Annotated in this window: 37 protein-coding genes and 1 pseudogene (1 of these 38 running past the window's edge); 16 read left to right on the forward strand and 22 right to left on the reverse strand. The window is 44.3% G+C overall.

Going from position 1 to position 57,671, the window contains the following annotated elements:
- The 5 genes from FE394_RS00075 to FE394_RS00095 all read right to left on the reverse strand — a co-directional run.
- The coding region (locus FE394_RS00075; protein ID WP_319924370.1) for a tyrosine-type DNA invertase at positions 1–617 on the reverse strand (617 nt) is incomplete at its 3' end.
- 131 nt (positions 618–748) lie between these two features.
- Positions 749–1,720: a GlxA family transcriptional regulator gene (locus tag FE394_RS00080; RefSeq protein WP_319924371.1), complete on the reverse strand. Its 972-nt coding sequence runs from the start codon at positions 1,718–1,720 to the stop codon at positions 749–751.
- Between the two features lie 127 nt (positions 1,721–1,847).
- Complete coding sequence (locus FE394_RS00085; protein WP_319924372.1) at positions 1,848–3,992, reverse strand: type I secretion system permease/ATPase; 2,145 nt, start codon at positions 3,990–3,992, stop codon at positions 1,848–1,850.
- Between the two features lie 2 nt (positions 3,993–3,994).
- Positions 3,995–5,350 (reverse strand): HlyD family type I secretion periplasmic adaptor subunit, encoded by a 1,356-nt coding sequence (locus FE394_RS00090; RefSeq protein ID WP_319924373.1) that lies wholly within the window; start codon positions 5,348–5,350, stop codon positions 3,995–3,997.
- A complete protein-coding gene (locus FE394_RS00095; RefSeq protein ID WP_419836282.1) occupies positions 5,343–7,448 on the reverse strand; it encodes a peptidase domain-containing ABC transporter in 2,106 nt (701 codons plus the stop codon). Before FE394_RS00095 ends, FE394_RS00090 begins: the two co-directional genes overlap by 8 nt.
- A gap of 465 nt (positions 7,449–7,913) precedes the next feature.
- On the opposite strand from FE394_RS00095, the gene rtxH reads away from it, so the two are divergent.
- The 9 genes from rtxH to FE394_RS00140 all read left to right on the forward strand — a co-directional run bounded on the left by rtxH (position 7,914) and on the right by FE394_RS00140 (position 30,697).
- Positions 7,914–8,315, forward strand: coding sequence for a protein RtxH (rtxH, locus tag FE394_RS00100; RefSeq protein WP_319924375.1), 402 nt, complete (start codon positions 7,914–7,916; stop codon positions 8,313–8,315).
- A gap of 33 nt (positions 8,316–8,348) precedes the next feature.
- Positions 8,349–8,810, forward strand: a complete 462-nt coding sequence (gene rtxC, locus FE394_RS00105; RefSeq protein ID WP_319924376.1) for an RTX toxin-activating lysine-acyltransferase RtxC — start codon at positions 8,349–8,351, stop codon at positions 8,808–8,810.
- A gap of 28 nt (positions 8,811–8,838) precedes the next feature.
- Complete coding sequence (gene rtxA, locus FE394_RS00110; RefSeq protein ID WP_319924498.1) at positions 8,839–24,351, forward strand: MARTX multifunctional-autoprocessing repeats-in-toxin holotoxin RtxA; 15,513 nt, start codon at positions 8,839–8,841, stop codon at positions 24,349–24,351.
- Between the two features lie 360 nt (positions 24,352–24,711).
- Positions 24,712–25,686 carry a hypothetical protein gene (locus FE394_RS00115; RefSeq protein WP_319924377.1) on the forward strand — a complete coding sequence of 325 codons (975 nt, stop codon included), beginning with the start codon at positions 24,712–24,714 and terminating at the stop codon, positions 25,684–25,686.
- Between the two features lie 109 nt (positions 25,687–25,795).
- A complete protein-coding gene (locus FE394_RS00120) occupies positions 25,796–26,182 on the forward strand; it encodes a hypothetical protein (RefSeq protein WP_319924378.1) in 387 nt (128 codons plus the stop codon).
- 237 nt (positions 26,183–26,419) lie between these two features.
- Positions 26,420–27,406, forward strand: a complete 987-nt coding sequence (locus FE394_RS00125; protein WP_319924379.1) for a hypothetical protein — start codon at positions 26,420–26,422, stop codon at positions 27,404–27,406.
- Positions 27,407–27,626: 220 nt separating this feature from the next.
- Complete coding sequence (locus FE394_RS00130) at positions 27,627–28,139, forward strand: DUF6622 family protein (RefSeq protein ID WP_319924380.1); 513 nt, start codon at positions 27,627–27,629, stop codon at positions 28,137–28,139.
- A gap of 634 nt (positions 28,140–28,773) precedes the next feature.
- Positions 28,774–29,859 (forward strand): dimethylsulfone monooxygenase SfnG, encoded by a 1,086-nt coding sequence (sfnG, locus tag FE394_RS00135; protein ID WP_319924381.1) that lies wholly within the window; start codon positions 28,774–28,776, stop codon positions 29,857–29,859.
- Positions 29,860–30,175: 316 nt separating this feature from the next.
- Positions 30,176–30,697 carry a hypothetical protein gene (locus FE394_RS00140; protein ID WP_319924382.1) on the forward strand — a complete coding sequence of 174 codons (522 nt, stop codon included), beginning with the start codon at positions 30,176–30,178 and terminating at the stop codon, positions 30,695–30,697.
- Positions 30,698–30,909: 212 nt separating this feature from the next.
- Here the strand turns inward: FE394_RS00140 and FE394_RS00145 are convergent, their stop codons facing one another.
- The 4 genes from FE394_RS00145 to ybfF all read right to left on the reverse strand — a co-directional run bounded on the left by FE394_RS00145 (position 30,910) and on the right by ybfF (position 34,050).
- Positions 30,910–31,647: a class I SAM-dependent DNA methyltransferase gene (locus FE394_RS00145; RefSeq protein ID WP_319924383.1), complete on the reverse strand. Its 738-nt coding sequence runs from the start codon at positions 31,645–31,647 to the stop codon at positions 30,910–30,912.
- 367 nt (positions 31,648–32,014) lie between these two features.
- Positions 32,015–32,551 carry a class I SAM-dependent methyltransferase gene (locus tag FE394_RS00150; protein WP_319924384.1) on the reverse strand — a complete coding sequence of 179 codons (537 nt, stop codon included), beginning with the start codon at positions 32,549–32,551 and terminating at the stop codon, positions 32,015–32,017.
- 25 nt (positions 32,552–32,576) lie between these two features.
- Positions 32,577–32,843, reverse strand: a complete 267-nt coding sequence (locus tag FE394_RS00155; protein ID WP_319924385.1) for a class I SAM-dependent methyltransferase — start codon at positions 32,841–32,843, stop codon at positions 32,577–32,579.
- A 424-nt stretch (positions 32,844–33,267) separates the two neighbouring features.
- The gene (gene ybfF / locus FE394_RS00160) at positions 33,268–34,050 is read right to left on the reverse strand and encodes an esterase (protein ID WP_319924386.1); all 783 of its coding nucleotides are present in this window, start codon (positions 34,048–34,050) and stop codon (positions 33,268–33,270) included.
- Between the two features lie 260 nt (positions 34,051–34,310).
- Between ybfF and seqA the strand changes: the two genes are divergently transcribed.
- Together seqA and pgm are read left to right on the forward strand one after the other, a co-directional pair.
- Positions 34,311–34,844 carry a replication initiation negative regulator SeqA gene (gene seqA, locus FE394_RS00165; RefSeq protein ID WP_319924387.1) on the forward strand — a complete coding sequence of 178 codons (534 nt, stop codon included), beginning with the start codon at positions 34,311–34,313 and terminating at the stop codon, positions 34,842–34,844.
- Positions 34,845–34,987: 143 nt separating this feature from the next.
- The gene (gene pgm, locus FE394_RS00170) at positions 34,988–36,628 is read left to right on the forward strand and encodes a phosphoglucomutase (alpha-D-glucose-1,6-bisphosphate-dependent) (RefSeq protein ID WP_319924388.1); all 1,641 of its coding nucleotides are present in this window, start codon (positions 34,988–34,990) and stop codon (positions 36,626–36,628) included.
- Between the two features lie 97 nt (positions 36,629–36,725).
- Here pgm and FE394_RS00175 read toward each other — a convergent pair whose 3' ends face one another.
- A complete protein-coding gene (locus tag FE394_RS00175) occupies positions 36,726–37,154 on the reverse strand; it encodes an EamA family transporter (protein ID WP_319924389.1) in 429 nt (142 codons plus the stop codon).
- A gap of 259 nt (positions 37,155–37,413) precedes the next feature.
- Here FE394_RS00175 and pulA point away from each other — a divergent pair, with 259 nt between their 5' ends.
- Positions 37,414–40,242, forward strand: a complete 2,829-nt coding sequence (gene pulA, locus FE394_RS00180) for a pullulanase-type alpha-1,6-glucosidase (protein WP_319924390.1) — start codon at positions 37,414–37,416, stop codon at positions 40,240–40,242.
- Between the two features lie 39 nt (positions 40,243–40,281).
- Here pulA and kdpD read toward each other — a convergent pair whose 3' ends face one another.
- From kdpD to kdpF, 5 genes are read right to left on the reverse strand one after another with little or no spacing between them, the layout of a single operon-like run.
- Positions 40,282–42,993, reverse strand: a complete 2,712-nt coding sequence (gene kdpD, locus FE394_RS00185) for a two-component system sensor histidine kinase KdpD (protein ID WP_319924391.1) — start codon at positions 42,991–42,993, stop codon at positions 40,282–40,284.
- A gap of 3 nt (positions 42,994–42,996) precedes the next feature.
- Entirely contained in the window at positions 42,997–43,578 is a 582-nt protein-coding gene (kdpC, locus tag FE394_RS00190) for a potassium-transporting ATPase subunit KdpC (protein WP_319924392.1), read from the reverse strand.
- Between the two features lie 10 nt (positions 43,579–43,588).
- Positions 43,589–45,655 carry a potassium-transporting ATPase subunit KdpB gene (gene kdpB / locus FE394_RS00195; protein ID WP_319924393.1) on the reverse strand — a complete coding sequence of 689 codons (2,067 nt, stop codon included), beginning with the start codon at positions 45,653–45,655 and terminating at the stop codon, positions 43,589–43,591.
- Positions 45,656–45,685: 30 nt separating this feature from the next.
- Positions 45,686–47,383, reverse strand: a complete 1,698-nt coding sequence (gene kdpA, locus FE394_RS00200) for a potassium-transporting ATPase subunit KdpA (protein WP_319924394.1) — start codon at positions 47,381–47,383, stop codon at positions 45,686–45,688.
- Complete coding sequence (kdpF, locus tag FE394_RS19805; protein ID WP_369292834.1) at positions 47,384–47,473, reverse strand: K(+)-transporting ATPase subunit F; 90 nt, start codon at positions 47,471–47,473, stop codon at positions 47,384–47,386.
- 364 nt (positions 47,474–47,837) lie between these two features.
- On the opposite strand from kdpF, the gene FE394_RS00205 reads away from it, so the two are divergent.
- Positions 47,838–48,050 carry a YbfA family protein gene (locus FE394_RS00205; protein WP_319924395.1) on the forward strand — a complete coding sequence of 71 codons (213 nt, stop codon included), beginning with the start codon at positions 47,838–47,840 and terminating at the stop codon, positions 48,048–48,050.
- Positions 48,051–48,154: 104 nt separating this feature from the next.
- On the forward strand, positions 48,155–48,898 hold the full coding sequence (locus tag FE394_RS00210; protein ID WP_319924396.1) for a type 2 GTP cyclohydrolase I: 744 nt from the start codon (positions 48,155–48,157) through the stop codon (positions 48,896–48,898).
- 143 nt (positions 48,899–49,041) lie between these two features.
- On the opposite strand, the gene FE394_RS00215 is transcribed toward FE394_RS00210, so the two are convergent.
- Complete coding sequence (locus tag FE394_RS00215) at positions 49,042–50,163, reverse strand: multidrug effflux MFS transporter (RefSeq protein ID WP_319924397.1); 1,122 nt, start codon at positions 50,161–50,163, stop codon at positions 49,042–49,044.
- A gap of 117 nt (positions 50,164–50,280) precedes the next feature.
- Between FE394_RS00215 and FE394_RS00220 the strand changes: the two genes are divergently transcribed.
- Positions 50,281–51,045 (forward strand): AraC family transcriptional regulator, encoded by a 765-nt coding sequence (locus tag FE394_RS00220; protein ID WP_319924398.1) that lies wholly within the window; start codon positions 50,281–50,283, stop codon positions 51,043–51,045.
- Here the strand turns inward: FE394_RS00220 and FE394_RS00225 are convergent.
- Genes FE394_RS00225 through FE394_RS00240 form a run of 4 tightly spaced genes read right to left on the reverse strand, consistent with a single transcriptional unit; the run spans position 51,040 to position 55,183 of the window.
- Entirely contained in the window at positions 51,040–52,185 is a 1,146-nt protein-coding gene (locus FE394_RS00225) for an acyl-CoA dehydrogenase family protein (RefSeq protein ID WP_319924399.1), read from the reverse strand. The two genes, FE394_RS00220 and FE394_RS00225, sit on opposite strands and share 6 nt — an antisense overlap.
- Positions 52,169–53,773 carry an amino acid adenylation domain-containing protein gene (locus FE394_RS00230; RefSeq protein ID WP_319924400.1) on the reverse strand — a complete coding sequence of 535 codons (1,605 nt, stop codon included), beginning with the start codon at positions 53,771–53,773 and terminating at the stop codon, positions 52,169–52,171. Before FE394_RS00230 ends, FE394_RS00225 begins: the two co-directional genes overlap by 17 nt.
- Complete coding sequence (locus FE394_RS00235) at positions 53,770–54,024, reverse strand: acyl carrier protein (protein ID WP_319924401.1); 255 nt, start codon at positions 54,022–54,024, stop codon at positions 53,770–53,772. Before FE394_RS00235 ends, FE394_RS00230 begins: the two co-directional genes overlap by 4 nt.
- A 40-nt stretch (positions 54,025–54,064) precedes the next feature.
- Complete coding sequence (locus FE394_RS00240) at positions 54,065–55,183, reverse strand: 3-oxoacyl-ACP synthase III family protein (RefSeq protein ID WP_319924402.1); 1,119 nt, start codon at positions 55,181–55,183, stop codon at positions 54,065–54,067.
- A gap of 251 nt (positions 55,184–55,434) precedes the next feature.
- Between FE394_RS00240 and FE394_RS00245 the strand changes: the two are divergent.
- Positions 55,435–55,791: pseudogene (locus FE394_RS00245) on the forward strand (transposase); the annotation flags it as partial.
- 90 nt (positions 55,792–55,881) lie between these two features.
- Here FE394_RS00245 and FE394_RS00250 read toward each other — a convergent pair.
- Both FE394_RS00250 and FE394_RS00255 read right to left on the reverse strand, forming a co-directional pair.
- Positions 55,882–56,451, reverse strand: a complete 570-nt coding sequence (locus tag FE394_RS00250) for a S66 peptidase family protein (protein WP_319924499.1) — start codon at positions 56,449–56,451, stop codon at positions 55,882–55,884.
- Between the two features lie 172 nt (positions 56,452–56,623).
- Positions 56,624–57,671 carry the 3' portion of a citrate synthase gene (locus tag FE394_RS00255; RefSeq protein WP_319924403.1) on the reverse strand. 236 nt of this gene lie beyond the right edge of the window, so the window shows 1,048 of its 1,284 coding nt (coding positions 237–1,284); the start codon falls outside the window, past its right edge; the stop codon is at positions 56,624–56,626.

Below are 57,671 nucleotides of genomic sequence, written 5' to 3' on the forward strand. Positions count from 1 at the left end.
AGTTTGGTACTAATTGTCAAGTGTGCGCGTTTTCCTTTTCCATCCCATATTGTCTCAAAGCGACCCGCATTACTCGCAGTGTAGCGGACGGTATGACGAATATTCCGGTGGCCTAAATAGTCCTGAATCAGACGGGTATCGACACCATTGTCTGCCAGCGCATAACCGCAGGCATGTCTCAACATGTGCGGATTCGCGCAAATCGACAATTTAGCCTTTAAACTGGTCTGTCGAATGATTTTATAGACCTGCTGTCGGGATATTCGCTGGCCATTGCGGGAGAGAAATAACCAGTCTGCGTTGTCATCCGATTGTGTCTGTGAAGAAACTTTTGATAAATAATTCTGTCGTTCAACCAGCCAGTGACGGACAAGTTGGATTTCACGCTGAACCATCGGGTGAATGGTGGAAAAACCATTTTTCAGACGTTGCACACGCAGGCTGCGGCCGTCCAAATCCACATCGGACAGTTTCAGGTTCAGCAGTTCAGAGACCCTGAAACCGTGAATAAATCCCATAAACATCATGCATATATTTCGCTTTGCATGAGCGTGTTTACCTAATTCCCGTAACAGGACTTCGATTTCAGGCTGGGTCAGGTACTTGCGTTTTAGCATGATCTTCATCTCCAGAAAGCAATGAAGAGCCTGTCTTGCTATGAAGATTTATAGGGACAGGCTCTGAGGATACACCTATTAGTGTTGCTGATTATTTACAGAGTGCAAAATTAACGCGCATAAAGACTCCTTCAGTGATGATATTTTTGGCGATACTCTTTGGGAGTCAGTCCGTTACAGCGTTTAAATAACTCCCTGAAATAACGGGTATCCTCATAACCCACTTCATGACTGATTTCTTCGATGGTTTTCTGGGATTTTTCCAGCCAATGTTTGGCCTGTGACAGGCGGATTTGCTGGATATACTGGATGGGTGTTTTCCCTGTGGCGATCTTGAAGCGACGTTTCATCTGCCGCTCACAAAGATGGATTTTATTGGCTAAATCAGCGACAGATAAAATTTCAGAGGGGAAAGAGTGCATCCAATCTTGCAGTTTGTGGATCAGCGAATCGGCATGTTGGCGATAAGGAGCAAAATTGCCGAGATCTGACGAGAATTTGCTGTCATTTTCGTTTAACAGGAACTTTGCACATTGTTCTCTGGCATATTGTCCGTATATCAATTCAACAATATTCAGCATACAACTTCCGCATCCATAAGCACTGGAAATACAAAATCGGTGCTCGTCTCTGGTGATCTTTTGGTCGTAATCAAGTGGGATATAGGGAAATAGTCTTGTGAATTCAGGGATAAAATGAGGATGGATTGTAGCACGGGTATTCAACAATCCGGCTTTGGCAAGTATGAATGTCCCTGAGCATACCGAAACAATAGGAATGTGTTTCTCATCCATTGCTCTGAGCCACTCCATGATCTCTTGTGAGCAATGTTGCGGCTCCCATTCAGGGAAACCCAGCGAGCCAACCAGAATGATATCGGGCTGTTGATCGTAATCGTAATGGAGAGATCCGTTGGCGGCAGGCTCAGTGTCTGCAAACAGATTATTTGTATTCATTCCCTGATGGGTTGGAGAGATAATGCGGACATGGGGAGCCGGGCCGCCAATGGCATTGGCGGCAATAGTCAGAATTTCAATCGGCATGGCAACCGATGTTACCGATGTGAGAGAAAAAACCAAAGCTGTGATAGAGAGCTGTTTCATAGTTATATTCTCTTCCTTAAGAACATTTTGTCATGTTATTTTAATTTCGTTATGAAATTAATTCTAAGGCGAAACAAGCCTTATGTCTGCAATGAATTTTCTGTCGAAATAGTTTTCGTCTTAATAGTCACTTGGTTTGTTGTTCCCAAAGTTGGGCATATAAACCATTTTGTTGCACAAGGGCTTGGTGTGAACCTGATTCAACAATGTCCCCGTTATCTAAGACAAAAATGGTATCGGCATGACGGATAGTATTCAGCCGATGGGCAATGCTGATGACCGTCCGGTTACGACATATCTCATCCATATGGCTCATGATGGCCGCTTCGGATTCATAATCCAGTGCGGAGGTGGCTTCATCAAGGATCAGGATCTTGGGGTCATTCAGTAATGCCCTTGCCAAGGCAATTCTCTGGCGCTGGCCACCAGAAAGATTGCTTCCTTTCTCACCAACAGGATGCGCGAGTTTATGTGGGAACGCATTGATGAAATCAGTCGCACCCGCTAAGGTCGCGGCCCGATAGACTTCTTCATCGCTGGCATTGGGTTTGCACAGGCGGATATTGTCCGCAATGCTGCCGGAAAACAGGATGCTCTCCTGCAAGACCACACTCATGTTACGCCGTAGTGATACTGGGTCGGCAATCGCTAAATCCATGCCATCAACCAGAACCTGACCATGTTGCGGAACGTACAGGCGCTGCAATAATCGGGTTAACGTGCTTTTACCTGAACCCGATGGCCCTGTTATGCCGATAAATTCTCCGGCCTTAATCTTCAATGACAGATTTACCAACACTTCAGGCGTATCTGCATGATAGCGGAAGCGAATATTTCTGAATTCAATCTGGCCAGCGAGTTCAGGGGCGGATGCCAGTCCTTGTTTACTGCTTTCCATCGGTTCATCAAGAATATCGCCTACCCGTCGCAGGGCGATCAGGGTGTGTTGAAAGTCTTGCCAGACCTGAGCTAACCGCAGGATTGGCTGGGTAACGTGTCCTGCCAGCATATTGAAAGCAATCAATTCACCGGGAGACAGATCTCCGTCAAGAACGCCTCTGACTCCCCACCACAGCAGCAGTGCAGCAACGACTTTCTGGATCAGGGCGATCCCTTGTCCTGCCGCCAGTCCACTTTTTTGAGCGGTGAAACGTTGGATCAACTGTTGGCTCAATACTTTTTGCCATCGGTGTAAAAAACGCTTTTCGGTTGCGGTGGTTTTGATGGTTTCGATGCCCGTGACGGCTTCGGTCAGGAAACTAATGGCATCAGCATCGGTTTCATACTCTTTCTCTACTTTGCGTCGAATGATTGGCCCGGCCACGATCCATAGCAGGAAATAGAGAGCCAGTGAACTTATCACGATCCATGTCAGCAGGGAGGAGTAATGAAACATGACGCCCAGAAACAGAATAATGAATATCAGGTCAAGCAACAGCATAAGTGTAGAGCCGGTCAGGAATTGGCGGATCTGTGCCATTTCCCTGACTCGGGCGATAATTTGCCCTGTCTGGCGTTGCTTGAAATAGGGCAGGGGCAGTCCCACTAAATGACGGTAAAGCCGGCCGGAAAGTTCAGCGTTGACTTGGCTGGCCATATGCCCAAACACAGTATTGCGCAGGAAGCCATACAAAGGTTCTGCCAGTGCCAAAGCCAGCATTGCCATGCCAAGAACATGCAGACTTGACATACTTCGCCCGACCAGCACTTTGTCGATGATATTTTCAAACAGTAAGGGAGCAGCCAGTGCGAAAAGTTGCAACACAATGGCGAACAGGAAAATATCCCGCAATTGATTTTTCTGTCTGAAAATAGAGGGATAAAACCAACTTAAGCCAAATTTTACCTGCTGTTTGGTCAGGGCTTTATCCGCGACCAGCAGTATCTTACAGACTTTGCCGGACTCAGAACGGGCAGGTTGATGATGTACTTTGTGTTTTCCGGTGGAGGGATCAAACACGGTAAAGGCATCAGATTGGACTTCTGACAATACCCACCAGCACTGATCCAATTCAATCAATGCTGGTAAAGGTAACGTGGCAGCGGTATCCGGCGTCAGGTATTCAAATTTACTGTGCAGCCCGATAGTATCGGCGGCTTCACGTAACTGTGGATCTGTCAGCGTCAGGCTATCCAGCCCCAGCGTGTGGTGCAGTTGTTCAACAGAAGCCACTTTGTGGAAGTGTTTTCCCAAATAAGCAATACAATCCAGCGCATTGTTATCATTGGTGAAAGCAAAATTGTCATTGGTAAAGGAAAAATCGTCAGTCATGATTATTTTTCCCTCAATGCTTCAGATTGATATTCCTGAATCGGGCTGAGCAAATAGTCAATGACTCTACGCTGATCTGTCTTGATTTCTGTAACAATGGACATGCCCGCCGTGATTGCGACCGGCTTTCCGTCTACCATGATATTGTTCTGCCTGAGGCTGATTTGGGCGGGAAAAACCAGACCCAGCCGTTCATCGGTGGCTGAGTCTTTTGAAATACTGAGTAACTTGCCCTCAATCGTGCCATATCGGGTATAAGGGAAGGCATCGACTTTGACTGTAACGTGCTGACCGGGGCGGACAAAACCGACATCTTTGTTCAGGATCTGAATTTCAGCAAGTTGTATATGGTCATCAGGCACAATCACCATCAAATTCTGGGCGGGCTGTAGCACTGCACCGAGGGTATGGACGCTTAATTGCTGGACAGTACCGATCACAGGGGAGCGTACAATCTCAAGCTCTTCCCGTTCCTGCATTTTGGAGATTTCCTGTTTCAGAACGGACAATTGCATTTCAGCCTGTTTTCTTTTCTCAAACCACTCCCGCTCTTTTTGTACTTTGATACCTTTTAAGCGCTCTTCCAGACTCTTATATTGAGTCATGAGAATCCCAAGCTCCGATTTTTGCTGAGCGATCAACCGCTCTGTTTCCAGAAACTCCTTTTCTTGTTCCAGATATTCGACTTTACTGATGACCTGCTTTTGGCTCAGTGTCTTCCGGGCCTGCAAACGCTGGTTAATATTTTCGCGCAAATTGGCCAGTGAGCGGAGATCACTGCCTCGTGCCTTTTGGGAGGTGAGATTGACTTCCATTTCAGCGTAGATATTGGTGATGATGGAATCGAATTCTTGTTTTTCGTGATGGTAATACGTCAGAATTCTTTCCTGTTTTTTTTCGGATTGCTGCTGGAAAAGTGGCAGGGATTTAGGATCATGCTTCCCCAGCAGGGCTTGATAGCGAATATCTTCTTCAATCAGATAGTCGCGCTGTTTCATCATCCGGGTAATATCCTGATTCACGCCGAGCGTATTGAGCGTGAGCAGTGGAGTACCTTTATCAACGTGCTGCCCATTTTCTACATGAATAGTCATCAGGCGACTCTGCTCGTAAGCCTGAATGATTTGGGAACGCCCAGAGGCAATCAGGCGTCCGGTGGCGGTTGCCTGCACATCCAATTTACCCAGACAAGCCCATAACAGGGCAGCGAGAACACCTATACTCAGGGTAATCGCCGTATAACGGGCGAACGGAGAAGGAGGCCGTTTTGACAATGCCAGATGTGTCGGTAAAAAATCATAATGGGGAGAAGGGGTACGTAACCGCTTGACCCTTTTGCACAAAATGGCCTTAAGCATGGGAAGGCTGCTCCTGTTTTAGTTCTTGTTGTAATTGCCAAAGTTTCCGATAGTGCTTGCCCTGTTGCAGAAGCTGTTCATGGCTACCTTGTTCGATAATCTGGCCTTGATGTAACACAATGATCCGATCACATTGGCGTACTGTGGAAAGTCGGTGTGCGATGGTAATAACCGTCCGGTTTTGTGCAATGCCCGCCATATTGGATTGAATAATGGCTTGGGATTCATCATCCAGTGCGCTGGTGGCTTCATCAAGGATCAGGATTTTGGGATCTGACAGCAGTGTTCTGGCAATAGCCAGACGTTGTCGTTGACCCCCGGATAAAGATTGCCCGCCTTCTGCAATGACGGTGTCATAGCCCATCGGCATTCTGAGAATAAAATCGTGTGCTCCTGCCAGTATTGCGGCTTCAACTATTGTGGATAATGGGGCATCAGGACATGATTGAGATAAATTCTCATACACGGTTTTATTGAACAGGAAGTTTTCTTGCAGCACGATACCGACTTGCTGCCTGATAGATTCGATATTGAGGTTTTGCAAAGGGATGCCATCCAGCGTGATTGTCCCGCTCTCCGGGGTATAAAGCCGCAGCAGCAAACGAGCAAGGGTGCTTTTCCCTGAACCCGAAGTTCCGACGATCCCCACGGTTTCGCCCGCGCGGATATCCAGTGTGAAATGATTAATGGTTGGCGGTAAATCCGGTTGATAACGGAAGACAATATCTGAAAATGCAATCGCACCCTGTAATGCCACCTGCTCGTTGCCTGATTGCTGCTCTGTTGGCAGATTCAGCATATCTCCCAGCTTGTCGATGGCGATACGTGAACGGATAAACTGCCCCCAGAGCTGCACCAGTTTAGCCAGTGGTTGCTGAGTATGGCTGACCATCATATTGAAGGCGATCAATTGACCGATAGTCATGTGCAGTGACAGCACTTCTGATGCCCCAAGCCAGATAATCACGGCGCTGGTGACTTTCTGCAACATCATGACCAGATGACCGGAACGATTATCCCATTGCTGTACATCATAACTGGTACTGATCATCTGTTCGGTCTGGCTATCCCAGCGCCGGATAAAGCGGGGTTCAGCGGCAAGGCTTTTCAGCGTCTCAGCACCTGCTACTGTTTCGGTCAGAAAAGAAGTATTGATTGCTGAGTGCGTGAACTGTTTTTCCACTGCTTTTTCAATTTTCGGCGTAACCCACCAGGCAAGCAGGGCATAAAATGGAATGGTAAGCAGAAAAATCAGGGTAAGCGTACCGGATAACAGGCTCATGACATAAATAAAGACAAACATGAACAGCACATCGATACACAGTGTGAACATGGAGCCAGTCAAGAATTCCCGGATAGTTTCCAGCTCTCTTACCCGCGTTACAATCGCTCCCACCTGACGGGATTTGAAAAACAGCAGCGGTAGGCCGAACAAATGCTGAACCAGCTTCAACCCGAGCTTTATGTCAATCCGGTTGGCGGTGTGGGCATACTGATATTCGCGCAGTCCCCGCAGGATCACTTCAATCAATCCGGCGACCACCAGCCCGAAAATCAGTACATCCAAGGTGGAAAAAGCCTGATGAACAAGAACCTTGTCCATGACAACCTGCACGACCAGAGGAGAAATCAGTGCCAATATCTGGAGAACGAAGGAAAACAGGAGTATCTCCGTGAGGTTCTTTTTTTGTCTGACAAACTCAGGAATAAACCAGCGGATATTAAATTTGCTACCTTTTTGTTCTATCTTTAGCCACCTGCCATTCCAGAGACTGATAAATTCTGCTTTATCTAATATCTCCGGCGATCCCTGATGAGGTTTTTGGATTAATACGCGTTGTTCATCATATTTTGCCAGAATGAAAGGAAGACCCTCATTACTGAATAAAATGGCTGGCAGAGAAATGGACTCTAACTTCTTCTTTATAGAATATTTATTTTTAATTTTAATATTGCATTCTTTTTTTAGTCTGTTTAAAACAGAAATATAATCATCATTATCGCTTACGTTTTTATTGTCTGTCGCTGTATGATTTCTATTAGATATCATTATTATTAAGTTAATTAATGATATGGTTGTTTTTTCTATTTCATTCATCAAAGTCAATCTATCTTTAATAAAAATTAAACTCTCCGATTAAGAAAGCAACCTGAAAGATCGTATGGAATTTATTTATAAAATAAGTTTCTTAAATCCAATAAAGGACATTATCTGTTATCAAAGAGGTTATGAGTGTTGGTAATTGGGACAAAATGTAGCTGCTAAACAGACATTTTGCTATTTATATATTGATTTTATCAGGTAAATGGATATATTTTTGCTCAAAGTAGTCGGTAATTAACCTGATTTGTCATAGTATATTTAACTTAGCATTTGTCATGCTGTTGTCTTTCCAATAAATGCCTGTCGAATAAATTTCACTTTGTGAAGTTTAATTATAAATGATTCCATTACGGAGTTAGTGGTCATTTATAATTTAATAATCTTTATTTAATGTAAATTTAACATTTAATTAATATTTATTTAATGGGTAATATAATGATTAGTGTAATGGGTAGTGATATGACTGAAAAATTCGTTCAAACCATCTCAAGCGTTAATTATAATAAGGGCATTTTTTCCCTTTATTTTGTTGGTCAAGATCCTAATCAAATGGCAAATGGTGTACTGGCGGAAAATGATCAGGAATTGCAATTAAAGCAAGTAATTCATATGCCGGCATCCGGTTTTATGTATATGGTTTCCATGGTAAAAAATATGCTTGAAGACCCAAGAATGGAAGCTGAAATCAATAAACTGATTGCCGCAGGTTTTTTGCCTGTGCCTGAAACGGGGTCAGTGGAAAATGAATCCTCTACTGAGTCAGAAGCCGCTGTTCCAGAAAGCATGGCTCCGGAAAGTATCGCCTCAGAAACGACCGCATCTAAAAAACGCGCAACACGTAATTCAGAAACATCAAAATAATATCAGCAAAATTCTTTAAGTGGTTGCTTGCTCATGATGATCACACATCAATCAGCAACACTGAATACGGCTGAAATACAGGCAATGATTGGAGGGGTAATGTTGCTTTGTCAACACTCCCCCTTGCACCGACGTTATTTGGTTGCAGAATGGCAACAACGAATCTTGCCGTCATTCCAGCTTAATCAGTTTTGCTATTACGAAGATGAACATCAGCGCCCAGTTGCTTTTTGCAATTGGGCTTTTTTGTCTGACAACAGTCGAGATGCGATTCTTGCCGGTGAACGGGAAATTTCGCGGGAAGACTGGCGTTCTGGTCAGCATATCTTTTTCCCTGAAATGATTGCACCTTTCGGACATGCCCGGAGCATTGCCTGCGATCTTCGCCGGCGTGTTTTTGCTGCATGGAAAGGACAAAAAGCCTGCACAGTCAGGGGAACTCTGGATGTTCAAAATGACCACTGTATCCGTCGGGTACAGTGGTTCACGGTTTAATTTTTTCTGCTCAACACCAGGATTATTTATGGGAAAATCGGTCGGTAGAAGTTTGGCATATACCTTTACGGGTACATATGAAGATGACGATGATGGAAACTCAATATATGCCATCGGTTTTGGAGGCGTCATTAATGCTTATGGCGGGAATGACTATATTACTGTTGGCTCCTTTGCTGCAAAAGTCAATACAACATGGGGACACGATACCATTGTAGGGGGAGCCGGGTATCTGGATATCAATGATACAGGTGGCAACCTAACAGTGAAGGGAGCCTCTGGCTTCACTTCAATCAATAAGACACAGAGTGGGCCGATAACATTTGAAGGAGTCTCCGGTGGGGTGAAAATCAATCATACCGGTGATAAAAGTGGCATCTTTTATTCCGGGGCCGCCGGATACAATAGCATCACCCGCAAAGGCTTGCAGGGTGATATTAGCTTCAAGGGGGCAGGGGCCTACAACGAACTCTGGCATGAAACCAATCAGGGCAATCTATCTTTTTCAGGCGCAGGTGCCGGCAATAAGATCGACCGTACTTGGTTTAACAAGTACCAAGGCTCTCAGGGAAATGTGACTTTTGACGGTGTTGGTGCGGCGAACGTTATCAGCTCCAGAGTCGAGACAGGTAATATTGATTTTAAAGGGGCCGGGGCATATAACCATATTTCTCGCAAGGGTAAGGTTGGGGACATTACTCTGGGGGGCGCGGGAGCTTATAACCGTATAGAGCGCACCCGTCAGGTAGATGACGTTTATGCTGAAACCAAAGGAAATATCCGGTTTGAAGGTGCTGGTGGATATAATCACCTCTACTCTGATGTGGCGCACGGTGATATCCATTTTGCGGGAGCAGGTGCTTATAACCAAATTACCCGCAAGGGAACAGCCAGTGATTTAGACAGTGAAGGGATAGAATATGCCAAAGCTGATGAGGTTGTGCTGACCAATGCAACCATCAGTGGTTCGTGGATTGGCACCTCTTATCAGGTGACCGGGTTTAAATCGGCGCGGGAACCAAACACTTATCTGTTTGCGTTTGAGGATGGTACTCATACTAAAATCAATAAGGTTCAGCTCTCCAATGATCCTGAAACCGGCAAGCTGAGATACTACTCGACGGCTTGGTTTAAAGAAGGGAAACATCTCAAAGGGCTGGATAAGCAGGATATCTCTGTTAAGGGTGGTTTTAAGTCTGTTGACAGTGATGGCGCCTATACGTTGTCAAACCTGACGGTTGAACAACGGAGAGCCGTATCAATTGATGCCGTTGAGCAAAAACTGACGGAAAACCAATGGGTGAATTATGGTGGTGGTGTCCTGATTAATGCCGCAGATATCACCCTGTCTGATGCCAAAATGGGTGGTTATGCTGTTTACCGCGATGGAACGACGGTCGATATGACGGCGGTGAAATCCAATCGGATGTCAAACACTTATATTTATGCCAAGAAGTTAGACGGATACAACAAGGTGGTGGTTGTTGAGCTGAAAAATGATCCCAAAACCGGCGTGCTGCAATACCTTGCGCGTCCTTGGTATAAGGAAAGTGATCGCCCCCTGGATTTTGCCAACGAAGTTTTCTCGACTGATAATGGTTATCACTATATGGGAGCCGGCAGCTATTCGCTGAGTGATCTTCATTATACGGTTAATACCGTGCGCACAACGTCCGCTCGTGTGGCTGATATGCATGAATACAGTGATCTTGAGTTATTCAAATCGGCAACCGACAGCGGAGAAAGCGCCGGGGATGTTCATTATAACGGTGCGGGCGGCGGCAACGTTATCAAATCCAACGTAACACGCGGTAATGTTTACTTTAACGGTGCCGGTATTGCCAATGTCATTGAACACAGTTCTGAGTTTGGTGACACAGAGTTTAATGGTGCGGGTGGCGCTAACGTCATCATCAAAAAAGGGAAAGAAGGAAACCTGAACTTTAATGGTGCCGGTATTGCTAACGTACTGCTTAACCAAAGCCAGCGCGGTGATATGGAAGTCAACGCGGGCGGCGCAGCAAACGTGCTGGTTCGCGTTGGCGATGGCCGCTATCTTGCCCATCTTCTGGCGGTTGGCAATATCTCCATTCACAAAGGTAATGGTAACAGCCGTATCTTTATGGGCGGTGGTTTCAATACCCATACGCAGATTGGCAATGGTGACGGCTTCTGGTCTGGTGTCGGTGGCGCGAATGTTCTGACCCAAATGGGGAACGGCGATGTTTCCTCAATACTGGTTGGTGGGGCAAACGTTCTGACCAAAGTGGGTGAAGGTAATCTGGAATCAGCCATGTTTGGCGGTGCCAACATCATTACCCATATCAGCAACAATCATAGTACCTTCGATACAAAAGCTTCCGATACAAAAGCCATTGCTTTGGGTGGTACCAATGTCCTGACGAAAAAAGGCAAGGGCGATGTACAGGCTGTCATGGGTGGTGGTCTGAATGTTCTGACTCATGTTGGTGAAGGCAAAACCACTGGTATCATGCTGGGCGGGGCCAATATCCTGACTAAAGTTGGCAACGGCGATACCACCGGCATTATGTTTGGTCTGGGGAATGTTCTGACCCATATCGGTAACGGCCAAACCCTGGGAGTCATGGCTGCTGCGGGTAACATTTTCACAAAAGTCGGTAATGATACAACGATTGCTGCCATGATTGGCGTAGGCAATATTTTCACCCATGTTGGTAAAGGGGATGCCTGGGCGCTAATGGGGGGGGCAGGCAATATCTTTACTAAAGTCGGTAACGGTGATGCTCTGGCGCTGATGCTGGCATTCGGCAATGTGTTCACCCATGTTGGTGATGGCATGAGTGTTGCCCTGATGATCGCCAAAGGCAACATTGCAACGAAAGTCGGTAACGGTGATGCACTGTCTGCCATGATTGGCAAAGGCAATATCTTTACCCAGATTGGTCATGGTTCCACCTTTGCTGCCATGATCGGTGGGGTAAACGTACTGACGAAAGTCGGTAATGGTTTGACGACAGCATTGATGGTCGGTAAGGCTAACGTTTATACCCATGTTGGTGAAGGAACAAGCATCGGCTTGTTGGTGGGTTCTGCCAACGTCATGACCAGAGTCAAGGATGGTACAACGCTTGCCGCAATGTTCGGCAAGGCCAACATCATGACCCATGTCGGCAATGGTTTGACGGGTGTACTGGCTTTAGGCAAAGCCAACATCGTGACGAAAGTCGGTAATGATTTCATGGGCGTCGTGGCGGCTTCTGAGGCCAACGTAGTCACCCATGTCGGTGACGGCACAACGGCAGCTTTGTTGTCGGGCAAAGGCAATATATTGACTAAAGTGGGCAACGGAACCACGGTCGGTTTATTGGATTCCAAAATCGGCAACATCATGACGCATGTGGGCGATGGAACCACAGTCGGGTTCGCAAAAGGTGAAGCCAACATCATCACCAAAGTGGGTGGTGGATTGGGCATTAATGCGGCTTGGGGCAAAGCTAACGTCATGACCCATGTTGGTAACGGCGATCGCTATAATTTTGCTAAAGGCAACGCGAATATCGTTACCAAAGTTGGCGATGGGCAGGAAGTTACCGTTGTCCAAGGCGAAGTCAACATCGTAACCCATGTGGGCGATGGTAATGATTACACCGGTGCCTGGGGTAAGGGCAACGTGATCACCAAAGTCGGTGGTGGAAATAATGTCGTGCTCGCCAAGGGCAATGCCAATATTGTGACTCAGATCGGTGATGGTGACAGCTTTAACGCATTATGGAGTCAAGACAATATAGTCACCAAAGTGGGTGATGGTATACAAGTCACTGCCGCCAAAGGCAAGGGCAACATCACGACGACGGCGGGGGATGGCTTAAGCGTGACTGCTGTTCATGGCGATCTGAATATCAATACCAAAGTCGGTGATGGTGTTTCAGTCAACGTGGCTTGGGGCAAATTCAATGTTAATACCCGCGTGGGTGACGGCCTGAATGTTTCTGTCATGAAAGGCAAGGGCAATGCCAATATTCGTGTGGGTGATGGCTTGAACATCAATGCCTCTTATGCCCGCAACAACGTGGCAATTCAGATAGGTAACGGTGATTTCTACAGCCTTGCAGTGGCAGAAAGCAACACTGAGAGCAATAAACTGGATGCCCTGTTTGATAATATAAAACAAACATTGCTTGGCAGTGCGGGCAGTCAGGGGATCAGTTATCTGGTCAATGGCGATGAAGCCAACACATCAGGAACCCATCAGGGACGCGGCGCCATTAACCTGCCAGAAGTCTCTTCGCTGGATGGCTTCAAACTGACAGAAATTGATAAAGTCACTTCTGATTTGCAAAATAGCCTGAAAGGCACAGTGTCAGGTGCTGATGATCCAAATACTGACGGCATTAAAAATGCGCTCGGCAATGAAAGACGCCTGAATCCAAATCAGTCACGCAACCTGGTCGTTAATGGTGATTTTGAAAAAGGTGCCGAGGGCTGGATGTACACCAATGGCATTGAAGCCAGCCATTCCGCTAAGGCGTACGGACTCAGTGTAGAAGGACATGGTGAGCGTGTCAGTGAGCTTGATGTCAACGGTAATACCCATCTCTATCAGGATATTAAGAATCTGACGGCGGATGAAAAAATTGTCGTTAAGTTCGATTTTGCAAGTCGTGTTGGTATCTCTGCTGATAATGGGCTGGGAGTTTGGTGGAATGGTGAGGTTGTTTTTGCTGTCGCCAATGGCAACACAGAATGGCAAAACAAGACATTGACCTTAACTGCCAAGGCCGGTAGCAACCGTCTGGAGTTTTCCGGAATAGGTTCAAGTGATGGATTTGGCTATGTTTTGGACAACGTGGTGGCAACTTCTGAACTGTCAGAAAGTGACATTGCTGACCATGTGAAGCAGGACAAAGCAGCCCAAAATGCGTTGCAGGACAAAGAAAACGCGGAAGCTGATCGCCAACGTCTGGAGCAGGAAAAAGATAAAACCCTTGCGGCTGTTTCCGGCACTCAGGCACAGCTTGAAAACACGGATCTGAATGCCCTGAATGCGAGCGGACAATCCCAGCGTGATGCCATTAATGGCGAAGCCCAAGCATTCACCGATGAACTGAAGGCAAAAGTCAAAGGCCTGGATGCGTTGGATAGCTATGCGGGCTACGATGGAAAATCGGGTGAACAATGGCAGCAGTTTGCTGGTGGATTTTTGGAAAATGTCCAGACTCGATTGGATAGCACGAACAAGACTGCACAGCAGCAGTTAGAACATTCACAGCAAGCGGCAGCAGGCCGTCTGAACGAGATTAAGGATGCGGTAGCCAAATCAGAATCGGGTGTGCTTAAAGGTGAACAGAATCATCAACATGCCAAGCAGGATATTGAAGAAGCCCGTACTCAGGCCAAAAACAGAGAAACAGAAGCCACCAGCTATAAGCAACGGGCTGAACAGGCTAAACTTGACGGCGAAGCAGCCTCGCAGAAGGCAGAGCAACGCGGTCAGCATGAAGTGTTGGCGGCAAACAATAAAACCGCTCAGGTGCAAAATGATGCCAAGGGTTCGAAACTTGATGATAACCATAAACCGAACCGCACAAAGGCAACAGGCAACGGACTGTCAGGTAATGCTTATGAAGCTGACTATTCTGACGACACTGAAAAAGCAGAACAATCCAAGAGTAAAATCAATCCTGAATCGATAGTTCAGGCAGAGGGTGGATTCAGTAAAGAATTACGCAATCTGGATGAGAATCTGAACGAACTTGCTAATGCAAAAGAAGCGCTGAATCGCTTACAAATCAACGCGGGCATACGCGGTAAAGCTACGGGCGCCAAAGATGCGGGGGCTATCCTGACATCGGTTTATACCGAAACACCAGTCAACCAACCTGTCAATAAGACAGACGATGCACCTATAGAATTCGTCAGAAATACACCAAGAATTTCCGGTTTGGATCTCAGTGGATTGCAAGCACTGAGCGAAACCCTTGCTCAACCAGAATCGGCTGATATGCCAGAAACAGTTTCTGCCGCAGCCATAAGAGCACAGAAAGTTGCTGATATTTACCGTTGGTTGAACAGTGACAACAATATTGCAACAGAAAAATACATCCCTGTGCCGGGATTTGATCGCGTGGATGCAGATATACCGGATGACATCAGGCAGAGAATGGTGGCCTCTATTGAAGGCTGGCTGGAGCAATCTGACACAAAAGTACCGAAAGATCAGTTCACTTCACTGGCAAAACTGTTTGTTGATGCCACCATCGATTACGACTGGGACAAGCGCGTCGAATTGGTTTCGAGGCTGGAAAGCTATGATTATAGCTTCGAACCTGTGCATGGTGATAAGAGTATTGTTTCATTTTGGTCTGGCAAAAACTTCAAAGCGTACCGTAAGGTTCTCGATGCAGTGCAGACTGATGGCAAGAAAGTGGTTTACGATGTGGATGTCCAGGGTAACAATTTTGCCCTTAATCTGAACAAACAGCTCCAGCACTGGAGCAATATGCTCGATATCCTCAATCCTGATATCTCGGAGCAGGAACGGCAAGCCTTGCAATCGGTCATTAGCGCATCTACCCGCAGCAATACCGGATTCTGGAGTTTCCTCTACGCCACAGGATCGCGTGATGATGTCTATGTCATTGCGGAAGGCGGTCTGCGTCTCGGCAACTATTTCTGGAATGTTGAATTACCGGTATTGCGCCAATTGCAACGTGAAGGGCTGGTGGGTGAAATTCGCCTGCTGGATAAAGCTGCCAAAGAATATGAAGGTGTGTCGCCTGAATCCATTGGTCGCAGGCTGACAGAAGCGGGTATTCCTGTGAAGGCGCGTTTTGATTCTCTCAGCCATAAAGAACAGGAAAAACTGCTGGAATTGAATCCAGAAGGATACAGGGCGGATACCTTGGTGGATGTTGACGTCAAACTCAGCGCCATTGATAGTATGTTGAATCAGGCTTTGCCATTCTACGGTCTGCGTACAGAGCGCAATTTGCTGGTACGTGAATCAGAGGATAATAAAGGCCTTGAAGTCCGTCCGTGGCCGGGTCATGACAGCGATAGTTTTAAAACTATTATCGTAGAAGATTCAGACGATTCCGCACAAATCAAAGCTATTGAACGCTTTATCCTTGCCAACTATGATAATTACGATCAACTGCCCGAGGTGTTGCTTCTGGTGGACAATCGCATTGTTTCCCACGAACAGGGACATACCCGCATTATTGCGGAAAAAGTGGAGGGAAGTTGGAGTTATAAACCGAAAACTGACCTGCTCTCTGCGGGTGAATTACAAGAAGCGGCTTATGTTAAGGGTAAGATCCTGGGTGACAGTTACCGGAATGTTCTGGATGCACTTAAGGGTTATGAAAATACTCTGCAAAATAGCAACGACTATGACTTGGGATCCGTAGAAAAGCTGACCTATTTGCGCCATCAGGTTCAAGGTTACTTGTTGGGACATCCCGATTCGGCTCGTACCCCAGCGCTGCAAAACTTGCTGTCACAGATTAATGTGCGCATGGAGGAATCCCTGGTACTGGCGGAACCGACGTTGAAAAGCGCAGGCAAAGGCAATTTCAGCGATCTCTACAACAAACTGGGTAACGCCAAACTCAAAGATTCCAAACATTTCTATATTGATGAGCAAGGGGACTTTGTTACCCGGGGCAAATCCAATATTCAGATCGCCATGAAAGCCGAAAGTGCGGAAAACGCGGTTGAACAGGTCAAGGCTGCCGTGAGTAGAGAATATGGTCAGCCAATGGCAGATACCGTCTTCGCAAACCTGCAATCCCGTGATTTGGCGAAAGATGGCAAAGGCATTGATGTTTCTGGTTTGAGAAAGATACATCAGGCGATTGAACAACAACTCTCTCCTGTCAGCGCCACCCTGTTTGTCTGGAAACCGAGTGATCACAGCCGCTTGGGGCATGCCGCATTACAGATTGGGCAAGGACGCATCCAAATCAGTGCAGAAAAGGCAGAAGAATTCAATGAAAAAAATTACATCAGCTGGTGGCCGGAAGGAAGCAAATCTCCCGATATTAGCGATATTTTCAATGTTTCTTCTGAGGACAATCCAGATGTAAGGATTCGTTGGCGTGATCTCAGCCAGCCTGCCAGCCAGAATGAATCTCTGGCACGGGATGTCGCTTCTGAGGAAGACGATAACTTTGGCCTGCATGATGGCACAATCAAGCTGGAGAAATTTATTGAAAAACTCCAGATAGCCACAGGTGTTGATGCAAAATTCGAGGATATCAGTGAAGGCTTTGCCATGACTGCGCTGGCGAACCCTCGCCTTCTGGAATCTGCCGGCATACCTGAGCCTATCTACCGACCGTACATGAAGCAGTGGGAAGACGGCAGCATGGATATGCTTGAAGTCGGCAAAAATTTTGCGCAAGCACTGCGTACCGCTGCCAAACAGTCACCTGAACTGACAGAAAAACGCATCACCAATGTGATCCGCCAGTTTGCTAAACATGAACTGAGTGATATCCAAGACTTCAAGGCCAGCGAAGGTGATCAAGGGCGAGTGTTCCGCATCAATCTGGCTGGATTGGATACGGCGGCAATGCAGGCGGAATGGCACAAAATCAGCCAGAATCCGGATGCCCGTTATCAACTTCTGACAGATAACTGCTCAACTATCGTCGCCAGAGTCCTCAAGGCGGGAGGGGCTGATAAAGTCATCGGCCATACATGGCGGCCAAAATTTGGTGTCTGGACACCAACAGAGTTATTCAATTTCTCGCAGAAATTACAAGAAGCGCAGATTGAACAAACCTCTCCAAAGCCGAAACGCGTTGTAAGTGAAGATCTAGAAGCGCTGGGTCATTCTGATAAAAAAGATAAGGCGCTGGAAAAAGTTGCCATTGACAACGACGGCACACTACCGCGTGACAGAGAGCCATTTAATCCAGTCACTCGCTTCCTGAACGATAATCTTTACGGTGTTAAGGAAGCTCGCCGCAACGTAGATGATAGCACTCAGATAATATTGGATGATGCTGTCACCAAGGGCACGACGGATAAAGTCACGTTACAGGGTGAAGCGGGGCGTCTGGCGGGTTATTACCATAACGGCAGCCAAAAAGATCAAGCTGAACAGAGTCAGGAAAAAGAATCGGCGAAAAAAGTCGTGCTTTTCATTCATGGTTCCGGTTCATCTGCGGAAGAGCAAGCCAGTACTATTCAGAGCCACTATCAAAAACAGGGCGTTGACGTGCTGGCGGTGAACATGCGGGGCTATGGCTCCAGCGATGGTCATCCAAGCGAAAAAGGCTTGTATCAAGATGCGCGTACCATGCTCCGCTACTTGGTCAATGATCGTGGTGTCAAACCGGAAAATATCATCATTCATGGTTATTCCATGGGCGGTGCGGTTGCGGCCGATCTGGCCCGTTATGCAGAGCGCAATGGGCAGCCCGTTTCTGGTTTACTGCTCGACAGGCCAATGCCAAGCATGACCAAGGCGCTTACCGCCCACGAAGTGCCGAATCCGGCAGGTATCACGGGTGTGTTGGCGAAGGCAGTCAATGGGCAGTTCTCCGTGGAGAAAAACCTGCAAGGCATCTCGAAGCAGACGCCAATCATGTTGCTGACCGATAACGAAGGGTTGGGGAAAGAAGGTGAAAAACTGCGTGCCAAGCTTGCCGTAGCGGGTTATCAGGTATCGGGTGAGCATACCTATTATGGGCATGAGGCCAGCGGTCGGTTGATGAACCAATATGCGGAGCAGATTGTCTCTGCACTTTCTGAACCTCAGGGTGAAAACAGCCGTGTGAAAGCAGGGTTACTGGAAAAAGCGATTTATGCTCTCTTTGATACGAAATCAGGTAAAAAAGAGCTGGATCAATACTCATACCATTTCACTCAGGGAGATTCACTCTTAAATAACCTTGAAAAACTGGTGCCAGAAGTTGGCAATGTCCTCCTGACTAACGGGGATCGCGCTGAGTCAAAAGAATTTCTGGAGGGCGTCTGTTTTGCCTTGTCTGCCCGTTACCTGATAGAAGAACGGGTGAATGGGCTGGGTGGCGGCAAAGAGTATCTGTCGTGGTTGACGGATGCGGTCAAAGCCTACAATGACAATTCCGTGAATAAAAAGAGTGATATCAATTCGGTTGAAGCCTCTTTGCTTAACCAGTATCGCCGCCAAAATATCGGCTCGGCTATTCAGGACCTATTGTCGATTCAATATAGCCAAACGCAAGATATGTCCGGTTTTGCAGGCATGAAGAAAGCCAATGAAGCTTATGGCGGCAAACTGAAAGCCAATGGACTGACGGGAGATAATATCGACCGATCAATGAGTTATCATGCTGCCGGCTATGAGTCCGTGATGGAACAACTGCGTAATGCGGATAAAACGACGTATATGTCCTTTATGTCTGAAGATCATGCAATGGCCGTCGTTGTGCATAAAGGGAAACATCAAACTACCTGGTCATTCTATGATCCTAATTTTGGTATCAAGACATTTGATAACTATAAAGACTTCGGACACTTTATGGACTCTTTCCATAAGGGAATGATCACGGGGTATAAATCCAAGCTGGGTTATGAATATTTGGCTAGCAGAGAGAAAAATCAAAGCTTCGCTGTTAACTACAATACGTTTGAAGATAGTACCATTACCCATTATGACGGTGTCTGGCAACAAGCGCGGGCCGGTGAACAACCGTATGTATTGCGTGCGCTGAAAGAGCAGGGTAAAACCTTTAAACTGGGTGCAAACGTGACAGGGCGTGTGGTTGATTACCGTGATGATGCCGTGACACTGGAAGTGACAACGAAGAAAGGTGAGAAAGTACTGGTTGAAGTTGAAAGTAACAATTTCAAACAGGCGGCACACCTTGTGCAGTCGAATGTCGATAAAGTATTTGCTAATCCGGAAAATGGTAAATTCACACTTAAAGCCCCGGCAGAGAATGATAGTGTGGTATCTGCACTAGATAATTTACCGTCAGATAACGTCACCAAAAACCAAAATACAGAGCAGGCTACAGCTGATTCGTTTGGTATGAAACATCAGACTGACGAATCAGAAGTCCTTAAGGGCATAAAAAGCGACCTGAAACGCTATGGTGAAGTCCTGAAGCCTCAGGTAAACAGCGCGGGCATAACAACCAAGGATATCCGTACAACCAAGGATTTTCTGGTTGGCTACAAGCAAGGTTATGCAGAGCAGATAGTAGATGGTTTCCGTTCGAACATGGACATCAAGCAATTGGTGGATCTGCTGGTTAAAGGTAACTGGAGTGCCGAACAAAAAGGTGCTTTGGCTTGGGAAATTGAAAGCAAAGCTTTGAAAATTACCTTCCAGCCGAAATCGGAGAAATTTAATCGTTTGTTCCGTGATGTCGCTTCAACAGGCATTGCTGATACTAAAGCGAACGAACAATTGGCACCACAATTGCTACTGTTGAACTTATCAAATGATGGTTTTGATGGCCGTTGTGACCCACTGTCGAAATTGGTTTTGGTTGCGAAACAACTTGAAAACGACGGTCAGGATGGTGTTGCCCGTCAGTTGCTGGAAAAAATGTATTCTGCGGCAGCAGTACTCAGCAATCCTAATCTGTACTCTGAAACTGAGCATGCTAACGCAAGTAAATTATTGGGATCGTTAGCGGCACTCCATACCAAAAACCCGATGGCAAATACATTTATCAAAGTGTGGAAAGAGAAGCTGGAAGATGCGAAAGCACTGACTGTAGATGGTGTGGTTCAGAAAATCACTGCCGGAAATGCGGACGGTAAACCGGTGCTGCTTGAACTGGACGCACCAGGCCATGCAATGGCTGCGTGGGCGAAAGGTAGTGGTGAGAATCGTGTTTATGGTTTTTATGATCCAAACGCGGGAATTGTCGAATTCTCATCGGCAGAGAAATTTGGTGCTTACATATCTCGCTTCTTCGGTGAATCCGACCTGAACATGGCACAAAGTTACCAATTACCAAAGAATGAGGCAGGGGAAATTGTCTTCAAGCGAGTAGTCGTGATTGATGGTGAGATTTTGGCAACTTATCGCCCGACACTGGCTGATAAAACTACCATGCGCGGTATGTTGGATCTACCCGTGTTTGATGACACCCCAATCAGGAAACCGATAGATATTGATGCAACTGATGGGATAAAGAAACCGTTAGGTGACAACTCACCGGAAAGTCACATTCATGTAAACAACCACGATGTTGGATCCTGGGAAAATATTACGGTCAAACCACAGCTTGAAAGTGGTGATAGCCGCTTTAACGGTCAGATCATTATCCAGACCGAAAATGATCCTGTTGCCGCCAAGGCTGCCGCAAGTCTGGCAAGTAAGCATCCTGATTCCAGTGTGATTGTTCAGCTTGATGCCAGTGGTCAATATCGCGTGGTGTATGGCGATCCGGATGCGCCTCAATTACAGTCCGGAAAATTGCGCTGGCAGATTGTCGGGCATGGACGTGATGAATCTGTACAAAACCACACGCGCATGAGTGGTTACAGCGCAGATGAATTGGCTTTGAAACTGAAACAGTTCCGTACTGATTTCAAACAGGTTGGCACACCAGACCATATCAGTCTTGTCGGTTGTTCCCTGATCGGCGATGACAAGCGCAATGGTTTCGCCCATCGCTTGATTTCAGCGCTGAATGAACAGGGCATTCGCACTACCGTATCGGCGCGTAGCAGTGAAGTTGCAGTAGACAGTATTGGCCGCAAACATACAAAAGATGCGCAGGAACAGTGGGTACACAAGCTTACGGATAACAAAATCGTCTTGGGCTGGAATGATAAAGGCGAAATTGAAAGTCACTCCGAACGTGTCCGCCGTGGTATCTCTGAAAATGATATTGTCCTGTCCCGTGTGGGGCAAAACGATGTTGATGCAAAAGCCAAAGGAGCGATTGCAGATAATGCAGAGACATTCCATGCGCCGAAAAAGCGCAATGAGGAAGATGAAAATAAACCTGCCTCATCAGAACCAGCAAAATCATCAAATCAGCACCTGAGCTATTCCGGCAATATTCAATTACAGCTTGGTGATGGGGAATTCACCGCCGTTAACTGGGGAACCACTAATGTGGGCATCAAAGTAGGCACGGGTGGCTTTAAAACTCTGGCCTTTGGTGACAACAACGTAATGGTTCACCTTGGTAACGGTGACAGCAAGCACAGTGTTGATATTGCAGGTTATCAGGCATTGGAAGGCGCACAGTTGTTCGTGGGTAACCGGAACGTCAGCTTTAATATGGGACGCAGCAACGATCTGATTGTGATGATGGATAAATCCATTCCGACGCCACCGCTGGTGAATCCATTTGATGGTGCTGCCCGTATTTCTGGCGTATTGCAGAACATTGCGGGATCGTTTAATTCACCGGATTGGTTGACGAAACAGGATCAACAATGGACATTGGAAAGCGCGAAGAAATATGTCAGTGACTTGTCTGGTCTCGATTTGACCAGCAGTGTGGATTATAAAACCCTGACTGATCTCAACTCTCACAATGAACGTAGCAGCCGTGGCCTGAAAAGTGATATCGAAAGTACGCTCAACAAGAAATACAACCAGCGGTTAAGTAGAAACGGTAATACTCCTGAAACGGACAACATCATTCAGTCGGATCAACTCGGTCAGTCGAATAAAAAACCGGCCTCCAGCCTCAGCCGGGCGGATAAATTCCGCCAGGCGAATGAAAAACTGGCCTTCAATTTTGCCGTTGGCGGACAGGGTGCTGATATTCAGGTAACAACCGGCAACTGGAACTTTATGTTCGGTGACAATATTCAGTCGATTCTGGATACCAATCTGGGTTCACTTTTCGGCCTGATGACGCAGGAATACACCACCACGGGCATAGCAAAAACCACGTTTACCTTTAGTCCAACGGACTTACCACGTCAGCTCAAGAATAAACTGCTGGGTAACCTTGCCGGTGTCAGCGGGGATACCACGCTGGCAGATATCTTTGGCGTGGATTACACCCCGGGCGGCGGTATTGTCTCCCGTACAAATCAGCCTGTTGATGGCGTTGCCATTCTGCGCGAAATGCTGGAAGTCATCGGTGAATTCAGTGGTAATCAACTTCAGTCCTTTATTGATCCGGAAAAATTGCTCAACAGCTTGCAAGCCGGGGTAAATATGGGAGCTGATGGCGTGAAATCTTTCGCGGAAAGCCACGGCTTAAAAACGAAAGCGCCTGATGAAACCCAAGAAGGGAGTATCTCCGTCAGTGTAGACGATAAATCAGTCGTGACAACGGAAGGATCACAGGCAGATAGGGCCGTTGGATTGACGTCCCTGAACCTGCCAAACCTGTTTGCGACCCTGTTTAATCAGGACAAGCAAGCCGAGATGAAATCACTGGCCACTAATCTGAAAGAGAACCTGACTGCCGATTTGTTGAACATGCAGGATAAGACCTTTGATTTCCTGCGTAATAGCGGTCATCTGCAAGGTGATGGTGATGTTCACGTTTCCCTCGGTAACTACAACTTTAACTGGGGTGGTGACGGTAAAGATCTCGGTGCCTATCTGGGAGATAACAACAATTTCTGGGGTGGCCGTGGTGATGATGTCTTCTATTCCGTGGGAACCTCAAATATCTTCACGGGTGGCGAAGGTCATGATCTGGGTGTGATGATGGGGCGTGAAAATATGATGTTTGGCGATAATGGCAACGACGTTGCAGTATTAGCCGGCCGCATAAACTACGCCTACATGGGAGAAGGTGATGATCAGGTCTTTGCCTTTGGTGAAGACGGTGTCATTGATGGCGGCAAAGGACGTGACTATATCGTGGCTTCCGGCAACTTTAATCATATTAAGGCCGGAGAAGATCAGGACTACGTTGTCACTATCGGCAATAACAATCAGGTCGATTTGGGAGAAGGTGACGATTTTGCCACCGTATTCGGCAACTATAACCAGATCGATGGTATTTCGGGCAACAACTCCATCAAACTGATGGGTTATCACGCGATGATCAACGGTGGTACAGGTAATGATCACCTGATTGCCGATGTGATATCTAAATCCAGCCAGTTTAACGGCGGTGACGGTGATGACCTGCTGGTGTTGGGGGGATATCAAAACAGCTTTAAAGGCGGCACTGGCGTCAATAGCTATGTGGTCAGCGGTGATGTGATTGACAACGTGGTTGAAGATATCAAGCAAGGTGACAAGATTATCTTCAACGATATCAACTGGCAGAATCTGTGGTTCCAACGCAGTGGTTATGATTTGGTTATGTTGACGCATCGCAATGTTAAAGACAGTTCAGCACAGGGGAAATTTGAAGTAATGGGTTCTGTCACCTTTAATGATTACTTCAATAATAACCGTGCGGATATCATCACCCAAATGGGAGATAAAAATACAGAAGGTGAACGTGAATATACGGCGCTCTCTGTTAATGGAGTGGATTCTCTGGTGCAGGCGATGAGTGGATTTGCACCTAATATGGGAGATAGCGGTTTTATTGACTCACTCGATAACCAGACGAAATCAAACATCATGACCGCGTGGTCAGATGTAACAAATGGGAAATCCAAACTGGCCTGATAGCAGGAAAGACTTTTATTAGATATTCTCATTAACAAAAATGGCTCACAATTGTGAGCCATTTTATTCAATAGGTTATAAATTCAAATTGCATACAGGAATAACTAATTAATTCTTAAAATAATCGGTTATTAAAAATATCTGATTTTGTACTAAATTTAAAAGTGTAAATATATTTCTTGATAACATTCTATATTTCATTGATTTACTTATTAAGTATCGTCTTGTCTCGTCTGGTTTTTATTGTAATTAAAATACCTGTCTTGAAAGTTTTTAACTTTCTATTTATGGGTGACTGCCATAGATGAAAAAGGCTTGTGTTAATAATATTGACAGTTAAATTAATATATGGAGTATAAAATGATTAAAGTAACACTACTGATTTATTCTGGGAGAGAAAATTATAGTCGTTATTATGATTCTCATAGTGATGAAGCCAATGATTTATTGACATTATTTAATGGAAATTTAGCTGGGATAAATTTTGGGGAACATGATGGGAAACTTGGGTTTTCTGGTTTTTTCGTTCAGTTGTCTGATGATACAGAAATAGGGAGGAGCAAGTATAGACTGCCAAAATCTTTTTATATATGTGATGGACAGGCACCAAACATAGAAGAAAGTAAACAACTTGGATTTGAATTAATAGATATATTTAATTTAGATCCTGAACTTAACTATCAGATAATAAAGGAAATAGAAAGTGTTCAATCAAAAAAAACCAATGTACTCAGTGGATTGATGGAAGGTGATGAACAGGAGCCATCACAAGGGCAAGGGGACTTGCATGATGTTTTTAATTATAACATTCATGATATAAAATTCACCAACCCGGCTACTGGGTCAGTATATTCTATGCAAGCAGGTTTGTATAAAAAAGACTTTTGGAACGTTCCTGAATATATAGGTTTTAATAATTGTTATGCTTATGCATGTAATTATGCATCTAAAAGTTATCCTCAACCAGGGCGATTTGGAAAAAAGCCTTTAAGATATAACACTCAAGACCTTGTGGATTCAATAATTGCAGATGGATTAATTGCAATAGATGATTTTAACGATGAAGATGCAGACGATAAGTATAGGCCAAACTATGTTGTTTCTCTTTATACATATTCGGATAATCAGGTTTTTTGGGATTACCATTTTTATAGAGTGGTTTTAGGTATTAATGACAAAAAAAATCGTTTCTGGGGGCATAAGCCAGGTCGATCTAGTGTAAGAAGAAGAGATAATAGTGGTGAAATAATATATGACCCTTGCTATTGTGATCGTGGTTTATATACTAATTTTTCAGGTCTTTTTATAGTGAGTAATAAAGTAAAAATAATATAATAAATTAAGTCAGAAATTAACAAAAATTAAAGTTAATTCATTGTGATATGATTTTGTTTAATTCACCTCAATTACATGGTTAATGCTAAATTTATATATGGAATCTAAAATGCTAAAAGTAACGTTATTGCTTTTTTCAGGACGAGAAAATTATACATGGCAAAGTGATTCTTACAGTAATGAAACTACGACACTAGTAAATCTATTTCAGGATAATATAAAGGGATTGAACATATGGAATCATACAGGAAAACTTGGATTTTCTGGTTTTTTTGTCGAATTTACTAATGATACAGAGAAGATTGCCTATGAACATGGACGATATAAATCCTTTTATGTATGTGATGGACAAGCTCCTAATCTGGCATTAAGCCAACAACTTGGTCTCGAATTAATTAAATACTTTGATCTGCCTCCTGAATTTAAAGATAAAATAATAGATGAAATAAACAATTTTGAGCCAATAGATGGAGAACCGCCTGAAAGGGATATTTAATATGAAGATGAGTGTTTTTAAACAGCAGATGTTGGCTTACATGATGTAATATTAAAATCTATTTAATCCTTTAAAATACCTATGTTTGTACTAAATTTTAAGGTTTAAATTAAATATTTTCAATGCAATTATCTTTAGCCTCTAAGTGTTAAAACAGTAGTGGTAAATTCAGATGATTCTGACAGTTAAAAAAATTTTTTACTCAAGTTTAAACTAAATTTATAGATGAGGTGCAAAATGCTTAAGGTAACATTATTATTATTTTCAGGGAGAGATAATTATTCATGGAGTAGTGACTCACATAGTATGATAACCAATAAATTCTTAAGCTTATTTCAGGATAATATCAGGGGGCTGAATATACACGAACACGAAGGTAAACTTGGATTTTCTGGATTTTTTGTCGAATTTACTGATGATACAGAGGCAATTGCCTATGAGTATGGGCTACCTAATTCATTTTATATATGTGATGGAAAGGCACCAAGTCTGGTACTAAGTCAACAGCTTGGTCTGGAATTACTTAAAAATTTCAATATGGATTCTGAAGCTGAAAAAATAATAACGGATGATATCTATAATGTTAAACAAGAACCGTATGATATTTCTGATGATCTTACCCGGGATGAAAATGAATATATAGAAAGTAACAATAGACGCAGACATTTACATGACGTGGGAAGTAAAGGAAATGTTGATACGGATTTTATTAATCCACTTACAGGAGTATCATATTCTATCGAAGCGGGATTTTTTAGTAAAATCTTCTGGAATGCTCCTATACGGCAACCATATAATAACTGTTATTCTTATGCGTGTAATTACGCATCGAATACTTTACCTCAGCCGGGTCTGTATTCTAATCAGAGATTCAAAAACAATATGCAGTCGGTTATAGATGGAATAATCGCAGATGGATTAATTCCATTAGAGGATTATAAAAATAAAGATTACCCACCCAATTATGTTGTTGCTCTTTACACTACAGAGACCTATCCCGAGCCGTTGTCTCATTTTATTCTTTGGGATTACCATTTTTATAGATTATGTGTAAGCCGTGGTCATGAACACCGCCAGATTTGGGGGCATAAACCAGGTACATCGAAAGCCAGAAAAAGAGATGAACAAAATCAAATTATACTAGATCCTAACAAGTGTGATCGTGGAAATTATACTGAGTTTGGTGGCTATTTTATAGTAAACCGACAAGTGAAGATAAAATAACAGTATGATAATGATATTGGTATCCTAAAATAACCCGAACCTTCTTTTTTAGCTGATTCGGGTTTTTTATGTATTGAATGTTATATACGCCTGATCTACTTATCATGGCGATAAATTCTTCAGAAAATCATATTCATTTACAGCGTATGACTAACCGGATCACTAAAATATACTATTATTTAGATGTATATTATACGAAGATGATTTCTGGGGGAATAATATGTCACTAACCGTCATTATAAAAGATACACCAGTCTGGGTATGGATTCTTCTTGTATTTCTTATCATGAGGGGAGTTAAAGCCTTATCCGATCGTGAAATGCGCGTAGAGCGCCTTTTCTTATTACCTCTCGTATTTTTAGTTTGGGGAGTACATAGCATTATTTATGAAACCTATTTCTCAGATTTATCATTAATGATAATGGGATTAGGTTTGATTATCGGTATTGCTGTTGGTTGGGCACTTTGGCAATCCCAGCCACGATTAAAAGAAAAAGCAGGCAGCACATTAATCATCCGGCCCGGTACTCCTCTGACACTGATCCTGATTGTGATGACTTTTGTGAGTAAATTTATTATGACTGCCATGTTGAGTATCTATCCAGTATTAGTACATTCGTTACATTATAATCTGCTGTTTGGTTTAATCAGCGGCATTCTTGACGGTGTTTTCTGGGGAGGAACACTAAATCTTTTTATTCCATGGTATAAAATCAGAAATAAAAAAATTTAATGTAAATTAATTTAATTAAATCAGAGTTATTTTTTAAATAGTAAATGACATTAATTTAAATAATATTTAAGCTAATACTCCTTTATAACAAATAGAAATTAATAATTACTTTTAATTATTTGTTTAAAGTGCATGGGTATTTATAGTGAAATAAAACCATGGAAATTATAGAGTTATTTAACTTCAAGATACTGGATTGGTGTTTTAAATAAACATTAAAAATCAAGATGATAAGTGATAGTTATTCATACATCTTCAAGTTTATTAAGTATAAGGTGTGTTTATGCTGATGGTTGCATTGCCGATTAACCCACAAGAGAAGTCACTATCCAGAGAGTTATTAAAAAAATCAATAGATTGACTTAAACCACTTCTTACTGAATGAAGGGTCAGGAAAAAATTAATGACATATATTCAATAGAAAATAATATTGAATGTGAAGCGCATCGCTCTATTTTTACTGAACAATTGAATATTTAACTGGAAAAATCATTGGGTCTATTTATTTTTTCTTTAGATTTAGAAAAAATGAGATATATAAAGAACGAAGTCATATAAATGATTTTTAATAAACTTAATTAAATGGAATCCCTTGATAGGAGCAATCTTAACACAGAGCTTAAAGAGAGGTTGTATGACTACATCTAATTCTTCCCCTATCCAATTTGCTTACTGGGTGCCCAATGTTTCAGGGGGGCTGGTTATCAGCAAAATTGAGCAGCGTACTAATTGGGAGCACCTTTATAACCGCCAATTAGCTCAAACAGCAGAAAATGTGGGTTTTGATTATGCGTTAACTCAAATTCGGTTCACTGCCGGATATGGCGCCGAAAATCAACATGAATCAGTGACTTTTTCCCAATATTTGCTTTCAGTTACAGAACGGTTGAAAGTGATTGCAGCGCTTTTACCCGGCCCCTGGAATCCGGTATTGGCGGCCAAACAGATAGCAACAATCAGCAAACTCTATAATGCGCGCATTGCCGTCAATGTAGTCAGTGGCTGGTTTCGCAGTGAATTCAAAGCGATTGGTGAACCCTGGTTGGATCATGAAGAACGCTATCTGCGTTCTGAGGAGTTCATCCGCTGTTTGCAAGGCATTTGGTCACAGCCTGCCTTCAATTTTTCTGGTGATTTTTATCGTTTTCGTGATTACGTTTTAAAACCCAAGCCTCTTGAGCCGTTTCCTGAGATTTTTCAGGGCGGAAGTTCCAGAGCGGCCAGAGATATGGCTTCACGGGTTTCAGACTGGTATTTTACGAATGGTGGCAGCGTAGAATATATACAGAAACAAATTGAAGATATCAGAACCAAGGCACAGTTGAATGACCATCAGGTCAAAATAGGTGTCAATGGTTTTGCTATTGCCCGTGATAGTGAACAGGAAGCCAATGCTGTATTGCAGGATATTTTAGATCACAGCGATATTGATGCCGTGAAAGGTTTTCATCATGAAGTTCAGAATGCGGGAAATGCGTCACCGGAAAAAGAGGGAAACTGGGCTAAATCGACTTTAGAAGATCTTGTGCAATATAATGATGGTTTCAAGACCAATCTTATTGGTACACCTTTGCAAATAGCTCAACGGATCATTGAATATAAAAAGGTAGGTGTAAACTTAATGTTGCTTGGTTTTCTGCATGTTCAGGAAGAACTGGAATACTTTGGCAAAAATGTGATCCCACTTGTCCGTCAGCTTGAAAATGAGTTAGGACTGTAATTTCATATGGATGGATTACATATTGTGCTCATCAGCGGTGGGTTAAGTGGCTCTGAGGGAGATGATCACCTGATTGCTGATGTGGTTTCCAAGTTTAGCGAGAGCCTGATGATTATTAAAAATTTTTAGAAAGCTTTTTCATTCAATAATCTGGCTCACTAAAATGATCCAGATTATTTTTTGTAGTGAGGATGTTTTATAAGGTAATACGGGTAATTTTTTAGAATCAGTGCCGACAAATTTTTCAAATAATATTGATGAGTTTGATTGGGGAGTATACTGTGGACCATCAAGCATCTTTAGTGGAGAAATACTTATGGGACAGTATAGTTATATACCTGATGAATTTTTTTCACAGCCAGAATATACGCAGTTCCAGAGATGTGCTCGTCCTGTCTCTGCTCAGTATGGTGATTTTCAGTACTTTTTGGATAATCCCAAAGCTCCTAATAAACGCCCCAGACTCAATCTGTTAGGAGTAGGAGATCCTGAAACGCCATTTTTTAAGGGGTGCCTGCCTAATGCCAAAGAACTGACAGCTCTTGAACTGGCTAATATATGTAGAAGTTCTTTTATGGCTAGCTTCTCCATAAGAAGTATAAGATTACTTAGCAGTTGGTCAGGAAAAACTGGATTTGCACAAGAACTGGCTAATATTTTAGGGCAACCTGTAAAAGCAGCTACAGGTGTAGTGTATATGCATTGGTCTCAATATAACTCACATGTTTTTATTGAGAAAAACAGAGAACCGAATGTAGTTCGCAATGAACGTAATTTTAAATGGTATGAGCCAAGCCTCCGAGCATATCCATCACCAAATATGTTTATATCTTATTGATAATAGCATTTTATTAAATTGTTTTATCCTATTTACAAGGTTGTTTAATAGTCTAAAAATTTTTATTAGAATAAATAATATTATTAATTTATATAACTTGTTTAATGCAAGCGATACCAACGACTTTTAACGCACCATATTTTTTCCATTACCAAATTTATCTTAAATATATAATAAGGAAATCCCCTGTAAAATTACGGGGGATTATTTTGTTAAAGTTGACAAACAAGTGCTGTATCAAGACAGTTGCGTTGATAATCATCCCAAAAACCCGGAGGTTGGCTCTCAATATCACTTTCCAGCAGCATGGGTTTATGCCATTCGAAATGTTTGAGACCCGCCTCATTGATTGCAGCTGCATACTGTTCGCGGCTCCAACGATGCATCGTAAAAGGGCTGGGAGGGGTAGTAAGGAATTCAGCCTTTACAAGCGTTGTATCTTTTACTGGCTCTTCGCTAAGAACTTTTATGTAATAATTTTCATAGTTCCCTTTTTCTAGTCGATAATCGGGTTCAAATGTATAGGCTATAAGTTTACCGGAAGGTTTAAGATGGTCGGCAATTACACGAAACATCGTCTTAAGGTCTTCAAATGACTCCGCATGACAGAATAACCAGGCTGCAACGATAAGATCAAATTTCCCAAATGATTCCATCTTGCAGACATTTCTAATATGAAATTCTATGCCATCTTGATATTGTCGCGATTTATTTCTGGCGATTTGTATCATTTTATCTGATATGTCGACACCAATAACGTTTGAAGCTCCCTGTTTTTTGAATTTACGACTAAAAAGGCCATATCCACATGCTAAATCCAACACTGATTTTCCTTGTATATCTCCGGCTAGGTTCATGATAGTCCGAATTTCTACGTCGATGTGGGGACTTGAATCTGAAAAATTTTCGTAGAGATGTGCAATAGGATTATATAAGATATTATCTGTCATTATTTGTTATCCTTAATTACATTCAAGGTGTTATTTTTTCTGTGGGATGTGTTATTTAGTATTGGTGTAATATTTGATGACTGTTTCTTTGTTGTATATATTAAGGTGCCAGCAAAGAATTTCAAATAATTATTTTTGTTTATTCTCCATTAATTTAATAACCATAAAATAAATATGCCATATGAAATAATAATAAGTTTTTATTTAAAGAATGACTTCAATTTGCAGCACACCAGCCAGAAAATAAATCCCCGGAAACAGAGTTATCTATGCTCCCGGGGATGAGTGAGCGTAACCAACAAAGCTGTAGCTTGGAAATACGAAGGATATAATTAATAACGAAATTATTTACTGATGGGGTGTATTATTAAAGCTGGCAGATAAGTCCTGCATGCATACAGTTATTCTGGTAATTATCCCAAAAACCAGCAGGGTAACGTTCAATATTACTTTCCAATACAACAGATTTTATCCATTCAAACTGACTGAACCCAGCCTTATTAATAGCATTTGCATAAGTTTCACGACTCCAACGATAGAATGTTAATTCTATCGGAGGTGTGGTAATAAATTCTACTTGATGAATAAAGCCACCTTGTAATGCCTCTTCACTGAGAATATTCAGACCATAGTTCTGGCAATTCCCTTTTGCTAACTGATAGTCAGGTGAGGCCATATATGCCACGATTTTACCAGATGGTTTCAGGTGATTAGCAATAGAATGAAACATGCTTTCAAGTTCTTCTATTGATTTTGCATAGTGAAATAAAAATGTCGCGGTGACAATATCGAATTTTTCAGATAATTGCATATTACTTACATCTGAGGCATGAAATTCAATTTCATCACCGTAACGAATTGATTTTTCTCTGGCTAGCTCGATCATTTTTTCAGGTATACGCAATTAACTTCAAATTGCAGGAAGCAGCTTATGTTCTCCCCGCGGCGCGGGGAGAACATAAATGCATCTTGAAGTACGACGAGTATATATCAACACCGACGACTCTAGAAGCACCACGGTTATATAGTTCACGACCAAAATAACCATATCCGCAGGCTAAATCTAGAATTGATTTCCCTTGTATTTCTCCAACCATATTAAATAATGTACGAACTTCAACTCTACGTTGTGCGACAGAGTTGTAGAAATGTTCATAACTTTCTCCAATCGAATCATAGTGTATTTCTTCTTGCATAATAATGTTTCCTTTATTAAATGTTTGGAGATGATTAATTGACTGCTTTATATCTTCTGTTTCATTGTTGTACAGTAAAATATAAGATTAAAATTATAAATAATTATTTTTATCATTAGATCAATTGTTATTACCCGCTCTCATACCTAATGGATTTCAAGATGCAGTGCTACGGAAAGGGAATGACAAATTCGTCGGGAACGCATTTGCCCAGCCAAAGGCTGGCCTCCGGTGAGAGGCAGGAGCCTCTCATTAATGCCCAAGAGCATAGCTAACTCTATGTTATAAAACGGTGACTGGGATGAGGGAGGATAGCTAACAAAGCTGCAACGTGAAAGGTCACGGGTATATCCGTTATAAAAATAAAATAGGCAGGATTATCAACCCACATTGAAAGTGGGTTGATATCATCATTGTTTGGTTTTTAAACGTCCGTTCCCAAAAATCGATGAGTTGCCCTGAGTACAGCCTCTGGTTTTTCTGCGTGAACCCAGTGCCCACAACCCGCAACGACCCATGCTGTTGCCTGTGGGAACTGGCTGATGATATCGTCCCTATATTCCTCAGTAATGTAATCTGAATCGCCGCCACGAATAAATAAGGCGGGTTGTGACCATGCCGGAATACGTTCCCAGTCGATAATTTTTTCGTACTCTTGTTGCAGGATGGACAGGTTAAATTTCCATTCCCCCTGACGGAATGATTTCAGCAAAAACTGGATAACACCATCTTCCCGAATATCTTGATGCATAATGTCTGCTGCGTTCTGTCGGGTGGTTGCCCCTGCTGCCGTAACTTTATTCAGTGCGGCGAAAATGCTGTCGTGGCGGCGAACCGGATAAGCGACGGGAGCCATATCAATCACCACGATTTTCTCAATACGCTCTGGTGCAACTGCCGTCATAGTCATGGCGATCTTGCCGCCCATGGAATGCCCGATAATTATGGCATTTGGCACATTAAGCTCATCAAGAAGAGCTAAAACATCCTGGGCCATATCGCGATAATCCATGTTTTCCCTGCGTGGTGAGACACCATGATTGCGTACATCGATTTGAATCACCGGATAATGTTGCTGTAAATCACGTCCCAATATTCCCAGATTGTTTAAATCCCCAAAAAGTCCATGGATCAAGACAATTGGTGTGGATGTGCGCGGATTTTCCGGTGTGTGAAAATGATAATTTAATTGACTATTTGACTTCATGATTTGCCTGAATTTAATACCATTTATGTAATGTTTAATATTGTGATGTTTAATATCATGACATGTAAACAGTGACAAACTTAATGGAATGAAATAGTTGTAACTAATTGATTTATTTTAGAGGAAAAGTCCCTTTTTTAAAAATGACCAATTGTAGAAAGAATCACTTTAAGTTATTGAAAGTTTAATTGTTTTGTTTTTCGGCATTATATCTTATAATCCCAGGATAATTTTTTCATTAAGAACAGTACTGGATAGAAATGAAAACGATAGAAGTTGATGAAGACCTTTACCGCTTTATTGCAAGCCAAACCCTGCATATCGGTGAAAGTGCATCTGATATTTTACGACGCATATTGAAATTGGACGCCGGGCAGCCAGTACAAATTACACCGCCTGCCAACGATCCTGCATCTGTTGTTAAAACTCCTGTTACCCGTTCTCGTGATGCTGTTCGCGTAGTTCGTGAATTGTTACTTTCTGATGAATACGCCGAAAAGAAAAAATCCGTTGAGCGCTTTATGTTGATCCTGTCCACGTTATATGGACTGAACAGCGAAAGTTTCTCCAAAACAACGGAAGCTATGCACGGCCGCACCCGTACTTATTTTGCGGGTGATGAGCACACACTGCTGGCTAGTGGTAAGCAAACTAAACCACGTCATATCCCCGGCACACCTTTCTGGGTGATTACCAATACTAATACCGACCGTAAACGCAGCATGATTGAACATGTTATGCAGGATATGAAGTTTCCGGCAAACTTGATTGAAAAAGTGTGTGGCACTATTTAATTTAATGGATTAGTTAACTCAATTGATTAGCGTGATTGTTTCGCTCAATTGGTTAATTCAGTGGCCAACTCTAAACCACACTTAACTTATTGATACTGCACTGGCGGATAAACCAGTGCAGCCTCTCAGGAGAAATAAATAAAGTGGCAATTCATCCAAGAGCGGGGCAGCTTGCCCAGCAGCATGATTTAATCAATGTTGCCCAGCTCACATCACAGTATTACACCCTACAACCACATTCCGAAAATCCAGCGCATAAGGTCAAATTTGGTACTTCCGGCCATCGTGGTAGTTCTGGACGCCATAGTTTTAACGAAGTGCATATTCTGGCTATCTCTCAGGCAATTGTGGAATTGCGTTCTCAGCAGGGAATTACTGGGCCGTGTTATGTGGGTAAAGATACCCATGCGCTTTCAGAAGCCGCTTTTATTTCTGTATTGGAAGTGCTAACGGCGAATGGTGTGGATGTGATTGTTCAGGAAAATAACGGCTTCACGCCGACTCCTGCCATTTCCCATGCTATTTTATGTTACAACCGTCAGGGAAAAAATCTGGCTGATGGCATTGTGATTACGCCATCCCATAATCCGCCAGAAGATGGTGGCATTAAATATAATCCCCCTAATGGCGGGCCTGCCGATACTGATTTGACCGCAATTATTGAGCAGCGCGCCAATGAATTATTGGCGGGTGATCTCAGTGGAATCAAACGACTGCCTTATGAACAGACACTGAAAAGTGAATATCTGCATTCACAGGATTTGGTTGATCCTTATGTCATGGCTCTGGGTGATGTCGTGGATATGGCCGCAATCCAGCGCGCAGGATTAAAAATCGGTATCGATCCATTGGGTGGTTCTGGTATCGCGTACTGGCAGCGGATTGGGGAATACTACAATCTCGATTTGACATTGGTGAATGATCAGGTTGATCAAACATTCCGTTTTATGACTCTGGATCATGACGGCGTAGTTCGTATGGATTGCTCGTCCCGTTGGGCAATGGCGGGTTTGCTGGAGCTGCGTGGTAAGTTTGATCTGGCTTTTGCCAATGATCCTGATTATGACCGTCATGGGATTATCACACCCGTGGGGTTAATGAACCCTAACCATTATCTGGCGACAGCAATCGATTATTTATTCCGCCACCGTCCACAATGGTCTGAAAATGTTGCAATAGGCAAAACATTGGTTTCCAGTGCCATGATTGATCGCGTTGTTGCTGATTTGGGGCGTGAATTGGTGGAAGTTCCTGTCGGCTTCAAATGGTTTGTTGACGGGCTGTATAAAGGTGAATTGGGTTTTGGCGGGGAAGAGAGCGCTGGCGCATCTTTCCTGCGTTTTGACGGCACGCCTTGGTCAACCGATAAAGATGGGATCATCCTTTGTTTGCTGGCTGCTGAAATGACGGCTGTTACTGGCGAGAATCCACAACAGCGTTATGACAAACTGGCCGCTCGGTTTGGTACACCAAGCTACAGCCGTATTCAGGCTCCGGCGACGCATCAGCAAAAAGCTTTGCTGTCCAAATTGTCACCAGAAATGGTTAAGGCAGATATGCTGGCAGGTGATCTGATTACCGCCCGTCTGACAACGGCATCAGGTAATGGGGCTTCCATTGGTGGTCTGAAAGTCATGAGCGATAATGGCTGGTTTTCCGCCCGTCCTTCTGGCACTGAAGAAGCTTACAAAATCTACTGCGAAAGTTTCCTCGGTGCAGAGCATCGTGAAAAAATTGAGCAGGAAGCACAGGAAATCGTCAATCAGGTATTTGCTGCGGGTTAATTGATGTCTATCTTCTGATGAGTAAATTCTGATGAGTAAAAGCCGCAGCAGTTGCTGCGGCTTTTGTGTTTTTATAGTTGTCACATAGGACATTGGTTTATCCCAAAGCGACCATCAAAGCACCTACAGTAATCAGTGCAACCCCTGTGGCGGCCACCAGAGAAATTTTCTCACCAAACAAAATGACTGCCAGAATTACCGCAAATACGACACTGAGCTTATCGATAGGCGCTACTTGGGAAACTTTGCCATGTTTGATTGCGAGAAAATAAAATAGCCAAGAGAGCGCTCCGGCAACGCCACTCAATAGAATAAACAGCAATGCCTTGCGATTAGAGAGAACTTCGCTGATAAGATTTACTTTTCCCTGCAAAACGACCACGCCTACCAAAAATAATGCCATGATGACAGCGCGGATCGCTGTTGCTGTATTAGTATCTAAATTTTGTAGGCCAACTTTTCCGAAGATAGCGACCAGTGCTGCTGTAAACGCGGAGAGTAAGGCATAAATCAGCCATGTGCTCATATTTAGTTCATCCTCTATTCTCCTCCCATCTTTATTAATAAAAGGATGAGGTAAGAAAGCTTAATACAATATTTAATCATTATTTTCATTTTTATTAAAATTACAATCCTTGATGTTATCTTTTTATAAAAAAGGTTTACCTATGAAATCTAATTTTTGGAGAAAGGTTTATCTTATTTTATTCAGTGGCATATTTATTTTATTACTTACAAACTGTAGTAAAAACAAAAATGACTTACTCAAAACTCAGGAGGAAGTGATGGCACATAATTTAGGTCAGATATCAGGTGAACAAATCTATCATCATTGTGCAGAAGCCTCTGGTTCTGAGTCTGTCATCTCTCAGGCTTCTGCTCATTGGGTTGATGAGCGGACGTTATTATGGTCATGCGGTGCCGGTAAACAGATTGTTCGCCTATATTACAATCAGAACAATAGGATAGAAGCCAATGACCACGGCAATTTTACTGATAATTATCTGACACTAACACCGACGACACTGAGTCAGGAGACAGCAAGTAAATTTCCTCATCTGGCTGAATGGGCAGCGTTTCGTCTGCCAGAGAATGTGGATATTGAGAGGCTATTGACCGGAGATTTGGTGGTTGTAGCTGCTGATGAACAAGATGAATTACTTTCAGTAAATCAGGTAAAAGCAGCAACGCAAGTACAAACGGCTGGCGTGTTGGATGACCGTTTTTCCGATGCCGCTGACAAATTGGAATACGGGGCACGGTTGAATGATCAGGGTGTGATTTTCCGGCTGTGGGCACCTACCGCGCAAGAAGTTGGTGTCGTTATCTATGATCAAAATAAACGCATGATTGCGAATCACACTATGGAGCGTGATGCAGCGAGTGGTTCTTGGTCATGGCTGGGTGATAATGCTTTGACGGGGGCTTACTACCGTTATGCGTTGACGGTATATCACCCGTATACGCGCAAGGTGGAACGTTATGAAGTGACTGATCCTTACTCTTATAGCCTGTCTGTTAATTCGGAATATAGTCAGATTGTCAATCTGGATGATGCTGCGTTGAAGCCACAAGGTTGGGATAATCTCCTTATGCCACATCCGCAAAACACATCAGCAGACATTGCGCGTATGACGGTTTATGAAGCGCATATCCGTGATCTTTCTGTGGCAGATAATACGATATCGGAAGATTGGCGTGGTAAGTATCTGGCACTGACTGCCAATAAAAGTAATATGTTCAAACACCTTAAAAGCCTGAGTCAGGCAGGGATGACGCATATAGAATTACTGCCTGTGTTTGATATTGCCTCCATTAATGAATTCAGCCACAAAGTGGCCGATCTTGATCATTCATTTAGTCGTCTATGCCAAATCAATACTACAGTGAAAAATAGCCGTTTCTCTGACTATTGCCACAGTCCATTCACTGTCAGGGAAGTCTTGCAGCAATTACAGCGTGATGACGATATCAATAATCCTCAAGTGCAGGAACTCAACACGATGGTGGCACAAACTGATTCCTATAATTGGGGATACGATCCGTTTCATTACACCGTTCCGGAAGGCTCTTATGCCACTAATCCGGAAGGTTCGGATCGTATCAGAGAATTTCGCGCTATGGTGCAGGCTATCAAGCAGCAATTGGGTATGAATGTGATCATGGATGTTGTTTACAACCATACCGATACGGCAGGCCCTGCATCTCGAACGTCGGTATTGGATAAGGTTGTGCCTTGGTACTACCATCGTTTGGATGAGATAACAGGTAATATTGAAAATAACACCTGCTGCTCTGATACCGCACCGGAACGACGCATGTTTGCCAAGCTTATCGAAGATTCACTGATAACTTGGGTTAAGGACTATAAGATAGATGCTTTTCGGTTTGATTTAATGGGCTACCATCCCAAAGCCCAGATAATATTGGCACTGGAAAAAGTGCGGGCGGTTAATCCATCCATCTACTTTTTGGGTGAGGGCTGGAATTCCGGGCAGGATGATCGCTTCGAAACAGCTTCACAACTTAATCTTGCGGGTACAGGGATTGGCACTTTTTCTGACAGGCTGCGGGATGCAGTTCGTGGCGGCGGGCCGTTTGATGTTGCCGATGGTATTCGCCTTAATCAGGGCGTAGGCAATGGTGCCGGAACATTGCCCAATGAAATCGCTAAGCTAGATCTGGATGCCGTACGCCATTTGCTGGATTGGGTTCGTCTTGGCATGGCCGGAAATCTGGCTGATTTTGTCATGACAGATAAAGATGGTGTGGTGAAAACGGGGCGGGAAATTGATTATAAAGGTGTGGCTGCGGGTTATGCGTCAAGTCCCATTGAAGTACTGAATTATGTATCCAAACACGATAATCAGACACTGTGGGATATCATTAGCTATAAGGCTGCATATGAAGCGGATTTGGCGACAAGAATCCGCATGCAGGCTGTCTCTCTCTCGACAGTATTTCTCGGTCAGGGGCTGGCTTTCGATCAGCAAGGATCAGAACTCTTGCGCTCAAAATCGTTTACCCGTGATTCTTACAATGCAGGTGATTGGTTTAATCGTGTCAGCTATGACTATCAGGATAATAATTATGATGTAGGAATGCCGGAACGCAGTAATGATGGCAACAATTATCCATTGATTAATCGCGTGAAAAATAAGGTAAAAAAAGCAGACCAGACTGACGTGTTACAGATGATGGCTTTTTATCAGGAATTGTTGCGTTTACGTCAGTTTTCACCATTGATGTATCTTGGCGATAGTGCATCCATTAAACAACGTATTGACTTTGTTAATGTCGGGCCACATCAGCAAACTGGATTACTGGTAATGACGATTGATGATGGTAATACGACCTCTCATGATCTTGATTGGCGTTTTGATGGTTTGGTGGTGGCCATTAATGCTGCACCGTGGGCCGTTACTGTCAAAGATCTTAATATCAAGGGGCTGAAGTTAAATGATATTCAACGTGAATCGGGAGCAATGTCTCTGGCTGCGGGAGTTCAGGTCATGGAAACCGGCGAAGTAACTATGCCTGCGTGGTCGGCTGCGGTACTGGTTTTGCCGCAGGAAGGAAGTCGGGATATAGGCTTGCCGGTTCGCAGAAAGTAATCAAGCATACAGACGGTTAGTTAACCAGAACTCAGGTTACTAGGAAACATTGTTGGGCGGCTGCTCCAATGGTAAAACAAAGTGAAAACTAGCCCCACCTTTTTTATTGTCAGCCGCCCATATTTTTCCACCATGAATTTCAATGATTGCCCGACAAATTGCCAGACCTAGTCCGACGCCGGGAATGGCAGACTCTTTGCTGGCCCGTGAAAATTTATCGAAAATAAGTTGTTCTTGCCCTTGTGGAATGCCTGTTCCTGCATCCCAGACTTCTATGTGAACCTGTTTTTGATCAAGGCGTTGTTCAACAGTGGCTTTTATGCCCAAAAGTGTTTGTTTATGGGTATATTTAATGGCATTTTCCAGTAGATGGACAAAAACGCGCTCCAGTAAGGAGGCATCACAATGCAGGCGTAAATCGGCAGGTAGCGAAAGTTCTACTGTGTAATGGTCAAGGGCATATTCCAGAGAACGTAAAGCGTTGCCGGCAATTTCGTCCAGTGAATACCATTCAAGATTGAGTTGGATACTGCCCGACTGAATCCGTGCCATGTCCAACAAGTTATTGACTAGTCTCGAAGTACTGAGAATTTGTTGTCGAATTTGATTAACTTGCTGAGTATGAGGTGAGTTTTCAGCAGATAAATCCAGCATCAATATTTCTGTTTGCCCAAATAGCGTAGTTAACGGGGTACGTAAATCATGAGATAACTCTGCCAGCAGTGAGTTACGCAATTGCTCCCGTTCAGTTTCCAGCTTGGCGGACTCTGCACCGCGGGCAAGGTGCAAGCGTTCCAGTGCATTGGCAATAAGCCCTGTGAAAGTCTGTAATAATCGTTGTTGTTCCGGTACGAGTAATTGGCGTTGATTGGGGGATTCAATGGCAAGAACAGCAAATACGCGGGAAGGTGTGGAAATAGGCAATAACTGGTAAGGCACTCCCGGTAATGTATCTGTTCCTGCTCCTGCGGGCTGTTTCTTATCAAAACACCATTTGGCGATCGCTTCATCAATTTGCATCTGACCACCATTATGGGCCTTTATCTGATATAAGCGATGGTTGCTATCTGGCAGCAGTAATCCGGTTTTTGCCTGAAAGCCGTTGGATAAAAAGTGATAGCTGATACGGGCTACATCCTCTTCGTTCAGTGCTCTGCTCAGTTCACGGGTAATTTCATATAAATGCCGTGTTCGCTGTTCACGATAGCGGGCAACTCTGGCCTGATAACGTATACCTGAGGTCAGGTTTCCCACGACTGCGCCTACAATCAGCATCACGGTAAGGGTAAGCAGATATTGCATATCCTTGACTGCCAGTGACAAGTGCGGCTGGACAAAAAAGATGTCGAAACTGATGACATTGACAAAAGCAGCAAAGACTGAGGGCCAACGGCCATAAAACAGCGCTATGATGACAACACCGAGCAGATAAAGTGTCACCAGATTGGCTTTATCAAGGCCAAATAAAAATATTCGGGAGAAGAGGGTAATGAAGATGCAGAGTACGATGGCCATGATGAAGCCCTGAATCGGGATTCGCCACTTTTCATTGAATGTTCGGTGATTTTTTTGTTCTTTATCCCAGGATTTTTTCTCTTCCAGAGCAACAATAATTAAATCCAGATCGGGGCCCAGTTTCCCCAGTCGTTCCGAAAAGTCGGGAAGCCATTTATAGCCGAAAAATGTCGGATACGAGCTGTAATAGCGGCCAATAAGAATTTTACCCAGATTATGCTCCCTTGCGTAACGCAAGATCGCTTTCTCTTCATGAGAATCGGAAAGCGTTGCGGTTTCCGCGCCTAAATCTTGCGCCAGTTTCAGTGCATTCAGGATGGTACGGCGTTTATTTTCTGGCAACCTATGAAGCTTTGGGGTTTCAACATAAACGGCATGCCAGACACAATCCAGTTTTGCCGCCAAGCGAGCCGCTTTCCGGATCAGCTTTTCATTGCCTGAACTGTAGCCAATACATAACAGTAAATTATCCCGTGTATGCCAGACGGGTTCTTTTCCCCGGGTATCACGAAAAGCGCGCATCTGATCATCAACGCGATCCGCTGTGCGACGCAAGGCTAATTCGCGTAAAGCAATCAGGTTTCCTTTGCGGAAGAAATGTTCAATAGCGCGTTCAGCCTGACCGGAAATATAAACTTTGCCATCGTTAAGTCGCTGACGCAGATCATCCGGTGGAAGATCTACCAGAACAACATCATCGGCCTGATCAAATATATGGTCAGGAACAGTTTCCCGAACCCGGATGCCCGTAATGCCACCGACAACATCGTTGAGACTTTCCAGATGTTGCACATTGATGGTAGTCAGCACATCAATGCCCGCTTCCAGTAATTCATCCACATCCTGCCAACGTTTGGGGTGGCGGCAACCCTGAGGATTACTGAATGCCAATTCATCCATCAGAATAATGGCAGGGTGACGGGCAATGGCTGCATCAATATCGAATGCCGCTATTCTGCGTTCATATCTGTGTTTATGATAACGGAGGTATTTGGGCGGTAATTGGGGCAAACCTGCGAGTAGGGCGGCGGTTTCTTGCCGTTCATGGGTTTCAACAACACCGACAATGACATCTAATCCCTGGGCCAGTAATCGTTGGGCTTCTTGCAGCATGGCATAGGTTTTACCAACACCGGCGCAGGCCCCGAAAAATATTTTGAGTTTCCCGCGCGGCTTTTGATTTGCCAGTGCCAGTAAGTCATCAGGATCAGGGCGTTGTGGCTCATTGAGATCCATATCTTATCTGCCTTTTTGATTCAGATTATCCAGCGCCAGATTAAGTTCCAGTACATTGACTACAGGTTCACCCATATATTCCAATAAGGGATATTTGATGTGCGACTGAATTAATTTATTGATGACCTCAAGTGGTAAGTGACGCTCTGTCGCGACACGCTGTGCCTGAAACTCTGCCGCCTCAGGAGAGATATGGGGGTCAAGCCCGCTCGCGGATGCTGTCACAAGATCGATCGGAATCGGCTGGTTTTCGGGATGGTTAAATAGACGTATCTGAATGATTCTTTGGTTAATTTGGCTGGTTAAAGCCGGATTGCTTACCGCGAGATTACTGCCTCCGGATGACAGCGCGTTATAGGGCTTTTCTGCTGTCATGGAAGGACGTCCATGAAAATAGGTAGTTTTAGTAAAGTTCTGGCCGATCAATGCAGAACCAATCAGCTTGTCATTTTGCTCAATCAGCGAACCTTGTGCTTGATAGGGAAATAAAACTGATGATATTCCCGTCACCAGCAATGGATAGGCAATACCCGTGATTAAGCCAAGAAATATCAGCAGGACAATGGAAGAGCGTAACCAAATCATTTTCATCACCTTATTTAAAGGCCAAAGCAGTGAGTAACATATCAATGAGCTTGATGCCTACAAAGGGCACGAGCAAACCACCGAGGCCATATAACCATAGGTTTCGGCGCAAGAGTGACAGGGCATTCATTGGGCGGTAACTGACGCCTTTCAGAGCCAACGGAAGCAGAAAGATAATGATCAACGCATTGAAGATAACAGCAGACAATACCGCAGATTCGGGCGAATGAAGATGCATAATGTTCAGGGCATTAAGTTGTGGATAGGTAACCGCAAAGGCGGCGGGAATGATGGCAAAATATTTGGCGATGTCATTGGCAATGCTGAATGTGGTCAGAGAGCCGCGAGTCATCAACATCTGTTTGCCAATATGCACAACCTCAATCAGTTTGGTCGGATTGGAGTCTAAGTCCACCATATTGCCAGCCTCTTTTGCCGCTTGTGTACCTGAATTCATGGCAACGGCAACATCTGCCTGAGCCAACGCGGGGGCATCGTTAGTCCCGTCACCGGTCATGGCGACCAGACGCCCTTCGGATTGGTATTGGCGGATCAGTGCTAATTTCGCTTCAGGTGTGGCTTCTGCCAGAAAATCATCCACACCTGCCTCGGCTGCAATTGCTGCGGCTGTCAGATGATTGTCACCTGTGATCATCACTGTTTTGATCCCCATTCTGCGCATTTCACTGAAGCGTTCTTTGATCCCACCTTTTACAATATCTTTTAAGGCAACCACACCCAAAACACGCTGGTTCTCAGCAACGACCAAAGGTGTTTCTCCTTTGTGTGCGACTTGTTGCACTAATTGGTCAATAGCATCAGGAAAATGGCTTTGGTTGGCTTCAATGTAACGCCGAATGGAATCGACAGCACCCTTGCGGATCATACGATTGCTGATATTGACTCCGCTCATGCGTGTTATCGCAGAGAAAGGAACAAATGTTGCGTTTAATGCGCGAAGATCACGTTCGCGCATATTGAAACGCTGTTTTGCCAAAATAACGATGCTACGTCCTTCCGGTGTTTCATCAGCAAGCGAGGAGAGTTGTGCTGCATCAGCCAATTGCTGCTCTGTTACGCCCGGTGCGGGTAAAAACTGAGAAGCCTGACGATTACCTAACGTGATCGTGCCCGTTTTATCCAGCAGCAGGACATCCACATCACCGGCAGCTTCAATGGCACGTCCGCTGGTAGCAATGACATTGGCTCCCAACATCCGACTCATGCCTGCAACACCAATGGCGGAAAGTAATCCTCCGATAGTGGTGGGGATCAGGCAAACCAGCAGGGCAATCAGTACGGTGAGTGTAATCGGAAGACCAGATTGGTTGGCCTGAACACTGAATAAAGAGAAAGGCAGCAGGCTCACGCAGACCAGCAGGAAAATAATGGTCAATGCAGTGAGTAGAATGGAGAGGGCTATTTCATTGGGAGTTTTACGTCGTTTAGCACCTTCGACCATCGAAATCATTCTGTCCAGAAAAGTTTCACCCGGATTGGCAGTACACTCGGCAATCAACCAATCAGATAAAACCCGTGTTCCGCCGGTAACAGAGGAAAAATCACCGCCAGATTCACGGATAACCGGGGCTGATTCTCCCGTAATGGCACTTTCATCAACAGAAGCGCCTCCCTCAAGAATTTCACCATCACAGGGAATGATTTCTCCGGCTTCCACCAATACAATATCGCCTTTGCGCAATGTATCAGAAGTGACTTTTTGCCTTGTCGCCTCGCGGTTGGGGGATGCCAGTTTAATAGCCCAACTGGTTTTTTTAACACCTTTCAGACTGGATGCCTGAGCTTTGCTGCGTCCTTCGGCCAGTGCTTCTGCAAAGTTGGCAAACAGTGTGGTAAACCATAACCAAAACGCGATGGCACCAGTAAAGAATGCATTACCTGTTAATTGTCCCGCCAATATGCCGATCCATAAGGCTGTTGTCAGGCAACTTCCCAGATAAACAACGAACATAACGGGATTGCGCCACTGGCTGGCCGGATGGCATTTTTTTAATGAATCAATAAGTGCTTGGCGAACTAAAGTGGGTTCAAATACGACTTGTTGTTTGCTTTTCATCAGTGACCTCACACTTTGCCTCACGCCTTCTCATTGCCGAAATTGTAAATATTCAGCAATGGGGCCAAGAGCAAGAGCAGGAATAAACGTTAATGCCCCAATCAGTAAAATCACCAGAATTAATAACCCGATGAAGAGGATTCCGTAGGTTGGCAGAGTGCCACTACTGATAGGCTGACGCTTTTTGCTAATCATGGAGCCAGAGATGGCCAGAACCGGCAGAATGATGCCAAAGCGTCCGAAAAACATAGCCGCACCCAACAATAAGTTGTAAAAGACGTTGTTTGCGTTCAGACCGGCAAAGGCGCTGCCGTTATTGTTGGCTGCGGATGAAACAGCATAGAGTACCTCAGTGAAACCATGAGCACCGGGATTTGCAATCGCGCTACGCCCAGCATCAGTTGAAATCGCCAGATCGGTTCCCAATAATACTAACGAAGGGGTGATCAAAATCGCCAGAGCAACCATTTTCATATCATAAACATCAATTTTTTTGCCTAAGTATTCTGGTGCGCGGCCAATCATCAAACCTGCAATAAATACAGCAAGCAGAACAAACAGTAACATGCTGTAGAGTCCCGATCCCACCCCACCGAATATGACTTCACCAATTTGTATCAACCAGAGTGGTATCATTCCGCCCAGTGGAGTAAAGGAATCATGCATTGAGTTCACGGCCCCGCAAGAGGCGGCAGTGGTGACAACGCTGTAGAGAGAGGAGGCCAGAACGCCAAAACGGGATTCTTTTCCTTCCATATTAAAATGGCTATTGATGCTGGGTTGTGTGAGATTTGGATTACCGGACATTTCGGCATATATGACAACGCTGGCAGCGACAACAAAGATAATGCTCATCGCTGAAAGTAAGGCATATCCCTGACGATTATCACCAACGACCAGACCAAAGGCGAAACAGAGTGCTGTGGGAATCAAGAAGATAGCCAGAATTTGCACAAAGTTACTGAGTGATGTTGGATTTTCAAATGGATGAGCGGAGTTTGCCCCAAAAAATCCTCCCCCATTTGTTCCCAATAGTTTTATGGCTTCTTGAGAAGCCACTGGCCCCATAGGGATCAATTGTTGTTGGCCTTCAAGGGGATGAATGAATACATAGGAGGAAAAGTTTTGGATAACGCCTTGACTGACAAAGAATAAAGCAACAATGATGGCAAGTGGAAGCAAGAGATATAAAGTGATGCGTGTAATATCGATCCACGCATTTCCCAGTGTTTTAGTACCTTGACGGGAAAATGCCCGTATTAAGGCAAAAGCCACCGAAATGCCTGTCGCTGCGGACAGAAAATTCTGAACGGTCAATCCTGCCATTTGGCTCAGATAACTCAGGGCATTTTCTCCGCTGTAAGCCTGCCAATTGGTGTTGGTGATAAAGCTAATCGCGGTATTAAGTGCTAAATCCCATCTCATCCCCGCAAAATGTTGTGGATTCAGGGGCAAGTGTCCCTGACTGATCAGTAGGATAAACAGTAGCAATAATCCTGTGATATTGAATATGAGAATGGCAAGGGCATATTGCCACCAATTCATTTCTTTGACGTCATTACCTGGTTTTCGCAGACCACAACAACGCCACAGGATCATTTCAGATTTTATTATCCAGTGGGGTAATTCTCCTTCGATCAGGCAGGCAATCAGATTGCCGAGAGGTTTGCTCAATAGAAATAGAATGAGCAGAAAACTGACGATCAATAGAAATGCGGATCCTGCCATTTAGAAATCCTCCGCATTTAATAATGCATAAATCAAATAGCTCAGTAATAGAATCACCAGAAAAATACCAATGATGTGGAATATATTCATGGTGTATCCCTCCACTTATTTCTTTTTGAAAGAACAGTCAGTTACAGCATAAAAATGATCACGAAAAGAAAAAGCGGTTGTTAAAAGTCCCGCTGGAAGCGCAAAAAAAGCATCAGTGACAAGCAAAACTAATTAAGAAAACGTTATTAAATTAAGGCAAGTGTAGCAAATTCTATTAGGTTAATTTTTTGTTTTCAATTTGTTGGTTTTGTTTCTGTTTAAGTATTATTTTTGTAATTAAATTACGTAAACGAAAAAAAAGAGTGATTCATACCACTTAAAAGGTGGTCGGACGAGTGGTAAATTTTCATTTTATCAGGTAATATTTTGTACATCTTACAGTTTTTGCCCATGAGGGGTACTAATGTCTATATATCGTGAATACTCTTGGCATCAGGTTCTCTTGCGGCGTATTGGCGCGGTAACACTGGGCGTCATTGCGCTTCCTGTTATGCTATTTCTTCGTCGTGATCGTGCCCGTTTTTACAGCTACCTGCATAAAGTATGGGTGAAAACCAGCGATAAGCCAGTGTGGTTGGAATGTTCAGAAATGGCTGCTGGTATTCGCAATCGCTAAGATTGCTTCTATTGAATATGGTATTTTTACACCTTGTCAGTTTATTCTGGCAAGGTGTTTTGTTTTATATGCAATTTAAAAATACTAATAACAGGGGGAATGAGATGAACAATGTTGAATTGGAACACGTGCTCAATACGGAATTGAATGCCCGCGAATTTCAAGATTATGCCCCCAATGGATTACAGGTGGAAGGTCGTCCTCATGTCCGGCGAGTGGTGACAGGTGTGACAGCTTGTCAGGCTTTGTTGGACGAAGCTGTCCGACTCGAAGCGGATGCTGTCATCGTTCATCATGGGTATTTCTGGAAAAATGAATCGCCTATTATTCGTGGCATGAAACGTCGTCGTCTGCAAACTCTGCTTTGCAATGATATTAATCTATATGGTTATCATCTCCCGCTGGATGCCCATCCCACTTTGGGAAACAATATCCAATTGGCACGTCAGATGGGCGTGAAGGTTATCGGCCATATCGATTCTTTGCTTCCGCATGGCGCTTTTGATCAACCTATCACACCCGCAGAATTGGTTGATCGCCTGGAGAAAAGATTAGAGCGCGGCGTGTTGCATTGCGGAGATAATGCGCCAGAAGAAATTCGCACTCTGGCATGGTGTACCGGTGGAGGCCAGAGTTTTATTGAGCAGGCGGCTGAGTTTGGCGTTGATGCTTTTGTCACTGGAGAAGTATCAGAAAAGACAATCCATGTTGCCCGCGAGATGGGGCTGCATTTCTTTTCAGCAGGCCATCATGCAACAGAGCGCTATGGTATCAAAGCACTCGGTGAATGGCTGGCGAATAATCACGGGCTGGATGTGACTTTTATCGATATTCCTAATCCGGCTTGATGTTTACATAGTCCCCAAGTTTCTTTTTATTTGAGGAAACTGGGGACTTTTTATATGGTTTGATAATCAAAATATTGATACGCAGAAAAAATATTGGCTGATTTGAATATGATTGATATTGCGGGGCTTTAAGCCAAACTTATTCATAAACGTCGGATAGATATAAAAACTGTCGCGATACCACAACAAATCAATACACAGCCCAATGCCTGACTCCAGCCAGCCAATGCCAAACCAAGACCCAGCAACAAATAGTAAAATAACCCCAGTAAAGCACCAGCCGTACCTAATCGATCCCCATAATTGCTTAATGCGGAAGCCAGAATATTTGGAATGGCAAGTCCGTAAGCAATCACAATGCCCAACATGGGAAAAATAAATAGCCAGCTATTTTCGAGCAGATAGACACTGACCCCACTCAGTAAAGTCATAAAAGCAGCCAGAGTCACTAATTTAAAAGATTTCCATTGTTTCTTGAGTAAATATTTGTTTAAAAATGACCCGAAGCCAACGCCCAACGTTAATAACAAACCAGTATAACCAAATGCTTCCTGCGATAATCCAAATTGTCCGAAACGAAATGGTGCTAATTGATAATAACTAAACAGACAAATATTGAAAAATGCGATCAGAAATGCATTTCGCCAAATCGAAATATCTTTCAGCATCATGTTTGCTGTACTGAATAGCGCCACTTTTGTTACGTTGGCTGGGCGGGTTTCCGGTAACCGCATAGCAGACCAATACATCAGGAGCACTGCCAAAATCGCCAGTCCAGCAAACACGGCCCTATAGCCAGCAAAATAATTTAATGTTGAACCGCTGATCATGCCAATAGCAGGACTGGCTGCCAATGCGATGCCCATGATAGAAAAAACCCGCGCCAGCTCATCTCCCTGATAAGTATCACGCATGATGGTTTGTGTGCCGACAGATCCGACTGCGGCACCGAAAGCGGATAACATTCTGGCAACGAGTAATAACCAGAATTGCTGAGTCAGTAATGCCAGCAAGGAAGCAAGACCGTAGAGTGACAGACCGGCAATGATAGTCGGTCGTCTGCCAATGACATCACACATGCGTCCCCATACGACAACACCGAGAGCAAAGGCAAAAAAATAGAGCGATAACGTTTGAGCTGCCTGTTCTGAGCTGACGGAAAAACCAGCGGCGATATTGGTTAATGCAGGACTATAGATGGTTTCAACAATCTGCGGAAACATCATTAAGGCGACCGAGAGCCAGAGTGAGGGTTTGATTTGCATGGTTTTTTCGGATGATAAATGAGTGATGACTGAAAGGTTAGCATTCTGATTTATGTCTCTTTATGATAATAAAGACAATTTATTTATATAATCGGACATCTATTCTGTGGAGCTGACATGGCGTGGTTGCGGCAAAGTGATCATTTCGATCCCGATATTTTAAATGTGCCTGTGGTAGGCATTGCAGCAGAAATGGGGCAGCACGATTCAGGCATCCATCAGCATAATATGGGGCAGTTGTTGTTTACCCAGCGTGGTTGCATCAAGATCACGTTGGCGGATCAGATCTCGATTTTGCCACCAACCAGAGTGGCATGGATACCTCCCAAGACACGGCATCGGGCAGAAATGCGCGGTTCGGTAGGATATCGTTCTGTTTATTTGAATGTATTGGAAACTGAACTGATTTCAGAGCGAAGTGAAGTGCTGGAAGCGACACCGTTATTACAGGCACTTTTAGAACGCATTGCGATATCTTCTTTCGATTCGGATTGGTATCAGGGAAGGGGCGCGCATTTGTTGGCCGTGTTTTTTGATGAGATCCGTGAAGCCCGTAGAGAACCGACTTTATTACCTCTGCCTTTTGATCGGCGTTTGGCAGGTTTATCACTTGAGCAACTACCGCCACCATTACACACCCTCGCGACTTATATTGGTGCCAGTGAGAAAACCATTACCCGTATATTTCAGCGCGAAACAGGAATGAATTATCAGCAATGGCGGCAACAGTGGCGATTGGTAAAGGCGATAGAATTACTCGCCCGGAACAAGTCCCTGTCTTATGTGGCACAGGAACTCGGTTTTGTCAGTGATAGTGCGTTTGTTACGTTTTTTCGCAAAGCTATAGGGAGGCCGCCAAGGGAGTATATGGCGGGATCATAATCCGAGTTCGCTTGCGATGATGTTACGTTGAATGTCGGAAGTGCCTGAATAAATGACTGATGCAATGGAGTTGCGCAGCTCTCTCTCAGTTGGGCTTTCAACTAGATAGCCTTGTGCTCCGTAGATACGAAGAGCATCTAGCGAGAACTTAGTGTATGTTTCCGAGACGAACAGCTTAGCGCAGGCCGCTTCCATCATGGCATCTTTGCCTGCGTCCTTAAGTCGTCCTACCCGGTAGACGAGTTCACGAGCTGCATCCAGATTGACTTTCATGTCGGCAATGCGATGGGATATAGCCTGATTTTTTCCGATAGGCTGACCGAATTGGTGACGTGTACGAGCGTGAATGATGCATGCTTCAAGGTTACGGCGCATTGATCCTAAGGTGGTGGCAAGAATGCATCCACGTTCGTGCTCCATAGCACTTTCAAAAATTTTGACGCCTCGTCCTTCTCTACCCAGTATCGCATCGCTCGGAACACGGCAGTTCTTGAGTGTAATCCGTCCCATCTGTGCAGTGCGTAATCCCATCTTTTCCATGGGAGGGCTTAACTCTATACCGGGGTTATTCGATTCGATAAGGAAAGCTGTTACACCAAGCGGACCAAGTGTAGGATCGATCGTAGCGTAGACGAGACAAAGATCAGCGATGGGAGCATTTGTGATGTAAATCTTCGAACCGTTGAGAATATAGTTATCGCCGTCTCGTACAGCGTGGGTACGCATGGAGAACACGTCCGAACCTGCTTCGTCTTCCGTAGAACCGTTGGCACCGATCAGAGAACCGTCCATTAGACCGGGTAGAAAGCGTGAACGCTGTGCCGGAGTGCCGTAGATTGCTAACGGCATAGCAACAGTCCATAGATGGGCGTTAAGTGAAAACAACAGCCCCATATCTTCGCAACCGTATCCCAGACCTTCCATAACAGCGAGGAGATCGGATAGTGGTGCTCCCTCCCCACCGCAATTTTCGGGTATGGCCATACTTATTAGCCCGAATTTTGCGCATTTCTGCCAGCCATCCCGATGGAAAATACTGGCACGATCGGAGGCTACTATATCTGTGTTTAGCTGCTCGTGGGCAAAACGTGCGGCATTATCGCGTAGCGATATCCGTTGTTCATCAATTTGGTTTGGCATGGCATTGATGTTCCAGAAGTTGATAGTTGGTCTTACCCGTAGAGGTACGGGGAAGGTCGGGTAGGTAGATAAAATGATCGGGTACCATATAGTGTGTTAGTCGTTCGTAACAGTGTCTACTCAGATTAGTTGGAGAAATCAGAGAATCGTCAGTGACGAGAAATGCCGTTATGGTCGTATTTCCGTCGTTTCCAGAGCTGACTACTGCACAGGCAGCGAGTTCAGGATGAGTCATCAGGCATGATTCTATTTCATCCAGTTCTATCCGGTATCCATGACGCTTGATCATGCGATCAATTCTCCCCATAAAGATGTAGCCTTCAGGGGAGGAGCGAACCATATCTCCGGTGTTATACCAGCGTTTGCCGTTGAGGTGGAACATTCGCTGAGCTGTTTTCTCGGGAGCATTCCAGTAATTGGTAACGACGGAGGGCCCTGAAACGCATAATAAGCCGGGTTCACCCTCTGGTAGCAGTTGTAGGTTTTCATCGACGACGATAATTTCGCAGTGGTCACAGGGATGGCCTATCGACAACGATTCAGTGCAATCTGTCGGTATTAATTTGGGTACCTGATAAGCGGTGCATACGTTGGTTTCTGTAGGACCGTACAGATTGTAGTAGATCGGTTCAGGCCATAGATGTAGCAGCTTGCGTAATTTTGTGAGCGGGAAGACTTCACCCGCGAATAGCACAAGCCTTAGCCGATTATGAGTAGGTTGGCGTTCATTGTGCTGTTCGGCTAACATACCTAAAATTGCAGGAGCTGAGTACCAGACAGTGATCTCTCGGTTGGCTATAAAGGCAGCCAGATGCCGTAGACTGGTAGCAAGATCAGTGTCAATCAGGTGAATGCATGCGCCATTCTTCACAGAGACATAAATATCGAAGACAGACAGGTCGAAATGGAATGGCGCGTGGCTGGATACCTGATCTTCCGCCGTCACATTAAAGAGATTTGAAGCCCATTCAACGAAGCTAACCGCATTGCGGTGGCTTATCGCTACTCCTTTCGGAGCACCTGAAGAGCCGGAAGTATATAGGATATATGCGAGCCGATCAGCATTTGGTATGCTGCGCGGATAGTGGAGTTTTTCGCCACTCAGTATATCCAACGTTCGCCATTCCTCACGTGTGTCGTTAGTTTCCTCATTATGTGGCTGTATCACAATCACACGAGAGCCGAGAGAGGGAGCGGCCCGTGTCAGATGTGACGCTGACTCTGGATCGGTGAAAATGAATTGAACATCGCAATCGCTGAATATGGTCGATGCCCGCGTACCTGAACTACCCACATCAGTGGGCACATATATCGCCCCTAGGCGCAGTACGCCAAAAATGGCCGCAAGGGTCTGGGAACTCTTGCGCATGAAAAGCCCTACACGGTCACCTACCACAACGCCATTCTGATGGAGAAAAGCTGCAATTCTATCTGCTGCATCGGAAAGTTCTTCATAACTCATAGATGAGCCGTCAGGATCAACGACAGCGCGAGCACTAGCGCGTCGTGTTGTGATGTCGTCTAAATATTTTGCCAGATCTGCCAAAGGTTCGATCTGTTGCGGCAGCAATATAGTCTCAGCCGTCATTTTTGAGCACCTGATGACTTCTCATCTACATAACGCGCGATCTCGCGAATAGTAGTAAAGTGTGTTCTCGGGTCACTGACACCGACAATGATGTTGAATTCATCTTCTACAAATGAAACTAAGCGCATAATCGCCAAGGATGAGAGGACTCCTGACTCTCCCAGATTCAGATCGTCAGAAATATCCGAGTCATATCCTTTAAAGATATCGTTGATAACAAAAGCACGAATTTTCACTAAGCTATTGGACATAGGGCTTTCCTCTATTAGTCATGGATTATGAATATCACTGTTAATTTGTCGGATTGATAATTGACGCTTCTTTGGGAGGAGCGGCCAAGATGACATGTGGCCAACGGAATACAGCTGCGGAGGCTTCAGCCTGTCCGCCAAATCCGTACATAAGTACATTATCTCCGGGTTTTATACGGCCGTCAGCCGCTGCGGTATAGGCATTGAACGGCATTAGCACCGGTCCGATATTGGCTACTTGCGGGAAAGTATTCACGACCCGATCTGGTTCGATACCCAGAACATTGGCGGAAAACTCTGCATGCCAGGCTGTTGGCGTGTTAACCACGAGGAAGTCAATATCTTGTAATTCAAGCCCGGCTTTCGCCAGTGCGCCTTTAGTCGTCTGTACAAGATATGGCTCAGCCGTGGCACGTAGTACGTGGGAGATAGAAGGATCTACGCGCAAACGGATTTTCTGTCCAGAGGATGTTGTTCCCGAAGTGTCCTCGACTGCATCCAATAGCCAGGTTCCACAGGTATTTCCAGTGTGTAAAGACTCAGCGCCCAATAAACCAAATCCGTTCTTGACCGGACCGATCAAGAACGCCGCTGAAGCATCTCCACACAGCCGCAGAGTGACGTCATCAGCTTCGATTGCCTGAGATAACCTAGAGGTTGTGACAACTAGGATTCGTTCTTTCAGACCGGCTTGCACCCAAGCACATGCTGTCAACAATCCTGACATAGAACCGCCACAGGTCGCCTCTACGTTGAATGCTCCGCCACCTGTGCCCAGTGCTTGTGCAAGATATCCAGCATCACCTGAACCGATACGATCAGGAAACATCGATACCGAGATCAGGCAATCCACTTCATTTGGTGAAACACCAGCCGCATCGAATACACGACGCGCTGCTTCAGTCCCGAGTTCTACGCTCCCTTCACTTTGAGTTACAACCCGGCGCTCGATGCTACCGAAAAAGGGATCTTCCAGATAACGTTCCATGGCTGCATCGTAAGGGTTGATCTTCCTGCGGTTGAACAAACCATTTGACGTTGATGCCATGGCTGATGAAGTAGCATTCTGTGGTGGCGAAGCGGCTTTATCCCACCAAGAATTTGTTCGTACTCCATCGGGTAAATGTACAGCTATTGCTTGAATTCCTACTGATCGCATATTATTCCCTCAAGTAATTAATCTGATATCTTGATAAGAAAATTGAACTAAGTACCTGTTCCAAGATCAGAACTTTCGACCGAGAAAAAACCGATCTAACAAGAAACAGGCATGGACAAATTAGTTGAACTTTTCTGCGATGTCGACGATTTTTGTCGTGTTTTTATGCAATAATCGCGGAAAAATGCGTATCAAAAAATGAACCCGGCAACGTCAATTTGTTAGTCGTATGAGCGTGATAATGACCATCAAGTACGATGGGATGGTTTTATGGGTTTAAATCATATTTGGTCATCAATCAACAAGGTGAAATCATCTCGGTCAAACTCACGGCAGACAATGTGGATGGCCGGGGACCCGTGCGTGAATTAGCCAAAGGATTAAGCGACTCTCTTTATAGCGAATAGTAAGAATACCTCTGTCAGTCCCTCATAGATGATTTAATGCAGACAGGGGTGACTTTCATCACTAAAAAGCGTCGTGATATGAAAGCACAGGTCACTGCTTATTGCCTTAAAAAGAATAAACCGTCACTGAGTATTTCCTATTTGGAAAAGAATTTCTTAGTGACGGCTTATGCAGAATTCAGGGTAATTAAGAAAAATTAATCAAAATTCTAAGTTAACCCTAGTTCTGGTTAATTTAATTGAATTTTTCCGCATTAGTGGTTTTTTAGGTCACGACACGGATTAATTAAATCAGTTTGTACACCACGGCTCTGGCAGAAAAATGGATTCGGCGTCAAAGTCGATGACGATATCAACACCGATAGGCATGGTGAACATAGGATGGGTATGACAACAATCAAACTCAGCCAGAATAGGGACTTCTTTACCGTTCAAAATTTCTTTTAGAACATCCAGAGACGTTCTTCCTGTTCCCCGATCATTAAATTGTTCGTGTTTTCCAAGAATAATCGCGGAAACTTTATCAAAGACCCCACAGAGCAGGAGATGGGCAAAAGCGCGTTCAACGGATTCTATTCCTTGATGACAGTCTTCAATCAGAAGAATATCTCCTTGTTTAATTTCAGGCATATACTCACTGCCCCAAATGCCATAAAGGGTATTCAGATTACCGCCAATTAATCTGCCGTGATATTTTCCTTTTCCATCAAAAATCCATTTATTAGGGAATGTATTTTTCGGACTTATTTGATCTTCCCATTCAATATATTCGTCCGTCCAATATTTAGGCTGTTCATATATTAAGGGAGAAGAAGGATTACTGACAATTCTGGAAAAACCGGCAAAGGTTTCATCAACCAGAGGTGGGTATTCACCAAATGAAGCGACCTTTGTTTTATATCCTTTTCGTTATAAAACAATAATTGATATCTAGCCATAAAAAACTACACCCCTAATCTCAGAGTAAAAACTGGTATGAGGGGTGCAGGGATAAACTATTCAAAATGTGAATAGTGGAATTGGATTGATCAAATTACTTTTTCAACTGGCTCTGAAAATCACGTTTGTCGTGGCCCGTATAAAGCTGACGTGGACGAGCGATCTTCAAGCCTTCATCGTGCATTTCATTCCAGTGTGCAATCCAGCCGATAGTACGGGCGATTGCGAAAATCACGGTGAACATGGTCGATGGAATTCCCATCGCTTTCAGGATGATGCCGGAATAGAAATCGACATTCGGATACAGTTTCTTCTCAATAAAGTACGGGTCGTTCAGAGCAATGCGCTCCAGCTCCATCGCCACTTCCAGCAGGCTGTCATTCAGGCCAAGTTCATTCAGTACTTCATGACAAGTCTCACGCATGACTGTAGCGCGAGGATCGTAGTTTTTGTACACGCGGTGACCAAATCCCATCAGGCGGAAAGAGTCGTTTTTATCTTTGGCGCGAGCGATGAATTCAGGTATGTGATCAACGGTTTGGATTTCTTCCAGCATACGCAGACAGGCTTCGTTTGCCCCACCATGCGCAGGTCCCCACAGGGATGCTATACCAGCAGCAATACAGGCGAATGGGTTTGCGCCGGAAGATCCTGCGGTACGTACTGTGGAAGTTGACGCATTTTGCTCGTGGTCCGCATGCAGAATAAAAATACGATCCATGGCACGTTCAAGTACAGGATTAACCTTATATTCTTCGCAAGGTGTCGAGAACATCATGTGCAGGAAGTTGGCTGCATAAGAAAGATCATTGCGCGGATAAACGAAAGGCTGACCAAGGGAATATTTGTAACACATCGCTGCCACGGTCGGCATTTTGGACAGCAGGCGGTAAGCGGTGATTTCACGGTGGCGAGGATTGTTAACATCCAGCGCATCATGATAGAAAGCCGCCAGTGCGCCTGTAACACCACAAAGTACAGCCATCGGATGGGAGTCACGGCGGAAACCGTGGAACAGACGGGTAATCTGTTCGTGGATCATAGTATGGCGAGTTACCGTAGTTTTGAATTTTTCATATTCTTCGGATGTTGGCGGTTCGCCGTACAGCAGGATATAGCAGACTTCCAGATAAGTTGATTCT

Origin of the sequence: Xenorhabdus littoralis (genome assembly GCF_033949345.1) — a bacterium.
GTDB classification, from domain to species: domain Bacteria; phylum Pseudomonadota; class Gammaproteobacteria; order Enterobacterales; family Enterobacteriaceae; genus Xenorhabdus; species Xenorhabdus littoralis.

Excerpts from the sequence above, each read along its gene's own strand:
- FE394_RS00095 (WP_419836282.1), bottom strand. The coding sequence starts at position 7,448 with ATGAATGAAATAGAAAAAACAACCATATCATTAATTAACTTAATAATA.
- kdpF (WP_369292834.1), bottom strand. The coding sequence starts at position 47,473 with ATGAATATATTCCACATCATTGGTATTTTTCTGGTGATTCTATTACTG.
- kdpB (WP_319924393.1), bottom strand. The coding sequence starts at position 45,655 with ATGAAAAGCAAACAACAAGTCGTATTTGAACCCACTTTAGTTCGCCAA.
- FE394_RS00155 (WP_319924385.1), bottom strand. The coding sequence starts at position 32,843 with ATGCAAGAAGAAATACACTATGATTCGATTGGAGAAAGTTATGAACAT.
- FE394_RS00205 (WP_319924395.1), top strand. The coding sequence starts at position 47,838 with ATGTCTATATATCGTGAATACTCTTGGCATCAGGTTCTCTTGCGGCGT.
- FE394_RS00215 (WP_319924397.1), bottom strand. The coding sequence starts at position 50,163 with ATGCAAATCAAACCCTCACTCTGGCTCTCGGTCGCCTTAATGATGTTT.
- kdpD (WP_319924391.1), bottom strand. The coding sequence starts at position 42,993 with ATGGATCTCAATGAGCCACAACGCCCTGATCCTGATGACTTACTGGCA.
- rtxH (WP_319924375.1), top strand. The coding sequence starts at position 7,914 with ATGACTGAAAAATTCGTTCAAACCATCTCAAGCGTTAATTATAATAAG.
- seqA (WP_319924387.1), top strand. The coding sequence starts at position 34,311 with ATGAAAACGATAGAAGTTGATGAAGACCTTTACCGCTTTATTGCAAGC.
- FE394_RS00090 (WP_319924373.1), bottom strand. The coding sequence starts at position 5,350 with ATGCTTAAGGCCATTTTGTGCAAAAGGGTCAAGCGGTTACGTACCCCT.
- FE394_RS00085 (WP_319924372.1), bottom strand. The coding sequence starts at position 3,992 with ATGACTGACGATTTTTCCTTTACCAATGACAATTTTGCTTTCACCAAT.
- rtxA (WP_319924498.1), top strand. The coding sequence starts at position 8,839 with ATGGGAAAATCGGTCGGTAGAAGTTTGGCATATACCTTTACGGGTACA.
- FE394_RS00230 (WP_319924400.1), bottom strand. The coding sequence starts at position 53,773 with ATGACGGCTGAGACTATATTGCTGCCGCAACAGATCGAACCTTTGGCA.
- FE394_RS00125 (WP_319924379.1), top strand. The coding sequence starts at position 26,420 with ATGCTTAAGGTAACATTATTATTATTTTCAGGGAGAGATAATTATTCA.
- FE394_RS00120 (WP_319924378.1), top strand. The coding sequence starts at position 25,796 with ATGCTAAAAGTAACGTTATTGCTTTTTTCAGGACGAGAAAATTATACA.
- FE394_RS00145 (WP_319924383.1), bottom strand. The coding sequence starts at position 31,647 with ATGACAGATAATATCTTATATAATCCTATTGCACATCTCTACGAAAAT.
- FE394_RS00130 (WP_319924380.1), top strand. The coding sequence starts at position 27,627 with ATGTCACTAACCGTCATTATAAAAGATACACCAGTCTGGGTATGGATT.
- FE394_RS00235 (WP_319924401.1), bottom strand. The coding sequence starts at position 54,024 with ATGTCCAATAGCTTAGTGAAAATTCGTGCTTTTGTTATCAACGATATC.
- FE394_RS00240 (WP_319924402.1), bottom strand. The coding sequence starts at position 55,183 with ATGCGATCAGTAGGAATTCAAGCAATAGCTGTACATTTACCCGATGGA.
- rtxC (WP_319924376.1), top strand. The coding sequence starts at position 8,349 with ATGATGATCACACATCAATCAGCAACACTGAATACGGCTGAAATACAG.
- pulA (WP_319924390.1), top strand. The coding sequence starts at position 37,414 with ATGGCACATAATTTAGGTCAGATATCAGGTGAACAAATCTATCATCAT.
- kdpC (WP_319924392.1), bottom strand. The coding sequence starts at position 43,578 with ATGATTTGGTTACGCTCTTCCATTGTCCTGCTGATATTTCTTGGCTTA.
- FE394_RS00210 (WP_319924396.1), top strand. The coding sequence starts at position 48,155 with ATGAACAATGTTGAATTGGAACACGTGCTCAATACGGAATTGAATGCC.
- FE394_RS00080 (WP_319924371.1), bottom strand. The coding sequence starts at position 1,720 with ATGAAACAGCTCTCTATCACAGCTTTGGTTTTTTCTCTCACATCGGTA.
- FE394_RS00220 (WP_319924398.1), top strand. The coding sequence starts at position 50,281 with ATGGCGTGGTTGCGGCAAAGTGATCATTTCGATCCCGATATTTTAAAT.
- FE394_RS00140 (WP_319924382.1), top strand. The coding sequence starts at position 30,176 with ATGGGACAGTATAGTTATATACCTGATGAATTTTTTTCACAGCCAGAA.
- ybfF (WP_319924386.1), bottom strand. The coding sequence starts at position 34,050 with ATGAAGTCAAATAGTCAATTAAATTATCATTTTCACACACCGGAAAAT.
- FE394_RS00175 (WP_319924389.1), bottom strand. The coding sequence starts at position 37,154 with ATGAGCACATGGCTGATTTATGCCTTACTCTCCGCGTTTACAGCAGCA.
- FE394_RS00225 (WP_319924399.1), bottom strand. The coding sequence starts at position 52,185 with ATGCCAAACCAAATTGATGAACAACGGATATCGCTACGCGATAATGCC.
- FE394_RS00115 (WP_319924377.1), top strand. The coding sequence starts at position 24,712 with ATGATTAAAGTAACACTACTGATTTATTCTGGGAGAGAAAATTATAGT.
- sfnG (WP_319924381.1), top strand. The coding sequence starts at position 28,774 with ATGACTACATCTAATTCTTCCCCTATCCAATTTGCTTACTGGGTGCCC.
- kdpA (WP_319924394.1), bottom strand. The coding sequence starts at position 47,383 with ATGGCAGGATCCGCATTTCTATTGATCGTCAGTTTTCTGCTCATTCTA.